The organism is Actinomadura sp. NAK00032, from assembly GCF_013364275.1.
GTDB lineage: Bacteria > Actinomycetota > Actinomycetes > Streptosporangiales > Streptosporangiaceae > Spirillospora.
This window is the reverse complement of the sequence record NZ_CP054932.1, coordinates 7,250,731-7,307,339: the sequence shown is the minus strand read 5'-3', so window position 1 is coordinate 7,307,339 and position 56,609 is coordinate 7,250,731. Positions and strand designations below refer to the sequence as shown.

Sequence of the window (56,609 nt, the reverse complement as noted above, 5' to 3'; positions counted from 1 at the left end):
CGCCTCGCCCGGCTCTGCGACGGCGCCCCCTACCCGCGCGCGGTGACCCGGCTGATCGGCTACGACGCCGACGCGGCCGAGCCGTTCGCGCTGCTGGAGCCGCTGCGCGGCGTCGAGGTCGCGACGTACGCCGGCACGCTCCCGACCGACCAGCGGCGCCGCTTCCAGGTGGGGCTGCTGCGCGCGGTGCGGCTGCTGAACGCGGCCGGCATCGCGCACCGCGCGATCGGCCCGGACACCGTCCGCTGGGACGGCGACGAGGTGCAGCTCACCGACTTCTCGCACGCCGCGCCGATCGGGGCGCCGCGCACCGTCGCGGGCACGCCGCCGTGGCAGGCGCCCGAGCAGCGGCCGCGGGTCGCCGACGGCTGGGAGCGCGGCACGGTCGGCCCGAACGACGACGTGTGGGCGGCCGGGCGGCTCATCTTCTTCGTGCTGACCGGCGAGGACCTCGACGGCCGGGACAAGCTCGCCGACCGGCCGGAGCTGGCCGAGCTGCTCGCCGGGGTGTTCGGCGACCCGGACCGCAGGCCGTCCGCGCACACGCTGCTGCGCCGGCTGGGCGAGGCGGACGCGCCGCCGCGCCCGCTGCCCCCGGACCCGGCGTTCCTGCGGGGCCGCGAGCAGTTCTTCGCGCAGCGGCACCGCAAGCACCCGCAGACGGCGCCCCCTCCCGAACCGGCGCCCGAGCCCCGCGCCCCGGCCCCGGCCCGTCCCGAGCCGCGCGCGGCGCGGCGGAGCCCGGCGGGCTCGTGGGTGCTGTGGGCGGGGATCGCGGCGCTGGTCGTCGTCGCCGGCTACCTGATGCTGGGGCGGTGACCGATGGCCACATCGCTGCTGCACCAGACGCTGTTCCGCTGGGGCCGCGACAGCCGGTTCGGCACCAGCGCCGAACCGGGCCTGTTCCCGGTCGCCAGCTCCCTGGACGCCTCGCCCGCCGGTGAGCTGCGCCGCCTGCACGCCCGCGTCAAGCCGTGGCTGCGGTGCGGCGAGGGCGGCAGGCCGGAGTCCGGCCTCTGCTACGCCGTGCTCGGCGACGAGGCGGTGCTGATCCGGCGCAGCCAGCCCGGCCCCGTCCGCAGCGCCGCCGCGCACCTGCTGTCCGGCGCGGCCGGCGTGCTCACCCCCCGGCTCGCGCTCGAACTGCGGGACTGGACGTGGGCGGCCGCCGACCTGCCCGGCCGGGCGCCGATGGTGAACCCGAACGCGCTGATGGCGCACCGGTCGAGCCTCACCGACGAGGCGCGGGCCCGCGCGCTGGAGCGGCCGCTCGCCGTCCTGCTGTCGCACGTCCTGGACGGGCCGCGCCTGGTCGAGGCGCCCGTCACCCCCGCCACCATGCCGCTGCTGTGGGCGGTCGCCGACATCTGCACGGTGCTCGGCTCCGGGCTGGACGACTGGCCCGAATGGGCGCCGAAGTTCGAGACGTTCGCGGCCCGGTCGCCGCGCACCGGCCCGCCGGGGCTGTTCCTGCGGTTCCGGCGGGAAGGGGACGACCCGCCGCCCGTGCCCGGCACGCTGCCGGCGGCGCTCGCGCTCGCCCGCCGCTACACGCGGGGCGGGACCGACGCCCTGCGCGAGCTGCGCGCCGGCGCCGGGCTGACCGAGCTGGACACCATGAGCGGGCGGGTCGCCCGCCTGCTGGACACGGCGGAGGAACTCGTGGCCGAGCCGCTGGAGACCCGTCCCGTACCCGCGCCCGCCCCCGCGGCGCCGGTGCCGGAGCCCCCACGGCCCGAGACCGAGCAGCCCAGGGCCGCGCGGTCCACGGGGCGCGAGCAGGTCTCCTGCCCGATCTGCCTGGGCCGGCTCGACTGGGGGGAGCTGCCCCTCTACACCTTCGATCAGAACCTCGCCCAGTACGTGGAGCTGGCCGTGCCGAGGGCCACCAACGCCGAGCAGCGGGCGCGGCTGCTGCGCACGGCGGCGGTGCGCTGCCCCAACCCCGGCGGCACGACGGGCGTGCACTACCTGCCCGCCGGCTACGGGCAGTACGGGTCGCCGGCCGTCTACGGCTTCATCGGCGGCACCACGTCCGGCAAGACGCACCTGGCCGCCGCGATGGTCGCGGAGATCGAGCGGGGCGCGCTCGGCGAGTACGGCCTCACCGCCCAGCCCGTCGACCTCGACCGGCACCAGGCGTTCCTGCGCGACATGGTGCACCCGCTGTTCAGCGAGTCGGCCTGGCTGGCGCCGACCCGCGAGGGCGAGGTCGCGTTCGCGGACGCGTTCGTCCTGTCGGGCGCCGGCCGGCCGCGCGCGATGGCGCTGTTCGACGTGGCGGGCGGCGAGCTGAGCAACGTCGGCGACGCCAAGCGGTTCCTCGACATCGCCGACGGGCTGGTCTTCGTGGCGGACCCGAAGCGCTTCACCCCGGGCAGCCTCGGCGACCCGGCGTTCAACACGGTGCTCAGCCTGCTGCGGTCCACCGGGCGGCTGTCGAAGGTGAGCGCCGCGATCGTGCTGAACAAGGCCGACCTGTACAAGTTCGACGACCCGGTGGCGCACTGGCTGAGCCGCGACGCGCCCGCCCTCGACGCCGCCGAGGTGCTGGCGGAGAGCGCCGACGTGTTCGGCTACCTGCACCAGCGGGACGCTGGGGCGTGGACGCGGCCCTACCAGGAGTGCGAGCGGGCCACCCTGCACGTCGTCTCCGCGACGGGGACGGACGCGATCGAGCGCGGCGCCCGGCCGCTGCGCGTGCTGCGCCCGCTCGTGGCGCTGATGGCGATGACCGGGCTGCTGGCCTCCGCCGAGGCCCAGGACGTGGGGATCTGAGATGACCGACGCACCCATCCACCAGATCGAGTTCCGCTGGGACCCCGACTACGACCTCACCGGCATCGCCTGGTCGTTCGAGTCGCGGACCCAGTTCGAGAGCTGGAACACCCGGTTGAAGAAGCACGCCGGAGTGTCGGCGCGGGGCCGGTCGGCGGCGGCGGAGGCGCCGTCCAGCGCCGTCTACCTCACCTACCCGGACGGGATGGCGGCGCTCATCCTGCGCAGTGTCGACCCGCGGGCGATGAGTCCGGGCAACGCGGTCTCCGGTGCGGGCAGGGGAGCGGGCGCCGACCGGCTGCACCTGGTGGCGCGCGCGCTCATCGGGCTGAGCACCACGCTGACCGCCGACATCGCGATGCTCATCGCGGCCTCCGACCCGCGCGGCATCTTCAGCCGGCTGCCGGGTCAGGTCGGCAGGGGGAGCCCGCTGCAGCCGATGAGCTTCAGCCATCTGATCGGCAACGCCGCCGCGCCGGAGGACCTCGAAGAACGGGCGAGGCGGGCGCCGGGGCTCGCCGCGCTCCTCGCGGCCGTCCTGGAGGACCCGGCCCGGCCGGTGACGATGGTCCTGCCCCCGGAGGAGATCCGCGGCCCGGTCGCCTCCAGCCGCGCGCTGGCGCTGCTGTGGGCGTCGCGCCGCATCCTGAAGCCGCTGCTGACCGACGCGGACGGGCGGCCCCTCGACGGCTGGCGCGCCGCGTTCTCCACCTGCGAGGCGCCGCTCACCGGCGGCGACGGGCGGACCGAGCCGGCCGTGGCGTTCCGCGACCGCGGGCTGGAGGGGCCGCCGCTGCACGAGGGGCCGCGCGAGGTCCGGCCCGGCGACCCCGCCGCGCCGCAGGGCGACCTGTCCGCCGCCGCGGGGCTGCTCGCGGAGGCCTATGCCGCGTTCGGCGACGACGCCGCGCGGCTCGTCCGCCCCGTCGTGCAGGGCTGCGCGACGCTGCAGGACAAGATCCTGGCGGTCGCGTGCAGCAAGGAGATCACCGAGGCCATCGACCCCGGCCGCGTGCCCGACGCGCGGCAGCCCGCCCGGGTCCCGGGGCGCGGGGCGCGGTGGTCGCCCGTGCCCGCGCCGGAGCCGGTTCCGGCCGCCGCGGGGCCCGCTGTGGGGCCGCGGCCCGAGCCCGTCCGCGCGCCGTCCGTTCCGGTGCCGCCGCGCGGAGACCGCCATCTCGTACGGCTCTACCAGCTGCTCCGCGAGACCACGGCGCCCGCCGGCACCGCCCGCATCGTCGACTGGGTCGCCGCGCGCACCGCCCGCGGCGCCGTCCTCGACCGGGAGGGGTTCTCCAGCGTCCTGCACGTCATGGAGGGCGAGCGCTGGTTCGCCGACCGCGTCGCCGGCCTGCCGGACGGCACCGCCCGGATGGCCGCGCTGATGGAGCCGCTGTTCGCCGCGAGCTTCGGCGACGACGCACTGGAGGACCGGCTGCGGCGCGCGCACGCCAACGGCGGGCTGGCGCCGGTGATCGCCGACGCGCTCGGGGTGCTGGCGGCCCGGCTGGAGCCGGACCGCGCCGACTGGCTGGCGGAGCGCTGCCTCGGCTACGCCCTCGCGCAGCGCGCGGAGGACAGGACCGCGCCCGCCGGGCCGGCACCCGCGCCCCCGCAGGAGTCCGTGGTGGCGGCGGCGCTGCTGCTGCCGGGCCGGTGGCTGCCCGGCACCGCCGTCGGGTTCCTCGTCTGGACGTGGCCCGCGCTGCTCGCCGTCCTCGTCGTCCTCCGGCTGGCCTGACGCCGATGGCCGGATGGTTCGGGGAGCACTGGAGGCGGCTCGCCGCCGGCTGCGCGGTCGCCGCGCTCGGCGCGGCCGTCCTCCTCGGTGAGCTGGGGGAGGCGGGCGCCGGCGACCGGGTCCGCGCGGACGCGCGCCGGGTGCACTGCCTGTCGGACGGGCAGCGGGCGGAGCTGGTGCGCGTCGCGGTCCGGCTCGGCGCGGCCGCGCCCGGCAGCACCGGCACGGCGGTGCGGCCGATGCGCGGCGGGCGGCCCGGCGCGCCCCTCACCGCCGACGAGTGGAGCCGCAAGGACCCGGGCGGGTTCGCGCGCGCGTGCGCGCCGCTGGCCGTGCTGACCGGGGCGAAGGCGCTGCAGGACCCGCCGCCCCGGCCGCCGCTGTGGCGCCGCGTCCTCACCAACCCGGTGTTCACGCTCGTCCTCGGCGGGCTGCTCACCGCCGCGACGTCCGCGTCCGCCGCCCGCTCCGTGCGGCGCCAGACCCTCGCCGACCAGCTCAACACGGCGGCGGCGGAGTACCTCAAGGCGGCGCAGGAGGTACGTCTCGCCCGCACCTGGGAGCACGCGCCGGACGCGGCGGCACTCGAAGGCCGCAGGGTGGAACTCGGCGCGGCGATCCTGCGCGCCGGGCTGCGTGACGCCGACCGACAGAACCTGGACCGCCTGCTGGACCGGACGCACCAGGACCTGGTCGGCACGGGGTTCCAGAAGGCGGCGAGCGAGGAGGCGGTCCGGCGGCTGGAGCGCGCGCTGCGGCGGGCGGTCCGCGGCGTGCCCGTCCCGGTGGCGGAGGGGCGGCCGTGAACCCGTTCGACGACGACTTCGGCGACTTCGAGCCCTGCTGGGACAACTCCGACTGCCCCTACCAGCCCCAGGACTTCGTCCGGTTCACCAACGCCCCGGCGCCCCTGCCGCTCGACCACGTCCGGGGCAGCGTCGTGCTGGTCGCCGGGCCGTCCGGCCACGGCAAGTCGGTCTACGGGCACCGGCTGCTGCACGAGTACCAGGCGCAGGGCCTGACCCCGATCGAGCTGCTGCCGGAGGGGCCGTTCGAGGGATGCCTCGCCCGCCGCCGCAAGGTGCTCGGCAAGCTGCGCGCCCAGACCGGCGCGCTGCGTCCCGGCGAGGTCCCCGACGCCGAGATCGACGACGCGGCGTGGGCGGACGGCCTGCGCAAGGTGATGGGCCACGCCGACCGGAAGCTGGTCGTGCGGCTGCCCTGCATCATGCAGGGGCCGACGGGCGCCGGTGACCGGCTCGCCTGGGAGATCTGCCAGTACGCGATGGCCGCCGGGCCGGGCAACCACGTGTTCGTCTACGAGTACAACGCGAACGTCTGGCCGGACGACTGGGACCGGCTGCGCAGCGACGTCGAACGGCACCGCGACGCCAAGGTGCGGGCCTGCGTGCTGGACCCGGTCGCGCCGGGCGAGCTGCTGGTCGACGTCCAGAGCGTCATGGCCGCCTCGCCGCACGCGCGGGTCGCCCTGGAGAGCGGGATGTCCAAGTGCCTGAAGTACGTCCTCGGCGCGGACCTGCTGGCCCCCGCGAGCTTCCGCAGGCTCATGCGGCTGGCGGCCGACCGGGTCATCGCCGAGCAGAGCACCGAGATCACCCTGGACCACCTGATGGACCAGGCCATGCGGATCAAGAAGGAGGCGGCATGAGCAAGGGCGCCGCTCCCCTGGCCGACAACCCCTTCCCGGCGCGGCCTCCCGACCTGGGCCCGCACGGTCCGTCCTGCCCCGGACCCGAGCTGCGGGACGGCTACATCGCCTTCGCGGACCGGCCCGACCCCCCGGAGACCGGCGGCGGGGTGGTGCTCATCGCCGGCCGCCCGCACCTCGGCAAGTCGGTGCTGGCCCACCGCTGCCTGCACCACTACGAGCGGGCGGGCCGGCTGCCGGCCGACCTCTCGGCGCGGCCGGCCGGCGACGTCGCCGGCCCGGCGGACTGCCTGGCGGTGATGCGCGCCGCCGCCGGGCTGCCCGGCGAGCTGCGCGCGGCGCTGCGGGAGGCGCGGGACGCCGACCCGGTCGAGGCCCACCGCGACCTCGGCCGCGCGCTGGACGGGCGCGGCTTCGCCGCCCGGCTCCCGCGCCCCGATCCCAGCCTGCGGCCGGCGGCCATCGCCGAGCGGGTGCTCGGCTGCGCGCGGGCGGCGGCCGAGGCGAACGGCAGCGTCTACGTCTTCGAGTTCCCGTACTGGGAGGAGGCCGACTGGCACCGGGTGCGGGAGGGCATCGGGCGCAGCCCGGACGCGCCGCTCGTCACGGCGGTGCCGCTGGAGCCGTTCAGCGACCGGGAGCTGATGGCGTTCCTGCGCGCCCGGCTGGGCGGCGCGGAGCGGCTGCGCGCGCTGCTCGACCTCGACCCGGCGGTGCTGCTGCGGGCGCTGGCGCGGCAGCGCGCCAGCATCAGCCCGAACAACCTGACCTGGTTCAACGTGCTCTGCCATCGGGCGTTCGAGGCCGCGATCGAGTCGCGCGCGCCGCGCGTCGCCGTCCACCACTACCTCGCGGCCGCTGTCAGGACCGGTGCGCCGTGAACCGGCCGAGCCCGCGCGGCGAGCCCCGCGACCGCCCCCGCGACCGGGCGGCCAACCCGTTCCCGAAGGTGCCGGAGGTGCGGCTCGGCGGCACCGGCGTCACCGTGCACGTGGAGACCGGCGCCGTCCGCGACGTCCGGCGCCTCGCGGTCGACTTCCTCACCGCCCGGTCCGACCGGCGCGGCGACCCGGGCGCGTCCGGGCGGGTCGCGGCGATCCTCGGCGAGTACGGCACCGGCAAGAGCCACCTGGCCTGGACGCTGCTGGCCGAGCTGGTCCGCAGCGCGGCGGCCCGGCCCGTCCTGCTGGTCGTCTCCGGGCAGCCGAGGGACACCGTCCTCACGCTGCACCGGCGGCTGCTGGCACCGCCCGGGTCCGGCACCGGCGGCCCGATCCGGCCGGTCGACACCGCCGCCGGGGTACTGCTGTTCGGCACCGTCGAGAAGATGGTCCGGGACCTGTACGGCGGGCTGTGGCGCGGCAGCGGGACGGACCCGGACGCGCCGCCGCCCGCCGCGTCCGACGAGCTGCCCGTCGACGAGATGCACCGGCTGCACGAGCGGCTCACGGTGATCGCCGAGGGCGACGCGGAGCTGGCCACCGTCCTCGGCCTGGTGTGGCACACGGCGGCGGGCGCCGCGGCCTGGCGGTGGCTGTGCGGCGTCGAGCACCGGCCGGAGGGCGACGCGCGGCTGCTCGCCGACCGCGGCGTGCACACCCCGCCCGTCGACCGGGACGACCGGGCGCTGCGGGCGCTGCGCGCGCTGTCCAGGCTGTGCGCGTGGACGGGCGGCCGGATGGCGCTCGTCCTGGACGAGCTGCACCAGATCAGCCCGCGCGGCGGCGACGGCCTCACCGAGGTGGCCGCGACGCTGATGGAGCTGACCGGCTGGGCCGCCGAGACCGGGGCGCTGCTCGTCGTCTGCGGGCTGCTCGACTTCTGGGAGGCGCTGCCGGACGGCGTCCGGGCCCGGGTGGTCACGCGGATCGTCCCGTCCGGGCTCACCACCGAGGAGATCACGGCGTACATCGTCAAGGCGCGGCATCCCGGAGGCGGCGGCGGGGGCCCGCACCCGTTCACCGAGGAGGCCGTGCAGGAGCTGTGGAGGATCACCGACGGGCATCCGCGGCGGACCATCACCCTCTGCCACCACGCCTACGAGCGGCGCCCCGCCACGGGTTCGATCGGCCCCCGGCAGATCCGCGACGCGAGCCGGTCGCTGTGCGCGCCGGACACGCCCGACCATGTGCGGACCAAGCTGACGGGCTGGTGCATCGAACTGGGGTACCACGTCGAGCGCGTCCGCCGGCCGGAGCCGGACCGGGGACCTGACCTGTGGGCCCGCTCCCGGCGGGGCGGCGCGGAGTGCGCGCTGATCGTCAGCGGGCCGGTGGTGTCCACCGACGAGCGGGGCCGGCTGCTGCGCCGGGCGGACGCCCTGGCGCGCGGCGGCGCGCACGCCCGCGACGTCGTGCTCGTGATGGCGGGGCCGCTGGCCGCCGCGTTCGGCGACGAGATCGGGCGGGCGTTCACCCGCGTCCTGCACTGGGACTCCGACACCTTCCACGACGACCTGGCGGCGACGCTGCACTCCCGCCTCGCGGCGAACGACCGGGAGGAGGTGTACGAACTGCTCTTCGAGATGCGCCGGGAGATCGCGGCGCTGCGCACGCCGCCGCCCGCCCCCGGGGCGGACACGGCGGCGGGCGCGGCGCGGGTCTGGACCGACCCCGACCGGCGCGGCAGGTTCGACGCCGCGGACCGGCTGTGCCGGCAGGCGCTCCAGGTCATCGCGATCGCCGACGCCCGGGTGCAGGAGTTCTGGCGGACCCGGTTCGACGCCGACGCGCGCGGCGTCTCCGTGCCGCGCGCCGAGGCCCACGGCGACCGGTACGGGGCGATCGGCGAGTTCGTCTTCGGCCCGACGCTGCGGGCGCGCGGGGCGCTGGCGTTCCTCGACGACATCGTGCGGGCGTTCGTGTCCCGGATCGGGGACATGCTGGCCGACGACACCATGACGCTGCCGCAGATCCGCGCCCGGCTCCAGCCGCTGCACCAGCGGGTCGACCACGCCGTGGACGCGGTGATCCGGACGTACCCGGACGAGCGTGATGATCCAGACAATGCCGTGGGCCGGCTGCTGGACGTCGACGGCCGCAAGCTCGACCAGCACCTGCGCGGGCTCGGCACGACCGTCTACAGCGTCGTCGTCGCGCCGGGCGGCAGTGGGGAGGTCCGATGAGCTACCGCATGGTCATGGCCGCCGATCTGCAGGGCTACGGAGCCGCGCCGCAGAACGTCCAGGAGCTGCTCCAGCGCAACCTCGTGGAGTCCCTGCGGGAGGCGGCCGGCCACAGCGGGCTGGACGCCGCGGCGTGGAAGGAGCAGGGCAGCGGCGACGGGCTGCTGATGGTGCTCCCGCACGAGGTGTCCGCCGAGGTGCTCGCGGGCCGGTTCGTCCGCGAGCTGAACGGGGAGCTGCGCGCCCGCAACCGGCTGGCGGCCGACCGGGCGCGGACCCGGATGCGGCTGGCGATCCACCACGGTCCGGCCACCGAGGTCGCCAACGGCTTCAGCGGGACGGCGCCGGTGGCGGTGACGCGGCTGTGCAACTGCGACCCGCTGCGCGCCGCGCTGGACCGGGCGGACGCCGACCTCGGCGTGATCGTGTCCGAGCTCGTCTTCCGGGAGTCGGTCGAGGCGGGCATGACGTCGCTCGAACCCGCGGAGCTGCGGCGGGTCCGGGTGGCCCGGCTGAACGGCGACCGCGACGGCGACGGCTGGCTCTGGCTTCCCGGCGGGCCCGACCCGCACACCCTCGACCTCCCGGACGAGGCTGCCGAGGCCGCCGAGGCCGCCACCGCCGGCGAGAGCGCTCCGCCACCGGAACGGGAGGGGGAGCCGCCGTCCGCGCAGCCGCCGGGGTCCGTCCACGTCGAGACGGTCTACGCGCGCACCTACATCCGCGGTGACCAGCACCGGCACTACTACGGAGGCCGTCCATGAGCGACCCGGCACCGGACGAGCGGGGCCCCGGCGACCCCGAAGAGCGCAAGGACCGCGCCAAGGAGCGCGCCAAGGACCGGCCCAAAGACCGGCCCAAAGACCGCCCCAAGGACGGGGCCGCCGACGACGAGCAGAAGCCCCGGGACGCGGGCGACGACAAGGAGGGCGGCGAGCCGGAGCCGTCCCGCACCGACGTGCTCAACGGGCAGGGCCGCCGCGGCACCGTCCAGGACCGCGTCGGCACCGAGCGCGACGCGCTGTCGGGTTTCGTGCGCGCCGACCGGTACGTCCAGGGCGACCAGCACATCTACAACTTCGGCGCGCCCGGCGGGCGGCGCAGCACGGTCGTGCCGCTGCCGCGCGAGCACGTCGAGGAGGTCGAGCGGGCCTTCGTCGCCCCCGAGGGCTTCGACGAGCTGTGCCGGCGCGCCCGCGACCGCCGCATCGTGATCCTCCAGGGCGCCGCCGGGTCCGGCCGGTTCGCGGCGGCGCGGCGGCTGCTGCGCGTCCTAGCCGGGGAGGACGCGCAGGCGGGCCTGTACGCCGTCGACCCCGCCATCGGGCTGGACGACCTCGCACCCGCCGACCTGACCGGCGGCGCCGGATACCTCTACCGGGAGCCGCGCCGGCCCGACGCCCTCACCGGGTTCTGCCTGGACAAGACCGCGCGGCTGCTGGAGGACGCCGGCGCCCGGCTGGTGGTCACGGTCGACGCGCCGCCCGCCGACCCCAGCGCGGGCGAGCTGGTGCTGCGCCTCGGCCGGGTCCGCGACCGCCGGGAGATCGTCCGCGCCCACCTGGAGCTGTGGCTGGGAGAGGACCGGGCGCGGCTGCTGCTCACCGAGGACGGCGTGCCCGAACTGCTGGAGGCCCAGCTCGGCCAGGACGGCCAGCCGCGCCACGCGCGCGCGGTCGCGCTGGAGCTGTACAGCGCCCACCGCGCCGCGCTGCCTCTCGCCCGCACCGCCGAGCAGGCGCTCCGGCTGCGTGACGAGGAGCAGCGCGCCGAATGGTTCGCGAGCCTCGACAGCCTCTCCCTGCAGTGCATGGCGGTGGCGGCGGCGGTGCTGAACGGCGAGCCCTACGAGACGGTCGCGCTCGCCGCCATGCGCCTCAAGGACGACCTGGAGACCGGGGCGCCGCACCGCGACTCGCTGCGGCGGCTCGACGCGCCGCTGGCGCCGACCCGGCGGATCTGGCTCGACAGGCTCGGCGCCAGGACCGCCCCGTCCACGGTGCGGCTCCGGTACGGGGCGACCGCGCCCACCCAGGTGATCCGCTACCTCGACCCGGCCGCGCAGGGCAAGGTGCTCGGCTACTTCTGGAGCGAGTTCGACGAGCAGCGGCCGCACCTGCTCCGGTGGCTGCGCTGGTGCGCCGAGCACCCGCTGGAGAGCGTCCGGACCCGGACCTCGGTCGCGCTCGGGTTCCTCGCCGCCCGCGCGTTCGACCTGGTCCGCGCCTTCGTGATCGAGCCGATGGCCTGCGACCGCGACCACCGGTACCGGACCGTCGCCGCCGCCGCGCTGCACGCGACCGTGACGCAGCGGCCGGCGCTCCGCGAGACCGTGCGCGACCTGCTGAAGGGCTGGGCCGACCAGGAGGAGGACGTCGAGGCGCGCGCCGCCGCGGCCCGCGCCTGGCGGGTGGAGGCGGAGGCCGGGGGCGTCCCGGCCGCGCTCGACTGGCTCGCCCGGCACGCGGCCGACGACGCCATCCGCGTCACGGCGGCGGTGTGCGAGTCCGTCACCGAGCTGTGGGAGACGCACTGGGACGGCGCGGACGTCCCCCGGCGGCTGCTGGACTGGGCCGCGGGCGACGACGAGAACCGCCAGATCACCGGACTGCTGGCGTTCCTGGTGGCGGCGGCGCAGCTCGTCCGGCGGATGCCCGGCGACGCCTTCGAGTGGCCGGGCCTGCTGCACGTCGCCGCCGCCGACGCCGGCCGGATGCGCGACATCGCCGCGCTCTGGCGGGCGGCGCTGCACGACCCGGTCCTCCAGGAGGACGCCCACGGCGTCCTGGCCGAGTGGGCGCGGGCGGCGGACGAGGCGCCGGTCGTCCGCCGCACCCTGGCGCGGCTCGCGCAGGCGATCGCGGCGGACCGGACGGTCGCCGGGTGGCTGCGGTACGCGGCCCGCGGCTGGGCCGAGGGCGACGCGCCGAACAGCGCCCGCGACGTACTGACCGCTCTGAACGGAAGGTGACGAAGATGGCCGACCATGTGGACGACGGCGAGCGGCAGGAGGGCGGCGGCCCGGCGGAGCCGCCGCGGCGGGAGCTCCGGCAGCCCCCGCCGCAGCCCGCGCGGCCCGCGCAGCCGCCGCTCCCGGAGTCGTTCCCGGAGCGGTTCGCGCCGACGCCGTCCGAGGGGTCCGCGCCGCTCATCGTGGGCAGGATGCCCGCCCGGGAGGCGCCGCGCGCGGCGGCGCAGCCCGGACGCTCCTTCGTCTACTCCGACCGTGACGCGCGGTCGGTCGAGCTGACCGCGCCGCCGCCGCGCGGCCTGATGGGCCTGCGCGGCCCCCGCTACGAGTGGCGCGTCGAGGTGGATACCACGCTGCGCCGCGACACCTTCGTCGCCTCGCTCCCGAGCCGCACCGAGCTGGCCCGGTTCGAGCTGACGATCGAGGCGGAGTGGTCGGTGACCGACCCGGTCGCGGTGGTGCGGCGCGGGCTCGACGACGGCGCCGCCATCGTGCGGTCCCGGCTGCTCGACGTGGCCCGCACCGTCTGCCACCGGTTCGAGATCGACCGGATCGCCGAGGTGGAGGCCGCGGTCGCCGACCAGCTGCGCACCGAGCCCCGCGCGTACGAGGAGGGCATCGGGGTCCGCCGCTGCTACGTCCAGGTCGTCCCGGACCAGCGCACCCTGCGCCGCAAGGAGCGCTTCGAGGACGCGCGGGACGAGCGGCGCCTCACGAGCGACGAGGTCGACGACCTGCGCCGGTCCATCCGCACCAGCTCCGACCTGTTCCTGCGCTACCTGGCGCAGGACCCGAACCGCGTCGGCAGCCTCATCGCCGACATGCGCCAGCACGAGCAGCTCAAGGAGGAGCGGGTCATCGAGCTGTACAACAAGGCGGTCGAGGAGAAGATCATCCGTCCGGCGCAGGTCAACGAGATGCTGGAGCGGCTGCTCGGCCCGATGACCGGGGTCCTGCAGCCGGAGGGCCGCACCGACCTGTTCGGCACCCGGGACGTCCCGCTGGCGCCCCTTCCGGAGGCCGCGGCGATCGCCGGGGAGACCGCCCGCGAACCCGAGCGGCCGGGCGGGCCGGGCGAGCCGGACGAGGACGTCATGCCCGAGCAGCTGCGCGGCCGCTCCGAGGACGGGGTGGAGTCCTGGAGGCCGATGCCGTGGGACTCCTGAGCCGCCTGCGCCCGGCGCCCCCGGAGATGGACTTCCCGCGCCCGGCCGGCGCCGGCGCCCGGCAGTCCCGGATGCCGTGGCGGCTGCCGGACGAGCCCGCCATCTCCGGCATCGCCGCCGACGCGGTCACCGTCGGGGCGCTGACCGTCCGGGCCGCGTCGCTGGTCGGGCCGGGGCACCGCTGCGCCGAGCCCGCCCAGCACCGGCAGGACGCCTACCGGCTCGGCCGCGACCCGGGCCGCCGGTTCCTGCTGGCGGCCGTCGCCGACGGCATGTCCGACAGCAGCCGGTCCCACCTCGGCGCGAACGTCGCGGCCACCGCGCTCGTCGCGGGGCTGCGCGCCGGCCTCGGCCGCGGCGCCGACCCGGACGGGCCCGCCCTGTTCCTGGACGCGGCCCGGCAGATGTCCGGCATGGCCGCCCAGCAGAAGGTGACGGAGAACGACGTGCGCGCCGCGGCGCTCGCCGCCGCCGTGCCGGTGGAGCCCGCGCCCGACGGGACCCGCGCGGTCTGGCTGTCGTGGCTCGCGGACGTGAGCGCGTGGCTGCGCACCGAGGCCGGCTGGACGCGGCTCACCGGCACCGACAAGGAGGGCCCCGACCAGGACGTGCTGACCGAGTTCCTGCCCTTCCACCCCGGCCGGACGCGGACGGCCCGCGTCGCGGTGCCGCGCGGCGCGGTGCTGGCGCTCGCGACCGACGGGATCGGGGACGTGCTCGCCGGCGGGGCCGCGCCGTGGTTCGCCGAGCGCTGGGCCGGGCCGCCGCACGTCGCCTCGTTCGTCGCCGACGTCGGCTACGACGCCCGCGGGCGGCTCGACGACCGCACCGCCGTCGTGATCTGGTGCGACCGGTGAGGGCGTGGTCGGACCGGCCGTTCGCGCCGGTCACGCAGCTGCCGGACGTGGCCGCCGAGGGCGCCCGCGTCGCCGGGGAGAACGGCCAGTCCGCGATGGTGTACGAGTGCGCCGCCCACCCCGGCTGGCTCGTCAAGCGCTACAAGCCCGGCTTCCCCGAGGAGCCGCCCGAGGTGCTCGACCGGCTGATCGCGCTGCCGGCCGCGATGAGCCCCGCCGAGCGCGCCGTGGTGGACGCGGCGACCTGCTGGCCGGTCAGCCGCGTCGAGTCCGGCGGGCGGACGGTCGGGGTCGTGATCGCGAAGGCGCCGGCGGAGTTCTTCGTCCGGGTCCGCACGCCGTTCGGGGCGTCCGACCCGATGCCGCTCAGCCTGGACCAGCTCGTCCAGGCCGACCGCGAGTTCTACGAGGCGCGCGACATGGCCGTCCCCGCCCGGCGGGAGCGGGTCCGCGTCGCGCGCAACATGCTGCGGGTCGGCGCGGTGCTGGAGCGCCGCGACGTCGTCTACGGCGACTGGTCGTACGCGAACCTGTTCTGGGCGCGCGGGACGGGCGGCGTCTTCCTCATCGACATGGACGGCTGCGGCCTGTCGTCGCGCTCGTGGGTCGAGTGCAACTCCTGGGACGACCCCGCCGTGCGGCCGGGGGAGCGGCTCACCGTCCGCACCGACCGGTACAAGATCGCGGTGGCGGTGCTGCGCGCGCTGACCGGGGTGCGCGGCCAGGACCCGCACCCGGCCCTCGACGCCCTCGGCGGGCCGCTGCGCGCGGGGCCGTTCGGGGACGCCCTGAAATGCGCGATCGACGACCCGCCCGACCTGCGGCCCAGCTCCGCGGAGCTGCTGGAGCTGCTGGAGAGCGAGCTGGACGCCCGTCGCGCGCCGCCCCCCGCACCGCGCCCCGCACCTGCGGCGCCGCAGCAGAAGCCCGAGCCGCCGCGACCCGCCGCCGCGCCCGCCCGGCCGCCGGTTCGGTCGCGCATCGAGGACGACCCGTTCGAGCGGGACGCCGCCGGCCCGGCGGTCGGCGGCCTCGACCGCTACGTCGTGCCGCTGATCGTCGCGTGCCTGGGCGTGCTGGCCGTGCTCGCGCTGGCGGGCCTCGCGTCCGCCCTTTTCTGACACATCGAATCGACCATGAGGAGGACATCCGAAAATGACCGAGCGAACGGACGCGCAGGGCGGCCGAGACAAGGGCCTGCCGACCTATATCGCGCTCGACGTCTCCAAGTCGATGCAGATTCACGAGGCCCTGCTGAACGAGACCCTCGCCAAAATTATCAAGGAGCTGTACCTGAATCCGCGCGTCGACGAGTTCGTGCACCTGTCGGTCGTCACGTTCTCGTCCGCGCCGAACGTCGTCGTGCGGATGACGCACCTGAAGCGGATGCGGCAGATGCCGGTGCTGCGCTGCCACGGCGGCACCAACTTCGGCCCGCTGTTCCAGCTGCTGCGCGACCGGATCGACATCGATGTCCCGCTGCTGCAGGAGAAGGGCTACAGCGTGCTGCGGCCGGTGGTGTTCCTGCTGACCGACGGCGCGCCGACGGACCGCCCGGACACGGCGTGGCGGGAGCCGCACCGGGCGCTCGTCGACCCGGAGTGGCGGCGGCACGCCCGGATCATCTCGTTCGGTTTCGGGGACGCCGTCGAGGACGTCCTGCGCGGCATGTCGACCGTCGAGACGTACATGGCGGACCCGGCCCTCGGCGACCCCGCGCGGGCGCTGCCGGAGGCGATGAACGCGATGCTGGGCACCATGGTCGCGTCCATGCAGGCCCGCGAGTTGCGGCTGCCGGACGACGTCGCCGGGTACCGCGCCATGTCGGAGGACTACGTCGAGCAGTGACCGGCCCGCTGGCGACACGGGCCGCTCAGGACACGGGTCGGCTCAGGACACGGCGGCCTGCGGCAGCGCCGCCTTCTCCGGGGCGGCGGTGGCGCGGGCGAGGCGGCGGCCGAGGCGCTGGGCGGGGGACTCGATCCAGCGGTGGGACGCCCAGCTGGCCGCCACCAGGACCAGTAGGAACACCGACAGGCCGACGGCGTCCTCGCGCTCGGACGCGCCGAGGAACTGCGCCGCGACCATCAGCAGCAGCGGGTGCAGCAGGTAGAGGGAGAAGCTGATGGTGCCGAGGCCGGTCGCCCAGGCGGGGAAGCGGTGGTGCCGCAGCCGCCACGCCGCCGCGAACGTCAGGGCGGCGGCCACCACCGCGCCGCCCCAGACGAGCTGGGCGTTCGGGCCGTAGGGGGCGGCGCTCCACAGCCCGGCGGCGAGCGCGCCCGCGAGGACGGCGCCGCCCGCCGCGGCGCCCGCGCGCCAGGTGATCTGGCCGTGCTCGGCGCGGTGGACGGCGGTGCCGGCGAACATGGTGGCGAGCAGGATGAGGCTCTCCCACGCGCTGACGCGGCCGTTCGCGGAGACCAGCACGAGGGCGACGAGCCCGCCGAGGAGCCCGCCCAGGGTGCGGGCGGTGGCCCGCCGCGACACCGCCGCCGCGATCGCCACCAGCAGGGCGGCGGCGGTCACCGCGACGACCGGGCCGGTCCCGGCGGTGCGCGACAGCAGGGCCGCGGGCGCGTACGCGCCGGTCAGCAGGCCGCCCGCCGTCAGCGTGACGGCGACCAGCGCCACCACCGTGAGGACGACGGCTGCCTGCGCGGAGCCGCGGTGCCGGCCCACCACGAACAGCGCGACGATCAGCAGGTAGAAGGCCATCTCGTAGGAGAGCGTCCACAGCACGTTCATCGCGTTGGGGACGTCCAGCAGGTCCTGCAGCATCGTCAGGTGCGCCACGATCGCGGTCGCGGGGGAGTACTGCTCCAGCCCGGCGCGCAGCCCGAGCACGCCCAGCAGGAACGGCAGGACGGCGAGCAGACAGGTCACCGCGAGCAGCGGGTAGATGCGGAAGAAGCGGCCGATCCAGAACCCCCGGACGCTGCCGCGCCGCTCCAGCGACGCCGGGACGATGTACCCGCTGACGAGGAAGAAGACGAGCACGCCGAACAGGCCGGGGTCGAACCAGTCGGCCAGCCGCACCCGTAGTGCGGGGAGGTACACATAGCTCGCGTGGTGCAGCGCCACCGCCAGGGCCGCCCCGCCGCGCAGCGCATCAAGCCACCCAAGCCTGGACGTAGCGGAGGAAACGCCGGAAGTGACGACCATTGGGACAGGGTAGTCGTTAGCTTCCCTAAAACGGTTATTTGCCGTGAAATAGGTGAGTACGGTGGCCGCCGCGTCCGCCAAGGGCGCCGAAAGGGAGCGATTCATGCCCGCGATCACGCACCGCTCGACCAGGGAACCGCTGATCAAGTCCCGTTTCCTGTCCCATGGCACGCTCAAGATCACCGATGTGGCGGCGACGCGCCGTTTCTACGAGGAAGTGCTCGGGCTGGAAGTCGTCCAGCCGATGATGGCGGCGCTCTACATCCGGCTCGGCGGCGACCACGCGTACGTGTGCGTGGAGTCCAGGCCGGACCGGCCCGACATGCCGCTGCTCTACCACAACGGGATCGACGTCGGCAGCGACGAGGACGTGGACGCGGCGTACGCGCGCATCGCGGAGGTGAGCGGCGACTACGGTGTGAAGGAGCTGAACAAGCCCGTCCGCCAGCACGGCGTCTACTCGTTCTACCTCAAGGACCTCGACGGCAACTGGTGGGAGATCGGCCACCTGCCGCCGCGCGGCTACCGGTTCCGCTTCACCGACCCGCGCAACGACCTCACCGGCCGCACCGGCCTCACCCCGCAGGAGGCCAAGGAGGTGTTCCTGAACCCGGTGGTCGACACCGAGTGACGCCAGACGGCTGGGGCACGATGGGCGCATGACGACACTGCCGCTGGGCCCTGACGAACTGCTCACCACCACCCGCACCGTGCGCAAGCGCCTCGACCTCGACCGGCCCGTGCCGCTCGACCTGGTCCGCGAGTGCCTGGAGGTCGCGCTGCAGGCGCCGAGCGGCAGCAACCGGCAGGGCTGGCAGTGGATCGTCGTCACCGACGCCGGGCAGCGCGCGGCGATCGGCGAGTACTACCGGCGCTCGTTCGCCGCCTACGCCGCGTCGAAGGAGTCGGCCGGCTCCCTCTACAAGGACGACCCGGACCGCGCCGAGGTGCAGCGCCGCGTCGGCGACAGCGCCGCCCACCTCGCCGAGCGCATGGGCGACGTGCCCGTCCTGGTGATCCCGTGCCTGCGGGTGGAGGGCGGCAGGCTGCCGGACGGCAACCAGGCGGGCCTCTGGGGCTCGCTGCTGCCGGCCGCGTGGAACTACGCGCTCGCCGCGCGCGCCCGCGGCCTCGGTACCGCCTGGACGTCGCTGCACCTGGTGTACGAGCGGGAGGTCGCCGAAGTGCTCGGCCTCCCCGAGGACGTGCGGCAGGGCGCGCTGCTGCCGACCGCCTTCTACACCGGCGACACGTTCCGTCCCGCCGCGCGCGTCCCGCTGGACGAGGTCCTGCACATCGACCGCTGGTGACATCCCCGGTGTAAGCCTTCCGCGCGAGCCCTCCGGGGACGCCGGCGGGCCGTCGGCGGGACTCTTATTGGCGGAGCGCCAATAGCCTATTGCCACCCCGCCAATAGTTGTTCTAGTGTGCGGTGGCACAGGAGAGAGCGCACGTGCCCCCCGGCCCCGGCGGCCCCGCGTGATCCACGTCTTCGCGCCAGACGCACGCGGGGCCTGCCGGCTCTCCCGCCCCCGACGAGAAGGTGACACCGGCCTTGTCCGCCATTCCACGGCCCGCCATCCGGCTGCCGCGCCGCGTCCCCCGCCGCGTCCACGGCCGCGTCCATGGCCTGCTGAGCGAGGTCGGCGAGCTGTTCGTCATCGCCCTGGAGGCCGTCCGCCGGACCTGGGACGTGCGCGCCTGGGCCTGGGAGTTCGCCGAGCAGGCGTGGTTCCTCGCCCGGGTCACCAGCATCCCGGTGATCCTCGTGTCGCTGCCGCTCGGCGCGACGGTCGCGCTCCAGGTCGGGCAGCTCGCCGCGCAGCTCGGCGCCCAGTCCGCGACCGGCGGCGCGGTCGTCGTCGGGCTGGTCCGCGAGGTCGCGCCGATCGCCGCCGCGCTGATCATCGCGGGCGCGGGCGGGTCGGCGATGACCGCCGACATGGGCGCCCGCCGCATCCGGGACGAGCTGTCGGCGATGGAGGCGATGGCGGTCAACCCGGTGCACCGGCTCGTCACGCCCCGGCTGTGGGCGGCGAGCCTGGTCTCCACGCTGCTCGCCTCGCTCGTCATCGTCGCGGGCGCGGCCGGCGGGTTCGTGTTCAACGTGCTGCTCCAGGACGTCACGCCCGGCGCCTACTTCGACGGCGCGGTGTCGCTGCTCCAGACGTCCGACCTGGTGGTGACGCTGCTGAAGTCCTGGCTGTTCGGCGTCATCGCGGCCGTGGTCGCCTGCTACATGGGGATGAGCTGCGCGGCCAGCCCGGTCGGCGTCGGCCGCGTCGTTCATCGGATACCTGCAGTGTGGAGATCCCGTCCTTCAGGGCGGGGAGGAAGCGCGGCACGATGCGGTGCTGTGGTCTCCTGGTTTTGTCGGTGGTGGTCGGTAGGTTGCGGGGTGTGTCCCGGTACCGGTTGTGTCCGACCCCTGCGCAGGAGGCGGGGCTGCTGGAGCATTGCTCGCACGCCCGGTACGTCTGGAACCTGGCCGTTGAACAGCACTCCTGGTGGACGCCGCAGCGCGGCCCGGCTCCGGGATATGTCGCGCAGGCCCGGCAGCTCACCGAGGCCCGCGCCGCGAATTCGTGGCTGGCGGCGGGGTCGCAGACGGTGCAGCAGCAGGCGCTCAGAGACTTCGCGCAGGCGATGGGGAACTTCTTCGCCGGTACGCATCGGCGCCCCACCTGGCGCAAGGCCGGACTGCACGAGGGGTTCCGGATTGTCGGGGCGCGGGGTCGGGCGTGGGAGGTGCGGCGGTTGTCGCGTCGCATGGGTGAGGTGCGGGTGCCGAAGGTGGGGTGGGTGCGGTTCCGCTGGTCCCGTCCCGTCCCGCCGGGGGTGAGGTCGTTCCGGGTGATCCGCGACCGCGCCGGACGTTGGCATGTCGCGTTCGCCGCCATCCCCGACCCCGTTCCCGCACCGGGCAATGGTGCGGCGGTCGGTGTCGATCGGGGTGTGGCGGTGTCGGCTGCGCTGTCCACCGGTGAGACGAGCACCGTGCCGGGTTTGACGCCGGGTGAGGCCGAGCGGTTGAAGCGGTTGCTGCGGGGCCTGGCCCGCGCGTGCCGGGGGTCGAACCGGCGTGCCCGGCTCAAGGCCGCCGTCGCCCGGCTGAAAGCGCGTGAGGCCGACCGCCGTAAGGACTGGGTGGAGAAGACCTCGACGGATCTGGCACGCCGGTTCGACGTCATCGCGGTCGAGGACCTGGACATCGCCGGGATGACCCGGTCCGCCAAGGGAACCATCGACGCCCCCGGCGCGGGCGTCCGGCAGAAGGCCGGGCTCAATCGGGGCATCCTGGCCAACGGCTGGGGACAACTGGTCACCCGGTTGGAGCAGAAGGCGCCGGGGCGGGTGGTCCGGGTCGACCCGGCGTACACCTCGCAGACCTGCAACGCGTGCGGGCACCGCGCCCGGGACAACCGCGAGAGCCAAGCGGTGTTCCGGTGCGTTGCCTGCGGGCACCTGGCCAACGCCGACGTCAACGCCGCCCGCAACATCAAAGACACCGCCATGAAAGACACCGACTGCACCATCCGAGACACCGCCGTGGGACGCACGGTGGCCGCGCGGGGAGGCACGCCGTCAGGCGGGCCGGTGAACCGCGAACCCCAACCCACTCTCCTCTCCATATAGGGGACGGGTTGGAATCCCCGCCTTCAGGCGGGGGAGGACGTCAACAGCCTGCACCCGGTGTGGAAGCCCGGCATGCCGGAGGCCGGGCCCGGGACGGTCGTCCCGCAGGAGCGCACCGAGCTGCCGGTGGAGATCGACGACGCGCTCGCCGCGTTCGCCAAGCTCAACGACTCGATCGACGCGGACGCGCTCGGGCCCGCGATCCACCGCGCGGCCGGGTCCGTGCGCGGGCGCGGGCAGGGCATCAACGACGCCCTGCACAACACCTCCGAGCTGACCGGCGACCTCGCCGCGCAGGACCGGAAGATCGCGTCGCTGGCGAAGGGGCTGCACAGCCTCGCCGCCGACCTGAACGGGCGCGACCGCAAGCTGTCGGACCTGCTGCGGTCGTTCTCCACCACCAGCCGCACGCTCGCCGACGAGCGTACGCGGCTGCGCGACTTCGTGGCCGGGCTCGCCGCGGCGATCCGCAAGAGCGACGTGCTGATCACCGCCTACCGGGAGACGCTGCCGTCCACGGTCGCGGACCTGTCCAACATCGTGCTCAGCCTCAAGGGCAACGTCGGCGGCCTCACCCAGGCCATCGACAGCCTCGGCCGGTTCGCCGACGTCGCCGTCCAGGCATGGGACCGGCGCAACCACGTCGCGACCATCCGGCTCGTCGTGCACGGCACCGTGCGGGCCTGGCTCCAGCCGCTCTTCACCGCGATGGGCTGGGGGAACATCCCGTGCCTCGAAGGCCAGCCGGCGCTCGCCGACTGCCAGCCACCGCCGGGAGGCCGGGGATGAGAACGTTCGTGACGTGCCTCCTGGCGTGCGCCCTGGTCGTCGCCGCCGGGGGCTGCTCGCTGCAGACCATCGGCGCGCCGCGCGGCGACGTGACCCTCAACGCCACGTTCGAGGACGTGCAGAGCCTCGTCGTCGGGCACAGCGTCCAGGTCGCCGACATCCGCGTCGGCACCGTGACCGGCATCCGGCTGGACGGCTACCGCGCCCGCGTCACCATGTCGCTGCGCAAGCGCGTCCCGTCCGGGACGACGGCGACGATCGCCAAGTCGTCGCTGCTCGGCGAGAACTACGTGCGGCTCGACCTGCCCGCCGGGGCGCGGCTGGACGGCGGCCCGTTCCTGGCGTCCGGCGCCACGATCGGGAACACCGGCGTCCAGCCCGACCTGGAGCAGATCAGCGAGAAGGTCGGGCCGCTGCTCGCCGCCCTCGGCGGCCAGGACATCGCGACCATCAGCGCCGAGTCCGCGACCGCGCTCGGCGGCAAGGGGGCGAAGCTCAACACGCTCATCTCACGCGCCGCCGACGTCGGCGACCAGTACGCCGCCGCCAGCGCCGACCTCGGCCGCGCCCTCGACTCCCTCGGGCGGCTCGGACGCTCCCTCAGCAAGGGCTCCAAGGACCTCGACCGGCTGCCCGGCAACGTCGAACTCGCCACCCGGCGGCTCCAGGACGACCGCGACAACCTCAAGCGCACCATCCAGGCGCTGCTGAAGCTCGCCACCTCCGTCAACGCCAAGGTGCAGAAGCGGCATGCCGCGCGGCTCGCGGCGCTGCTGAAGCGCGCGGACCAGCTGCTCGCCGCCGCGCTGCGCGGGCGCGACGAGCTGAAGGCCCTCGCCGGGACCGTGCTGAACTTCCTGAACGGGCCGTCGGTGTCGTCCAGCGGGCAGGCCCTGCTGTTCCTGTGGATCAAGGGCTTCCTGCCGCACCCCGGCGCCGCCGCGACCGGAGCGGTCGGTAAGGCGGGGACGTCCGGGACGGCCGGGAAACGGCAGGACCTCCAAGGATTGCTGGGGCCGCGCCCATGAGATATCCCCGCGTCGCCGTCAACCTCGTGTTCTTCGCCGTGCTCGGCGTGGCCCTCGCCGTCTGGGCGGTCCGCAGCGTCATCCACATCGAGGCGCTCGAACGGCCCTTCACCGTCACCGCCGACTTCGCGTCCTCGCCCGGCTTGCACGGCGACCTGGAGGTCACCCACCTCGGCGTCCGGGTCGGCGAGGTCGGGACCGTCCGGCTGCGCGGTGACCACGTCGCCGTCGGTCTCGACCTCGACCGGGACGCGCGGATCCCCGCCGACGTGGGGGCGCGGGTGCTGCGCAAGTCGGCGATCGGCGAGCCGTACATCGAGCTGACCCCGGCGGCGTCCCCGTCCGCCGGGTCCCGGACGCTGAAGGCCGGCGACCACATCCCGGTCGCCCGCACCGCCGGGACCACCGACTACAAGCAGCTGTTCGCCGGCCTCAGCCGCACCCTCGACGCCGTCGACCCGCGCGACACCCGGACGCTCGTCCATGAACTGGCCACCGGCCTCGAAGGGCGCGGCACCGACCTGCACGACCTGGTCTCCGACGCGCACCGGCTGACCGGCACCCTCGCCGCCGACGCGGGCACGCTGGACGCGCTGGCCCGCGAGCTGACCCGGCTCACCGCGACGCTCACCGCGCACCGCGGCGACATCGCGTCCGGCGTGGACGACCTCGCGCTGCTCACCGCGTCGCTGCGGCGGTCGAGCCGCGACCTCGACAGCGTCCTCGCCAAGGGGCCCGGCGCCATGAAGAACCTGCACGCGCTGCTGCAGGACGCCAGGCCCGGCCTGGACTGCCTGCTCACCGCCGCCGCGACGCCCACCGCGCCGCTGATGACCCCCGCGAACCAGCGGAAGATCAACCACGTGCTGCGGCTCGTCCCGACGCTCCAGGCGCTCGTCTCCGACATCACCGCGACCGACGCGAGCGGCAAGTACCTGCGGGTCACGCCCGTCATCACGCTCACCGGACCGGCCAAGGCGGCGACCGAGTACACCAGCCCGGTGCCGAAGCCCGCGGTGCCGAACCTCAGCTTCTGCAAGGCGAGCGGGGCGGACGGCGCGCAGGCCGCCTCGAAGGTCAAGCCCACCCCGGCGGCGGGCGGCGGCGACGCCGGGGCCGGCGCGCCCGCGGGCACGTCCCCGGACGGCGACCTGCGTCCGGTGAACGTCGGCGGACAGGACCGGGACACCCGCTGGCTGCCCCTCCTGCCACCCGTGCTCGGCGGCCTCATCGCCGTCGTCGCCGTCCTCAACACCCTCCGCGTCGCCCTGCGCCGCCGTTCCCGATAGGCCCCTGGAGGACCCCGTGAGCAAGACCGGCACCCGCCCGAAGGACGCCGCCGAGACCGAGGACCCCGAGGTCACCGAGGCCGAGGCAGAGGAGACCGAGGCTGCGGAGCCGGAGGCCGTCAAGAAGGAGCCCGACGCGGGTGAGCCCGCGCGGCGGGCTCGGCTGCGGATGCCGGGGAAGGCGTGGCTGGTGCGGGCGACGGTCGCGGTGGCGGTCGTCGGGTCCGCCGTCACGGCCGGGACGCAGTGGTACCAGGCCGACCAGGCGGCGCAGCGGGACGCGGACCGGGCGCAGGTCAGGGCCAGCGCCGCCGAGTTCGGGCAGGCGCTGCTCAGCTACGACCACACCAAGCTGCAGGACGCCCGGAACCACGTCCTCTCGCTGGCGTCCGACGACTTCGCCAAGACCTACGACGAGGCCTTCACCGGCGGGCTCGAAGGCGTCATCAGCAAGCTGAAGGCGGACGCGACGGCGACCGTCCGGACCGTGTACCTGGGCGAGGTCGAGTCGGGGACGGCCAAGGCGGTCGTCGTCATGGACTCCGAGGTGCACAGCACGGCGGGCACCCGCCGGGTCCTCGGGTCCTACCTCGACATGCGGCTGGTGCGGCGCGGCGGCGAGTGGAAGGTCACCGACGTCACCTCGGTCGGCGCGGCGAACGAGAGCATGACCGACCCGGACGGCAACCGGCAGGACCCGGGGAAGGCCGTCCCGACACCGAAGCCGAGCGACTGACCCCTTCCCGCTCCAGAGCATGGAACAGGGCCGGCGCCGCGAGCGGGGCAGCGACGCCGGCCCTGGGATCGGGGACGGGATGCGGTTCAGGCCATGCGGGTCAGGCCGTCGGGCCGGGCCTCACTTCAGGCCGTCGTCGAGGGCCTTCGTCAGGACGCCCGGGTCGCCGGACATCTCCCAGATCATGGCGCCGAGCAGGTTCTTGCTCCGCAGCCACGCCGTCTTCTTCTGGATGGACCAGGCGTCGTCGAACGACCACCACTGCCCGTTGTCGCCGGTGTAGCAGGACGTCGCGACCGCCTGCTCGTCGTGGACGATCCTGCAGTTGGGCAGGCTGGAGATCAGGTTGCTGTAGCCGCGGGTGCCGGCCTCCTCCTGGAACTGGCCGGGCGCCGCGCCCTTCGCGTCCTGCCATTCGCCGCCCTTGCCGCCGTCGGTCACGTTCTGCCAGCCGCGCCCGTAGTAGGCGAGCCCGATGGTCAGCTTGCGCGGGTTGACGCCCGCGTCGAGGTAGGGCTGGACGGCGTTCTCGACGCTGAAGTGGAACGAGTACGGGTCGTCGGTGTCGGTGTAGAGGTTGCCCTGGTGGCCCGTCCGGTTGTGCTCCCAGGAGTTGTCGCTTGTCGTGTTGTAGCCCTGGATGATCAGCTTCTCGGCCCCGAAGGGGTCGAGCTTGCAGCTCTTCGCCGCCACTGGTTGTGGTGGGTCAGGCCGCGTCGTCGGCAGCGTGACTCACTGCCCAGCCCGCTGTGCCGCGTGCGGCGATGTTGCGGGCTGCGTTGACGTCGGCATGCTCAGCGAAGCCGCACGACGTGCACTGGAAGGTGGCCTGGTCGGGCCGGTTCTGCTTGTGGATGTGGCCGCATGCCGAGCACTGCTGCGAGGTGTGCCGCGGGTCCACGAACTCCACGGGGACACCGGCGCGTTGGGCCTTGTAGGCGATGAACGCGCCGAGCTGGGCGAAACTCCAGGAATGCAGGGTGACCCGCTGGGGCTTGCGTAGCCGGACCCGCGCCCGGATACCACCCAGATCCTCCAGGGCGATGCCGTGCGTGGTGCGTTGAGCCTCGGTCACGATCTGCTTGGAGATGCGGTGGTTGGTGTCGGCCGCGAACCTGGCCTCGCGCCCGGACAGGTGACGCAGCAGCCGCTTGGCCGACTTGGTGCCCTTGCTCTGCAGGCGTGTGCGGAGTCGGCGGTTGCGGTGCCGGACCCGGTTCACCTGGTTGCCGGAGTGGACGGTGCCGTCGGATGTGGTGGCGATGTTGACGATGCCCAGGTCCACCCCCGTGAACCCGTCCGGGACGTACTCGAGGGCCGGGGGGACCTCGCAGGTGGCGTACAGGTAGAAGCACCCGCCGCGCCACACCAGGTCCGACTCCCCCTGCCGGCAGGCGGCCAGCATCTTCGCCTGCGCCGGTGAGCAGGCGAACGGGATGCTCTTGAGTCTGCCGTGCACGGTCCAGATGCTCACGGTGCGGGCGTCGATCTGCCAGGACAGGGACCGGTCGTCGAACGGCTGGGCGGCGTCCTTGCGGAACCGGACCGGCCCGCCCTCCACGGCGGCGCGGCGCCGCGAACCCTGCGGCCCATAGTGTCCGGCCTTGAGGTTCTGGGCGAGCGTTGCGTAGGCCCCCGCGACTTTGCGGACGCAGTGGATCGCAGGCTGCGCCGACAACCCCATCGCCTTCAACTCGCCGTACACCAGCCGCTGCAGCGCGGTCTTGCCCTTGATCCCGGTGGCGTGCGCACGGGCGGCGGCGTGGCAGGCGGCCCGGTTGCACAGCTTCAGCGTCTCCCGCAACGCCTGCTCGGTGGCAGCGTCGGCAAGCAGCTTCACTTGCACCACTAGCTTCACCCCGGAACTGTAGCATTAAGTATTCGAATCACTACTATAAGTTTAAGAGTTATGTGTTAGGTGAGGTAGGCGGGACGTCCGCCGACCCGTCGCAGTTGGCGTCGTTGACCCGGCAGCTCGTCGGCTCGGCGCCGGACCGGCTGAAGGTGAACGCCGGGCTGTACGGGTCCGTGCTCCCGCCCGCCTTGACGGTGTTGATGTAGAACGCCGGGGTCAGCGTGACCTTCGTGCCGTTCTGCGTCAGCGTGGCGTTCTGCGGGTCGCTCGCCGTCACCCCGGAGGGCAGCTCGAACGTCAGCTTCCAGCCGGTCACGTCGGACGTCCCGGGATTGCTGACCACGTACTTACCGGTCGTCCCGGACAGACTGAACGCCGCCGTCAGCCGGTCGGCCGCCCGCGCGGGCGCGGCGGCCAGCGCCGCGACCACGACGAACGTGAGAAGGATGCCGATTAATCTGCGCATGCGTACACCTACTTCTGGGGGAGCTTCTGCTGGGTCGGGGAGCTCTTGTAGGTCGGGGAGCTTCTGGCCTGGGCGCCGAGGAACGCGAGCATCTGGTCGATCTGTGCGGAGCGCGACCGCTCGACGCGCCCCGCGAGCCGCTTCGTCCACGCGTCCCGGCCCTTGCCGGTCTCGAGCCGCGCCATCTGGACGGCGTCGTCCTGATGGGCGATCAGCAGGTTGAGGAACGCGCGCTCGAACCGGTCGGGCGGGGTCTTCCCGAGGGCCTTCAGCTCGGCCTCGGTCGTCTGAGGCATCCCGCCGTGCGCCGCGTGCGCGCCCGGGTCGGCACGCAGTGGCCGCCGCCAGCTGCGCAGCTGCCCCTGCATCTGCCGGGCCTCGGCGACCTCGGTGGTCTCGATCGCCGCGGCCAGCGTCCGCACCTCGGGCCGGACGCGGCGCCGCTCCGCGAGCCGGACCAGCTTCACGCCCTGCTCCTGATGCGGGAGCATCATCTGCAGGAACATCACGTCGGTCGCGTTGAAGCCGGCCCCGCCGCGCGCCGCCGGCGCGGGGCCACCGGACGGGGATCCGCCGGTGGTCCCGCACCGCACGATCAGCAGCAGGCCGCACACCGCGAGCAGCGCCGCGGCGGACCTGGACCATGCTCGGCCGCTCATCGCGCGCGCCTCACCGTGCCGCGCTCAGACCTGGCGCCAGAGCGCGGCCGTGTTCGGCGGTTCCCATCCGGCGATCGCCGTGTGCCCCTGGAGGCACGCGTAGGTCACGCCGTTGTAGGTCACCTGGTCGCCGGTGGCGTAGGACGTCCCCGCCTGCCAGCCGCCGCTCGGGGTCCCGGTCGGTGTCGGGGTGGGGGTCGGGGTCTCGGTGGGAGTGGGGGTGGGGGTCGGCGTCGGGGTGTCGGTCGGGGTGGGCGTGGGCGTCGGGGTGTCGGTCGGGGTGGGCGTGGGCGTCGGGGTCGGGGTGTTGGAGCCGCCGAACTCGACGTCCGAGCAGGTGTAGAACGCCTCGTCGCTGTAGGCGACGCGCTGCCAGATCGAGTACAGGAGGTGGCGGCCGGTCCGCGGCGGGATGGTGAGCGTCCACTTGGTGTAGGTCGTCGGGTTCACGTGCGTGAACGAGGCCAGCGGGACCAGGTCGGCCCAGCGCAGCGGCTGCGTCGGGTCCCAGCCCTCGCGGGTGATGTAGAACTCGAAGTTGCTGTCGGAGTGCGGCGCGGTCGCGTGGTAGGTGATCGTCTGCTGGCCCGCCTTCATCGGCGTCGCGGGCCAGTCGGCGCGCCGCAGGTCCAGGCCGCGGAACTTCGCCCGGCCCGCGCTGCACAGCTCCCCGTCCGGGATGATCTCCCGGCTGCGGCCGCCGGCGTTCAGCAGCGACACCTCGTTCCAGTCGTAGAACGCCTGCGTGCCGCTGGCCGCGACCGCCGCCTTGCACGCGTCGGACTGCGGGGTCTCGGGGTCCTCCAGGAAGCAGGTGTAGACGCGGCTCGGCGGGTCGGACATCGTGCCGTGCGCGCTGGCGGCCGTCGCGGTGCCGAGCACGACCAGCGCGGACGCGGCCGGCACGGCGACCGCGACCGCGGCGGCCCTGGGGCGGATCGATCTCATGTGCTTCTTCCTCCGTGGGGGTGGGTGCCGCGAGGCGGCTGGGGAAGGGGGCGGTGCGGGGCGGGGGCGGTGCGGGACAGGGGCGGTGCGGGGCGGGCCAGGGGTCAGGGCAGGGAGTTCAGGAAGGGCTCGTGGCTGTTCGCGAACTCCCAGCCGTAGTAGCGGTCCCAGTTGATCGACCAGGTCATCAGGCCGCGCAGGTCCGGGGACGTCCCGCCGCGCAGCGTGTAGCCGCCGCAGCCGGAGCCCTTCACCAGGCAGTTCACCGCCTGCTGCACCTGCGCGGGCGGCGTGTACCCGTTGCCGGCGCTGACCGCCGCGGGCAGCCCGATGCCGATCTGGTCGGGACGCAGCCCGGGGAACGTGTGACCGGTGTTGGCGACCGGGAACCCGGCCTTCACCATGTCGGTCATCGCGATGTGGAATTCGGCGCCGCCCATGGTGTGGTACTGGCCGTCCAGGCCCATGACGGGTCCGGAGTTGTAGTCCTGGACGTGCAGGACGGTCAGGTCGTCCCGCATCGCGTCGATCACCGGCAGGTAGGCGCCCGTGCGGTTGTCGCCGCCGCTCGAACCGCCGTAGAACTGGTGGCCGACCTGCACGAAGAACGTCTCCGGCGCCATCGTCAGGACGAACTTCGCGCCGTACTTCGCCTTCAGCGACTTCAGCGCCGAGATCAGGTTCACGATGACCGGGGTCGTCGGGTTGCGGAAGTCGGTGTCGCCCGCGTTGAGGTACAGCGAGTGGCCCTCGAAATCGACGTCGAGGCCGTCCAGGCCGTACCTGTCGATGATCGCGGAGACCGACCGGACGAACGCGTCCCGCGCCGCCGCCGTCGTGAGCTGCACCTGGCCGTTCTGGCCGCCGATCGAGATCAGCACCTTCTTGCCCTGTGCCTGCTTGGCGCGGATCGCGGCGATGAACTCCTCGTCGCTCTCCACGTTCGGGCATTCGCTGACCGGGCACCGGGTGAACCGGATGTCACCGGACGTCGGCGAGGTCGGTTCGCCGAACGCGAGGTCGATGATGTCCCACGCGTCGGGGACGTCCGCCATCCGCACGTAGCCGGAGCCGTTGGCGAAGCTCGCGTGCATGTAGCCGATCAGGGCGTGCTTGGGCAGACCGGTGTTGACGCAGCCGGTCGTGCGCGCGCTGACGGGCTCGGACTTGGCCGACTCGCCGACGTCGTTGTACGCGGCGACCGTGTAGGTGTGCGAGCTGCACGCCGCCAGGCCGGACACGGTGGCGCTCGTCCCGCCGGTCACGGTGGCCTTCACCGTGCCGCCCTCGTAGACGCGGTACCCGGCGACCGTCCCCGACGACGCGCCCCAGTTCAGAGCGACCGAGTTGTCGGAGACTGTTCCGAGTTGCGGCTTTCTGGGAGTTCCGGGGACCCCCGGCTGCGGTTCGCCGCCGGGGCCGTCGAGGACGACGTCGTCCGCGTAGTACGCCCCGTTGCCGTACCAGCCGTGCAGGAAGATCTGCGCGGACGTCTGGTTCGCGCCCGTCGTGAACGTCACCGACAGCTGGGTGAAGTCGGCGGCCGACGGCGTCCACGTGGACGTCCCGCCGGTCACGCCCAGGTACACGTAGTTGCCGCGCACCCAGGCCGACAGCGTGTAGGCGGTGTTCGGCTGGACCGCCACCGTCTGCGCGCACTGGCCGGTGCTGCCCGCCGTGACCCCGCCGGCGAGCGCGTGGCTCCCCGTCCGGACGGGGCTCGACACCACCGACCCGCCGTCGCACGCCCACGGGCTCAGCGACCCGCTCTCGAACCCGGCGTTGGCCAGGACGTTCGCCGCCTGCGCCGGGGCCGTGACCCCGACCAGCAGCCCCGCGAGCAGCGCCGCGAGGACCCAGATCCTTCGCATCTCCGGCCTCCTACGGCAGCGTGTCGAGGTGCGGGCCGACGGTGCTCGCGAAGCCGCCGCCGTTGGTGACGTCCCAGTTGATGGACCAGGTCATCGCGCCGCGGATGTCGGGATACGTGCGGGACGGCGTGAACGAGCCGCATCCGGTGCCCTTGGCCAGGCAGTCGAGGGCGTTGTTGACCGCCGACGGCGCCACCACGCCGCCGCCCGCCGCGCCGGGCCCGGCCGGCAGCCCGAGCCCCACCTGGTCGGGACGCAGCCCGCCCTCCAGCTGGATGCAGGCCAGCGCGGTCATGAAGTCGACCGTCCCCTGCCCGTACACCTTCTGGTCGCAGCCGAGCATCGCGCCCGAGTTGTAGTACTGCATGTTGACGACGGTGAGGATGTCCTTGATCTTCAGCGCGAGCTGGAAGTAGGAGCCGCCGGTGGACTGCATGTCGAGCGTCTGCGGCGCCATCGTGATGATCAGGTCGGCGCCGGCCTTGGCGCGCAGGGCGCGCAGCGCCTGCTCCATGTAGGTCGGGTTGAGGCCGTTCTCCAGGTCGATGTCGACGCCGTCGAACCCGTACTCGGTCATGAGCCCGTACACGGTGGTCGCGAAGAGCTGCGCGGCGGAGCCGTCCGCCACCCGGATCGCGCCCTTCTCGCCGCCGACGGACAGGATGACCTTCTTGCCCTTGGCGTGCAGCGCGGCGATGTCCGACTTGAACTGCGCGTCGGTGTAGCCGCCGAGGGCCGTCGAGAGCTCGGGGTCGACGCGGAAGGTGACCTCGCCGGCCCGCGCCGTGGCCTCGCCGAACGCGACCGCGATGAGGTCGTACTCGTCCGGCACCTGGGAGAGCTTGAGCTCCTGCGCGGGGTTGACGAAGTCGTGCCAGTAGCCGGTCAGGAAGTGCCGGGGCAGGGGGCCGGTCGCGCATCCGCTGGTCGTCCCGGTGACGGCGTCGCTGGCGGCCGACTCGCCCTCGGCGTTGTAGGCCTTGACCGTGTAGGTGTGGGTCTCGCACTTGGCGAGCCCGGTGATCGTGGCGGTCGTCCCGGTGACGGTCGCCTTCACCGTCGCGCCCTCGTACACGCGGTACCCGGTGGGCTCACCCGCCGCGGCCTCCCAGTCGAGCGTCAGCGAGGTGTCGGTCTTGCCGGTGACGGCCACGGACCCCGGAGTGCCGAGCCCGCCGGGGTCGGGCGGACCGCCCTCGCAGGGCTCACCGTTGAAGGTGCAGTTCTGCGGGCTTCCCGGACCGTTCCCGAGGAAGCCGAACGTGACCGAGCCGCCCGCCGGGATGGCGGCGTTGTACCCGCGGTCGGTGAACGTGTTGTGCTGGCCGTCCTTGGTGAGCAGGGCGTCCCAGTAGGACCCGACGGACGTCCCGGCTGGCAGGTCGAACTCGACCCGCCAGCCGTTGATCGCGGCGCCGGTTCCGTTGGTGAGGGTGAACCGTCCCTCCCACCCCGAGCCCCAGTCGGAGGGCTTGCTGAACGTCGCGGACGCGCCCTCGGCGGCGTGCGCCGTGGCCGGGACGAGCAGGGCGAGCAGGAGGACGGCGAGGACACTGAGAACCGAGCGGGGGCGCAAGGGCTACTCCCTCGGTTTCGACGCTGGCGGATTCCCCCGAACCCCGATCGACCGCATTTGACAGTAAAGTTTCCTATCTATTTGCGAGCAAGATAACCAGCGTCCGTGACCTGGGCAACCCCCTGATGTTCCGCCCCTGGTCAGACCACCCCAGCTTGGACACCGAACCACTCCGACCCCGCCCGAATATCAGCATGAAACGCCATGAAATCGAGCCTTCTTCGGCAATGCTTGCCAACAGCGCGCGACGGGGTACGGTCAGCGCCTTAGCGGTCGAGGACGGCGCGGAGCGTGGAGTCGGCTGCCTGCTGCGGGGTGACGGCTCCAGGAGCGGCGGCGTTCCATTTCTCGGCGTACGTGTCCACGCTCTCGCGGAATGACCTCGTCAGTGCGGAACCGAGCACGAGCCCGGCGACCGGCACCAGGTGCCCTGCCCAGGCGCGGCCTTTGACGGTTGCGGTGACGTCGACCGTCCATTCCCCGTCGTTGTCTTTTGCTCGGTTGACGGTCATGGACGCCTCGCCCGCCGGGTTGTCGGCTTTGCCGGTGAGGAGGGGCGCGGGAGTGTCGCCCCACCAGCGCTTCAGGTCGGCCTCTGCCGATGCTTCGGCCTGCGAGTATCCCTCGAAGGCGCCGGTGAACCCGGCGCGGACGGCGGTGGGTCTGCGGGCGCTGTCGATCTCGAAATAGCCGGTCTGGCCGTCGTCCGAGCTGTTGAACTCGATGCGGTCGGGGCCGTCGAGCCTCCATGCCGCGACGTGCACATCGAGCGGCTCGACCTCGTCTTCCGGGACGAAGGCGATGCGGTAGCGGGTGCCGGGTCCGATGTGCTTTCCCGTGAGAAGCCGGATGCTGAAAGCGCCGGGCTCCTTCTTGACGAGCCGGCCCTTGGAGAAGCGCAGTTCCTCGATTCCCTGATGGAGGGCCGCTGTATATTCTTCGGCCCATTCGCGGGAAACGGCCTTGAGCGTTACGCGATGCTCGAAGTCGAGCCGCTCCCGCATGCCGTGCTTCACCATGCGGGGAACTTCGTTGTTCCAGGCGGACACGGCGCCGGCGAAGCCCTCGTCCACTGCGCGCTGGATACGGCCTCGCGCGATGGCCAGGCCGACCGCTGCGAACGGCCGTAGGAGAGAGCGTCCGCCGAACCGCGCCGTGGTCCGGACGGTCCACTGGCCTCGCTTGTCCTTGCGCCGCGTGATCCCCAGATCGGCGAAGGCGAAGGGATGGACGACCCGGACGGAGATGGGAGACGCCTTGGGCCCGAGCGGCGACCACCACTCCTCGGCCCGCACTTCGCCCTCCCAGCGTGCGCGCCGCAGTCCGCGAAACGGCTTCGGGCCCTGGTAGTCGCCCGAGATGCGGACGGTGTGGAGGCGCCGGGCCGACATCCGCAGATCCAGCCGCAGGTTGACCGTGTGTCCGCCGGAGACGACCGCGGCTTCGATCCGCGACTCGCCGGCCCGGTTCCAGGTGGGGACGTGCACGTCGACGGTCAGGTCGTCCGTCTCGCCGCGGTAGCGGGCCCCGGCGGCGAGGTGCCGGCCCTCCAGCAGGCGGACGCCGTCGATGGTCGCGTCACCGAACGCGAACCCGTCTTCGGATATCGGTGCCTGCTCCGCCGCGTCCAGCAGTGCGCGCACGACCTGGTCAAGGAGTTCGCGCGGAAACGGAACGAGTGCGGCATCGCGTCGGAAACGGGCCATGCGGGTCATGATCCAGTACCGGCGGTCGCCCAGAACAGGGCGTGGCCGGTGTCGCCTTCGGGGACGAACCGCTGCTCGGTGACCTCCAGGCCGCTCTCGTGGAGCCAGGTGCGGTAGGTGGCGGCGTCGGTCTGGCTCCACCACATGGTGGCGCCGCCGCCGAGCCAGTCGTCGTCCGTGCCGGTCCAGGCGTCCTGGCCGGTGGTCGCCAGCAGCCGGCCGCCGGGGCGCAGCCACCGGGCGATGGCGCGCAGGAGGCGGGGCTGACGGTCGAGCGGCATGTGGATCAGCGCGTAGAGGCAGACCACGGCGTCGAAGGACGCCGCCGGGAAGTCGAGGTCCGTGGCGTCCGCACGGATGAAGGCGGCGCCGGGGACCAGGGCTCGGGCTCGTTCGATCTGGACGTCGCTGATGTCGACACCGGTCACGTGGTGGCCGGCGCGGGCGAGGCGCCGGGCCACGGGGACGCCGCAGCCGCAGCCGATGTCCAGGACGTCCCCCTGCCGGGGGAGGCCCGCCAGCAGGTCGTCGAGCCAGCGGTCGTAGTGCTCGATCGTCTCGTGGTCGCCTCGGTAGTGCTGGGAGAGGGCGTCGTAGCCGGTGCGGACGAGGTCGGTGGGGTCGGTGGCCATGTCGGCAGGGTAGGGCGCGCCCGCCGGCGAGGGGACGGCCCGCGTCCCGGGAGGGGGGACGCGGGCCGCTCTTTCGGGGGTGGGTCAAAAACCTGCGGTGATCTTGGTGAACTGCCAGTCGGTCTGGTCGGTGCCGCTGCCGGGGCGGTCGCGGTTGACCGACCAGAAGGTGAGCCTGGCCAGGCCGTGCGACTTGGCCCAGTCGCGGATCTGCGTCCAGATCGCGGTCGTGGTGATCTCGCCCTGGTCGGAGCTGCCGTTCATGCCGGAGATGCCCATGTGGGCGTAGGCGTCGGCGTCCGACCAGCCGAACGCGGAGGTCAGGGCGGCCTTCAGGCCCTCCGACGCATGGACGGTGTTGCCGTACATGTCGGCGCCGCCGCCGAAGTTGAACGGCATGATCGAGAAGATGTCGACGGGGACCTGGAGCTCGGCCGCACGGTCGATGAGGCGCTTGCCCCAGTAGTTCGGTCCGGTGTTGAGCGTCGGCATCGTCAGGATCGTCTGGATCCCGGGGTTGTTCTGCTCGATGATCTTCAGCGCGTTGAGGATGCGGTCCTGGACGGCCGCGTTCTCGAACTCGTCGCTGTTCTCGATGTCGACGTCGATGGCCTTGAGGCCGTAGGCGTCGATGACCTGCTGGTAGGCGCCCGCGAGGGCCTGCGGCGTGGCGCAGTTCGGGCCGAGCTTGTTGCCCGACCAGCCGCCGATGGACGGCATCACGTCACCGCCGGCCGCGCGGATCTTGCTGATCGCCTGCTCGTCCACGCCGCCCTTGAGCGGCCGGTTGCTGTCCCACGCCGGGGTGCAGCCGCCGCCGGACAGGATGAACGCCATCGTGAACCACTTGACCCCGGACGCGTTCATCACCGTGGCCGGGTCCGGCGGGTTGCCCCAGCCGAGGTACAGGTAGGGCGCGGCGTGCCGGGAGACGGGCGGGACCGTGCAGCCGGTCGTGGTGGCCGAGACTGGCGCGCTCGCCGCGGACTCGCCGACGTCGTTGTACGCCCTGACCGTGTAGGTGTGGCTGGAGCACTTGGCCAGGCCGCCGATGGTGGTGCTCGTGCCGGTCACCGTCGCCTTGACGGACGTGCCCTCGTAGACGCGGTAGCCGCTGGTCTGGCCGGACGAGGCCGTCCACGAGAGCGTCAGCGACGTGTCCGTCTTGCCGGTGACGGCCGGGGCGCCGGGTGCGGACGGCGTGCCCGGCTCGGTCGAGCCGCCGTCGCAGGAGCCGCCGTTGAGCGTGCAGCCCTGGGGCGTCCCGGACCCGCCGACGATGAAGCCGAACGAGACGGAGGAGCCGGCGGCGACGGCGCCGTTGTACTCGCGGTTGGTGAACGTGGCGTGCTGCCCGGACTCGGTGAGCAGCGCGTCCCAGTAGGTCCCGACGGAGGAGCCGGACGGGAGGTCGAACTCGACCTTCCACGACGAGATCGCCGAGCCGGTGTCGTTCTTGATCGTGAACTTGCCCTCGTAGCCCGAGCCCCAGTCGGACGCCTTGGCGAACGTCGCGGTCACCGTCGCGGCGGCGTTCGCCGGGACGGGGGACAGCAGGGCCAGGACGAGGGCGCCGAGGGCGGTGAACAGGAAACCGGGGAGAAGTTTTCTTCGCAAGGTCACTCCCGGGAAGGAGACGGATGAGCGGGAATCCCCCGAACCCCGAGCGGGTCGTGCCGCGTGCCCTCCCTTTTTCTGATAGGAAACTTTCCTATAAATCGCCTGAACGGTAACCGGCCGGACGCGCGCTGGCAACCCCCCTTCCGGCGGCCGCCGGAGGGCCGCCGGGACCAGTCCCGCTGGCGGGCCGGACCAGTTCGGCGGGGGCCGGAAAAAGTCTCGCCGGGCGGTGGCCTCGTCAGGCCACCGCCCGGCGAGGGGGCGGGTTCGCGCGGTCTAGGACGTCACGGCGCACTGGCCGCGGTCGGCGCGGCGCGGGCCGTCGGCCGTCGGGCGGACGTCGAAGTCGAAGATGGCGGTCGGCAGGTAGAGCGAGCAGCAGGCGTTCGGGATGTCGACGACGCCGCTGAGCCGCCCCTCGATCGGCGCGGCCCCCAGGATGAGGTACGCCTGCTCGCCGGTGTAGCCGAACTTCTTCAGGTACTCGATGGCGTTCAGGCAGGCGTTCCGGTAGGCGAGCGTGGCGTCGGTGAAATGGTTCGTGTCCGTCTCGTGGTCGACCGAGATGCCGATGAAGGAGATGAACTCCGAGTAGCGCGGCTCGACGTTGCCCGGCATGAAGATCGGGTTGGTGGTGACGCCGTACTTCTCCATGCCGCCCTTGATGAGGTCGATGTGCAGGTCGATGAAGCCGCCCATCTCGATGGCGCCGCAGAAGGTGATCTCGCCGTCGCCCTGGCTGAAGTGCAGGTCGCCGCCGGACAGCATGCCGCCGGGGACGAAGACCGGGAAGAACACCCGCGAGCCGCGGCTGAAGTTCTTGATGTCCTGGTTGCCGCCGTTCTCGCGCGGCGGGACGGTCCGGGCGCCCTCGCGTCCGATGCGCTCCAGGTCGGCGCCGCCGAGGTGGCCCGCGAGGACCTCCTGGGGCTCGGGCGGCAGGGCCAGCGGCGGCACCCGGCCGGGGTCGGTGTCGATGAGGGCCTGCTCGCGGGCGTTCCAGCGGCGCAGCATGTCGGCGGACGGTGCCGTGCCGAACAGGCCGGGATGGGTGATGCCGGTGAAGCGCACCCCTGGGATGTGGCGCGAGGTGGCCTGCTGCCCGTGGAAGTCCCAGATGGCCTTGTAGGCGTCGGGGAAGTAGTCGGTGAGGAAACCGCCGCCGTTATCGCGGGCGAAGATGCCGGTGTAGCCCCAGCCCTGCCCCGCGACACCGCCCTTTTCCTGCGGGACGGGGCCGATATCGAGGATGTCCACGATGAGCAGGTCGCCGGGCTCGGCGCCTTCGACCGCGATGGGGCCGCTCAGCATGTGGTTGACGTTCAGGTTCAGGTCCCGGATGTCGTTGGCCGAGTCGTTGTTCCCGACCTGCCCGTCCATCCATTCCCGCGACTCGATCCGGATCTGCGACCCTGGGCGGACGGTCGCCGCCGCGGGGATGTCGGGATGCCACCGGTTGTGACCGGGCACTCTCTGGTCGCGCATGGATTTCGACTGGTCGACGCTGAACACGACCTCGGGCATCTTTTCCTCCGGTGGTTTCCCTGCGTTTCTCTGTTTCCGGTCAAGGGCGCGGGAGCCGCGCGTGCCTGGGGTCGGCGGGCGGTGCGGGCGCGCGCGGGGGCGCGGCCGGAGGGCGTCCGACCACGCGGGGTTCGTGCGCGCTGGCCGCCTGGGCGTCGTAGGCGCGCGCGAGCGGGCGCGACGTGCGGCTGACCAGCGGCGGGGTGAAGACGCGGGGCGCCTCGCCGCCGCAGGACGCGCAGGGCTCCGCCGGCCCGGCCCTGCCGATCGGCCGCGAGACGTCGAACGGTCCGCACCCCGCGCACCGGTACTGGTAGATGGCCACGGCAAGCCTCCAATGCCTCCACGGCGGACCATTCCGCGGAGAACGGCCGATAAACGGGCTGCCGGACGGCGGGAAGAGCGGTATTCCGCTGGAAGTCGCCGCCGTTCACTGACATGATCGTCCCGATCTATGACAAGGGGTGATATGTCGAGGTATTCCAGATTTGCCGCCGGAGTTGCCGCGCTGGCGCTCGGCGGAGGGCTGCTCGTCGGAGGCACCGCCGGCGCCGCCGGCGCCGCCGCGCTGCAGTTCCGCATCGAGGTGCCGAAGGCCGTCTCGGTGGGGAAGGGCGAGTACAACAAGTCCTGCGCCATGGACGTTTGGGCCTGGGGCACCAAGGGGTCCGGCGTCGCCTATTCCAAGGCGTACGTGATCGAGCCCGACGGCGAGACCTGGCCCGTCTACAAGCGCGTCCTGCCGGGCCAGCAGGTCGGCTGGGGCGTGGGCTGCCCGTCCACCACCGACGACCTCGGCAAGTGGCGGGTCAGGGTCGTCGCCTACAACCGGAGCGGCAAGGCCCTCGGGAGCCGCGAGAAGTACTGGTACGAGAAGTTCGACACGGTCATCCAGAGCTACAACGCCGCGCCCGAGCCGGTCCGCAAGGGCCGCACGCTCTACGTCTCGGGCCGCCTCCGCCGCGTCGGAAACCTGGGTCTCGGGTACACCGCGTACTCGGGCAAGACGATCCGGGTCTACTTCATGGCCAAGGGCACGAGGACCTGGTCGTACATGGGGTCCACCAAGACCGCCAGGGACGGACGCTTCCGCAAGGGCTTCAAGGCCGAGCGGGACGGCATCTGGCGCGCCTACTTCCCCGGCACGAGCAACTTCGACCGGCAGAAGTCGCGCGACGACTACGTCGACGTCCGCTGACGCACGCCCCCGGCGGCGGCCCCGAGCCGCCGCCGGAACCCCGGGCGGGGGGTTGCTAGCCTTGGCGATTTGTCATGCTGCTACTCCGGCGGGGAGAGCCAGGAGATGGTGCCACGGATGGTCCGCGGGTGGGCGCGGTGAGCGCTCCGCTGTACCAGTTGAAGGCGGAGTTCTTCAAGACGCTGGGGCATCCGGCGCGGATCCGGGTGCTGGAGCTGCTCAGCGAGCGCGACCACGCGGTGGCCGAGATGCTGCCGGAGGTGGGCATCGAGCCGGCGCACCTGTCGCAGCAGCTCGCCGTCCTGCGCCGGGCCGGCCTCGTCGTCTCCCGCAAGGAGGGGGCGTCGGTCATCTACTCGCTGACCAGCCCGCGCGTGGCGGAGCTGCTCGCGGTGGCGCGGGAGATCCTGACCGGGGTGCTGTCCGGGCAGGCGGAGCTGCTGGACGAGATGCGCGCCTCCGGGCCCGCCGGCGGGCGCACGCGCGAACACGGCTGACGGACGCGGTCCGATCGACGGCTTTTGTATGCTTACGAGTTGCTAAAATCGGCAATTGCGCATGTCACCATCGAGTCCGGGGAGCGGTGTGAGAGACCTGTTCCGCAAGATCCGCACGACCGGCCGCGCCGCCGAGGACGCGCCCCCCGCGCCCGCGCCCGCGCTTCCGGAGCGCGCCCGCGACCTCGCCGGATCGCTCCAGGTCCGGCACGTGGACGCGGGGTCGTGCAACGGCTGCGAGGTGGAGGTCGCCTCGGCGTTCGGCCCGGTGTACGACGCGGAGCGCTACGGCGCGCGGCACGTTGCCTCGCCCCGGCACGCGGACGCGCTCATGGTGACGGGGCCGGTCACGCGCAACATGGAGACGGCGCTGCGCCGCACCTACGAGGCCGTCCCCGAACCCAAGGTCGTCATCGCGCTGGGCGACTGCGCGCGCGACTGCGGCGTGTTCGCCGAGGCGTACGGGGTCGCGGGCGCGGTCGGCGACGTGGTCCCGGTGGACGTCGAGGTGCCGGGCTGCCCGCCCGCGCCGGAGGCGATCGTGGCGGCGCTGCGCGGCCTGACCGGCCGATGACGCCGACCGCGTTCGCGGCCGCCCTCGCCCTGAACCTCGCGGCGGCGGTGGCGGGGCTCGTGCTGCCGCGCGGGGCCCGCCGGGCGGCGGTCGGGACGCTCACGGCGGCCGGGGGCGCGGCCGCCGCCGCCGCGGGCACCGCGGCGATGCTGGGCGGGGAGTGGAGCGCCCGGCTGCCCGGCCTGCTGCCACTCGCGGGCGCGCGGCTGGCGCTGGACCCGCTGGGCGGCCTCTTCCTCGCCGTCACGGGCGCGGTCGCCGTGTGCGCGGCCGTCTACGGGATCGGCTACACCCGGCACGGCGACCTGGGCGGACGCGTCCCGCAGGCGATGCTCCCGGTGTTCGTGGCGGCGATGGCGCTCGTCCCGGCGGCGGCGAGCGCGAGCACGTTCCTGGCGGCATGGGAGCTGATGGCGCTGGCGTCCCTGCTGCTGGTCGTGGCCGAGCACCGGAGCCGGGACGAGGTCCGCGCGGCGGGGCTCTGGTACGCGGTCATGACGCATCTCGGGCTCGTGGTGATCCTCGCCGGGCTCGCCGGGTTCGCGGCGGCCGCGCACGGCGAGTCGTTCGAGCGGCTCCGCGCGGCGGCGGACGGGCTCCCGCCGGCGGGACGCGCCGCGGTGTTCCTCGCGGTCCTCGCCGGGTTCGCGTCCAAGGCCGGGATCGCCCCGCTGCACGTGTGGCTGCCGCGCGCCCATCCGGAGGCGCCGAGCCACGTGTCGGCGCTGATGAGCGCGGCCATGGTCAACCTCGGCGTGTACGGGATCGTGCGGGTCGGCTTCGACCTGCTGGGCGGCGGGCCGGCCTGGTGGTGGCTGATCGTCCTGGCGGCGGGCGGCCTCTCGGCCCTGTACGGCATCCTCCAGGCGGCCGTGGCCGCCGACCTCAAACGGCTCCTCGCCTACTCGACCTGCGAGAACATGGGCCTGGTCCTGCTGGGCGTCGGAGCGTCCGGGCTGTTCGCGGCGTCGGGCGCGCGCACGCTGTCCGCCCTCGCGCTGACCGCCGCGCTGCTGCACGTCGTCAACCACGCCGGGTTCAAGACGCTGCTGTTCCTCGCGGCCGGGTCGGTCCTGCACGCCACCGGCACCCGCGACCTGGACGCCCTCGGCGGCCTCCGGACCCGGATGCCCGCGACCACGGCGCTCTTCGGCGTCGGCGCGCTGATGGCCTCCGCGCTCCCGCTCGGCAACGGGTTCGTCAGCGAGTGGCTGCTCCTGCAGAGCCTCGTCCACGCCCTGCCGAGCGGCGGGACGGTCACCGCGGTCACGATGCCGCTGGCCGTGGCGGCGGTCGCGCTGTCGGCGGGGCTCGCGATCGCCACGTTCGTCAAGGCGTTCGGGGTCGGGTTCCTCGCGCGGGCCCGCGGCGCGGCGGCCGAGCGCGCCCGCGAGGCGCCCGCGCCGATGCTCGCCGCGATGGCCGCGGCCGCCGGCGCCTGCGTCGTGCTGGCGCTGTCGCCGGGCCTCGTCCTGCCCGCCATCGCGCGGCCGGTGGCCGTCGCCGTGCCGGGGCCGGACGCCGTGTCGGGCCCGGTGACGCTCCGTCTGGCCGGGCTGTCCGGCACGGTGTCGCCGCTGCTCATCGCCGTGTTCCTGCTGGTCGCCGCCGTCGGCCTGCTCGCGCTGCTGCGCGCCGCCGCGACGCGCCGGGCCGCGCGCCGCCCGGCCCGGCTGTGGGACTGCGGCGCCGGGCCGATGACCGCGCGGATGGAGTACACCGCGACCTCGTTCGCCGAGCCGCTGCAGCGGGTCTTCGACGACGTGCTCGCCCCCGAGACCGACCTCGACGTCACCCCGCTGAAGGAGTCGGCCTACCTGGTGGACAGCGTGACCTACCGGACGCGGATCGGCGACCGGGTCGAGCACCGGCTGTACCGTCCCGTCCTCGCGGCGGCGGCGCGGACCGGGGAGGCGGCGCGCGGCCTGGCCAACGGCAGCGTGCACCGCTACGTCGGGTACGGCTTCTACGCCGTCACCGGCCTGCTGATCGCCCTGGCGGTGGTCCGGTGACCGGGATCCTCGGGGCGGCGCTCCAGGTCGTCCTCGTCGCGGCCGGCGCGCCGCTGCTGGTGGGGCTGATGCGGCAGGTCCGCGCGAGAGCGGAGGGACGCGCTGGCGCCGGCGTCCTGCAGCCGTGGCGCGACCTGCGCAAACTCCTGCGCAAGGAGCCGATCACGCCGCACGGCACCGGCCCGCTGTTCCGCATGGCGCCGCTCGTCCTGGCGGGGTCGACGCTCGTCGCCGCGGCCGTGATCCCGCTCGTCACGACCCGGTCCCCGCTGGACGGCGCGGCCGACCTGTTCGCCGTGACGGCGCTGCTCGCGCTCGGCACGGTCGCGCTCGCGCTCGCCGCCCTCGACACCGGCACCGCGTTCGGCGGCATGGGCGCCAGCCGCGAGATGGTCGTACTGGCGCTCGTGGAGCCCACCATCCTGCTGTCGACGTTCGCGCTGTCGGTGCGCGCCGGGTCCACCAACCTCGGCGCGATCGTCACCGCGACGCTCGACGACCCGCAGCGCGCCGTGTTCCCCGCGAGCCTGCTCGCCCTCGTCGCGCTCGTGGTCGTCGTCATCGCCGAGGCGGGGCGCATGCCGGTGGACAACCCGTCCACCCACCTCGAACTGACGATGGTCCACGAGGCGATGGTGCTGGAGTACGCGGGGCCCGACCTCGCGCTCGTCGAGTGGGCCTCGGCGATGCGGCTGACCGTGCTGCTCGGGCTCCTGGCGAACCTCTTCGTGCCGTGGGGCATCACCGGGGACTCCCTCGCCCTGCTGCCGGCCGGGATCGCCGCCGTCGCCGCCAAGGTCGCGGCGGCGGGCGCCGCGCTCGCCGCCGCCGAGGTCTTCATGGCCAAGCTCCGCATGTTCCGGGTGCCGGAACTGCTCGCCGGCTCGTTCGTGCTGGCCCTGTTCGCCGTCGCCTCGTCCTTCTTCCTGGTGGCGCCGTGAACCACACGACCTACGTGCAGCTCCTCAACGCCTCCTGCGGCGCCTTCCTGCTCGCCGGGGTGCTGGTGCTGTGGCGCCGCGACCTCGCCGCGATCGTGCGGCTGTTCGCGCTGCAGGGCGCGGCGCTGGCACTGCTCATCGCGGTCCTCGGCGTCCACGAGGGCGAGGCCGGCGTGGTCGCGCTGGCCGCGGGCATCGGGGCGCTGCGCACGCTGCTGCTGCCGTGGCTGCTGCGCCGCGCCCTGGCCGGGGACGGGACGAGCCGGGAGACGCAGCCGCTGGTCAACGTGGCCGCCTCGCTCACCGTCGCGGCGCTGCTCGGCCTGCTCTGCTACGCCGTCACCCGCCCCATCGTGCGGCTGGACCCGACGCCCGCGACCCACGCCGTGCCGGTCGCGCTCACCGTCGTGCTGATCGGGCTCTTCGTCCTGGTGACGCGGCGCCGCGCCGTGTCGCAGATCGTGGGGTTCCTGCTCATGGACAACGGCATCACGGCGGTCGCGTTCCTCACCGCCTCCGGGGTGCCGCTCGTCGTGGAGCTCGGCGTCTCGCTCGACGTCCTGCTGGCGGTGCTGGTGCTCCAGGTGCTGACCGCGCGGATGCGGGCCGCCTTCGGCGACACCGACCTGGACGACCTGCGGGAGCTGCGCGACTGATGACCCTGCTGCTGATCGCCCCGATCGGGGCGCCGCTGCTGGCCGCCGCGTGCCAGGCCGCCCTCGGGTGGCGGCGCGCGACGTCCTGGCTGGGCGCCGCCGCCGCCGCGGTGCTCCTGACCTGCGGGATCGCGCTGGCCGCGACCGGCCCGCACGCCGCCCCCGGCGGCCTGCTGCGCGCCGACGCGCTCAGCGCGTTCATGCTCATCGTGATCGGCGCCGTCGCGCTGCCCGCGATGCTCGTGAGCCCCGCCCACCTGGCCGCCGAGGAGACGTCCCCGCGCGACGCCCGCCGGTACGGCGTCCTGACGCAGGCGTTCGTCGCCGCGATGGCCCTGGCCGTGCTGGCCGCCAGCCTCGGCATGCTGTGGGTCGCGATCGAGGCGACCACGGTCGTGACCGCGTTCCTCGTCGGGCACCGCCGCACCCGCAACGCGACCGAGGCCGCCTGGAAGTACGTCGTGATCTGCTCGGCCGGGATCGCGCTGGCCTTCCTCGGCGTCGTGCTGCTGCACTTCGCGGCGCAGCAGGCGCACGTCCCGGCCGCCGGCGCGCTCGGCTGGGCCGACCTCGCCGCCCACGCCGGACGCCTCGACCCCGACGTCACGCGCATCGCCGTCGCGCTGCTCGTCCTCGGGTTCGGCGCCAAGGCCGGGCTCGCGCCGCTGCACGCCTGGCTGCCGGACGCGCACGGCCAGGCCCCGGCACCGGTGTCCGCGCTCATGTCCGGCGCCCTGCTGTCGGTCGCGTTCTACGCCGTGCTGCGGGTCAAGGTGATCGCGGACGCGGCGCTCGGCACCGGGTTCGTCCGGACGCTGCTGCTGACCGTCGCGCTGGCGTCCCTCGCGCTCGCCGCCGCCCTGCTGCTCGGCCAGCGCGACTACAAGCGGATGCTCGCCTACTCCAGCATCGAGCACATGGGCCTGATCGCCCTCGGCACCGCGATCGGGACCCGGCTCGCCATGGCCGCCGTCCTGCTGCACATCCTCGGGCACGGGCTCGCCAAGACGGTCGCGTTCCTCGCCGCCGGGCACCTCCAGCAGACCGCCGGCACCAGCCGGATCGGCGCCGTGCGCGGCGTCGCCGCCCGCGCCCCGCTGGCCGCCGGCGCGTTCGGCGCCGCCGTGCTCGCGCTCCTCGGCTTCCCGCCGTTCAGCCTGTTCGCCAGCGAACTCGCCGTCTTCCGCGCCGGGTTCGCCGCCGGCCTCGGCTGGGCGGTCGCCGCCGCGCTCGCGCTGCTGCTCGCCGCCACCGCCGCCATCGCCGCCGGGACGGCCCGGATGCTGCTCGGCGGCCCCCGCACCGGCCCCGGCGCCGCCGCGGTGCCGTCCCGACCACCGCTCGGCGCCGCCGCCGCGCTGCTGCTCGGGCTGCCCGTCTGCGCCGCGGTCGGGATCGGCCTCGGCCCCCTGCACGGGCTCCTCCTCGACGCCGCCGCCCTCCTCGGAGCGCACTGATGACCACGACCGCCGACGACATCGACCCCGCCCGGCTGCCCGAGCGCGCCGCCGCCCTCCTGGACGAGGGGTACCGCCTCGCCCTGGCCGCCGCCCACGAGGACCCGGACGGCCTCCGCGCCGTCTACCTGTTCACCGCGCCCGGCCCGGACCGGCGCGCCGAACTGCACGTCCGCCTCGGCCGCGACGACCCGGCCGTGCCGAGCCTCGCCGCGATCAGCTTCCCCGCCGGACGGTTCGAACGGGAGATGCACGACCTGTACGGGGTCGTCCCGACCGGCCATCCGCTGCCGCGCCGGCTCGTCCGGCACCACCACTGGCCGCGCGGCTGGTACCCGATGCGCGCCGACGCCGGGCCGCCGCCCCCGTTCGGCGACCCCGCGGGCCCCTACCCGTTCGTCCGGGTCGACGGGCCCGGCGTGTACGAGATCCCGGTCGGGCCGGTGCACGCCGGGATGATCGAACCGGGGCACTTCCGGTTCTCCGTCGTCGGCGAGAGCATCCTCAAGCTGAAGGCGCGGCTCTGGTTCGTCCACAAGGGACTGGAGGCGCTGTTCCGCGGGCGCCCGCCGGGCGACGCGCTGCCGCTGGCCGAACGCGTCAGCGGCGACACCACCGTCGGCCACACCCTCGCCTTCTGCCTCGCCGTCGAGGACGCCACCGGGTGCGCCGTGTCACCCGGCGTGCAGCGCAGGCGCGCCCTCCTGCTCGAACTCGAACGCCTCTACAACCACGTGACCGACCTCGGCGCGCTCTGCAACGACGTCGGCCACTCCATCCTGAACGCCCAGTTCGGACGTATCCGCGAGCAGCTGCTCAGGCTCAACGCCGACGTGACCGGCCACCGGCTACTGCGCGGCGGGGTGCTGCTCGGCGGCGCCGTCCTGCGCGCCGTGCCCGATCCCGCGGCGCTGGGGGCCATCGGCGCCGAGGTCGCCGAACTCGCCGGCCTCGCCCTCGGGCACACCGTCGTCGCCGACCGCTTCACCGGCACCGCGCCGCTGCCCACCGCCGCCGCGCGCGACCTCGGCGCCCTCGGCCCGGTCGCCCGCGCGAGCGGCGTGGACGCCGACGCCCGCCGCGACCATCCCTTCACCGACCTGCGCCCGGCGCTGACCGTCCCCACCGCCGGGACCGGCGACGTGCTGGCCCGCTTCCAGATCCGCGTGCGCGAGATCGCCGCGTCGATCGAGATCGTCCGCGACCTCGCCTACGCGATGAACCCCGGCCTGGTCTCCGCCTGGCCCCCGACCACCCGCCCCCGGCGCGCGGCCGGCGTCGGGATCGTGGAGGGCTGGCGCGGCGCCATCGTCCACCGCGTCGAACTCGCCCCGGACGGGACGCTGACCCGAGTGAAGATCGTGGACCCGTCGTTCCTCAACTGGCCGGCCCTGCCGGTGGCGCTCAGCGGCACGATCGTCCCCGACTTCCCGCTGGTCAACAAGAGCTTCAACCTCTCCTACGCCGGCAACGACCTCTGACCGGCGCTCAGTGGTGCCAGGGGAGGCGGACGGGCTCGGCCGGGACGGTGCCGGAGAGCAGGCCGGTGAGCAGCTCGGCGAGTCCGAACGGGTAGACCGGTTCCCGCGCGCCGGCCAGCTCGCCCAGCGTCCACCACCGGTGGGCGCCGACGAGTTCGCGTTCGATCTGGGTGAACCCCGCGGTGTCGATGTCGCCGGCGGCCGTGCGGTAGAAGAAGAAGTCGTCCCGGAACAGGCCCTCGGCCCAGCCGAGGTCGGCGTGCCCGGAGGTCACGGCGACCCGCGGGCCGAGGTCGCCGGGGGAGACGGCCAGGCCGGTCTCCTCGCGCAGCTCGCGGGCCGCCGCGACGCGCAGCGTCTCGCCCTGCTCGACGCCGCCGCCCGGAGTGATCCAGCAGTACCCCGCCCCGGGGTCGCCGGCGGTCAGCGGCCAGCGGAACAGCAGGACGCGGTCGGCGTCGTCCACGAGCAGCACCCGGGCGGTGCGCCTGCGGTAGTGCTCGCCGGGCGCCGGATCGCCGGCGGTGCGGCCGCCGGGCGGCGCACTCGTCATGTGGCGACTTCGGTGCTCAGCTTGGCCAGCTGCGCGTCGTAGATGCTCCGCAGGCCCTTGGGGGCGAAGGTGCGCTCGAAGAACCCGCCGATGCCGCCCGCGCCGTCCCAGGTCGTCGTGACCTGGACGCGCGCGCCGCCGTCCGCCGGGGAGACCGTCCAGGTGGTGACCATGGACGAGTTGGCGTCCCGCTCGACCAGCCGGCTCTCATCGGGGGTGCTCGCGGTGAACAGGCAGTCGCGCACCCGCTTGCTGGTCGCCGCCAGCTTCCAGTGCACGACCGTGCCCGCGCCCTGGCCGCCCTCCCGCACCTCGTACTCGCTGAAGTGCTCGGTCAGCATCCGGGACCGGACGCCCGTGTAGTCGCCGAGCGCGTCGAGCACCCGCGCCGGGCTCGCCTGCAAGGTCGCTTCCGCGGTGACCACGACTTTTCCCATGCGGCCCATCCTCCCACCGCGCCGGACCGGCGGTGCCGGGCCCCCGGACGTGTCGGCGCCTTTACCAGGCATTTTTCCTGGACCATCCCATGGAGTTACCGAAGATCGAAAATCGGGTGGATCGCACCCCTAGAATCGTGCGATCGATACCCGGCAGGGGAGGTCCGTCGTGAGCGGTGAGCATCATCCGGAGTGGGTGATCGACCCCGAGACCCCCAGCGTCGCCCGGATGTACGACTACTACCTCGGCGGCAAGGACAACTTCGCCGCCGACCGCGCCGCCGCCGACCAGGTGGTCGCGGCCATGCCGAACGTCCTGGAGTTCACCCGCGCCAACCGCGCGCTGCTGTCGCGTGCCGTGACGATGATGGCCGCGCGCGGCGTGCGGCAGTTCCTCGACGTCGGGTCCGGGCTGCCGACGCAGGAGAACGTGCACGAGGTGGCGCAGCGGGCCGCGCCCGGCTCCCGCGTCATCTACGTCGACAACGACCCCATCGTCCTCGCGCACGCGCGGGCGCTGCTGGCCGACAACCCGCTGACCACCGTCGTCCAGGCCGACCTGCGCGAGCCGGAGACGATCATCGGCCACCCCGAGGTCAAGGCGCGGATCGACTTCGCGCAGCCGGTCGGGCTCCTGCTGCTGGCCATCCTGCACTTCATCCCGGACGAGGAGCGCCCCGCCGACATCGTGGCGCGGCTGCGCGCGCCGCTGGCGCCCGGCAGCTTCCTGGCCGTCACGCACGGCCACCGGGGCGAGGTCACGCAGGACGTCGAGGACCAGGTGCGCTCCGCCTACGGCAGGACCGGGGCCGGCGACATCATCCCGCGCGGGGCCGGCGAGGTGGCGGCGCTCTTCGCGGGCACCGAGCTGGTCGGCCCCGGCGTGGTGCAGGTCGCCGACTGGCGGGAGGACGCCGAGCCGTTCGGGTCCGACATGTCCCGGCCGGGGTTCCTCGCCGCCGTCGGACGGGTGGTGTGATGCTGCCGCTCGGGTTCCTGTTCAGCCGGGCGTTCAGCGAGGACCCGTACTCCGCCTACGCGGAGCTGCGGGCCTCCGGGCCGGTCCATCCGATCGACTTCCCCGAGGGGGCCACCGCGTTCCTGGTGGTCGACCACGAGCACGGCCGCGCGGCCCTGAGCGATCCGCGCCTGTCCAAGGACGTCGCGCACAGCGCCGTCCCGGTGAACGGCGAGCAGTTCTTCGGCGGCACCATGCTCGCCATGGACCCGCCCGACCACACCCGGCTGCGCGGGCTGATGGCCAAGGCGTTCACGTCCCGGCGGGTGGAGCGGCTGCGGCCCCGCGTCGAGGAGATCGCCGGCGGGCTGCTGGACGGCATCGCGGCGCGCGGCGCGGCGGACCTCATCGAGGACCTCGCCGTCCCGCTGCCGGTGCAGGTCATCTGCGAGCTGCTCGGCGTGCCCGCCTCCGACCGGGCCCGGTTCCGCGAGTGGACGGCCGTGCTGACCGTCCCGGCGCTGACCTCCGAGGCCCGCGCCCACCGCCGCGAGGTCGCCCGCGCCTTCAACGGCTACCTGACCGAGGTCATCGCCGAGCGGCGCGCCCGCCCGGAGGACGACCTGGTCAGCGCGCTGATCGGCGCCCGCGACGGGGACGCCGCGCTGACCGAACCCGAGCTGCTCGCCGCCATCGCGCTGCTGCTCATCGCCGGGCACGAGACCACGGTCAACCTCATCGGCAACGGCGTGCTCGCACTGCTCCGGGAGCCCGAGCAGGCGGAACTGCTCCGGGCCCGGCCCGAGCTGCTGCCGTCCGCGATCGAGGAGCTGCTGCGCTACGACGGCCCGGTCGAGCGGGCCAGCCAGCGCATCGCCCTGGAGGACCTGGAGATCGCGGGCACCTTCGTCCCGAAGGGCGCCTGGGTGCACGTCTCGCTCGGCGCGGCCGACCGCGACCCGGCCGTGTTCGACGACCCCGACCGGCTGGACGTGACGCGCGCCCCCAAGCGGCACGTCGCCTTCGGCCACGGGCTCCACTTCTGCCTCGGCGCGCCGCTGGCCCGCCTGGAGGGCCAGATCGCCATCGGCGGCCTGCTCGACCGCTTCCCGGACCTGGCCCTCGCCGTCCCGGCTGATGATCTGCGGCACCACCGCACCGGCTCCATCGTCAGAGGCCTGGTCGCCCTGCCCGTCCGCGTCTGATCCGTCACCACCAGCCGAACGCGAGCCAGGTGAGCAACGGCGCGATGGGGATCGAGACGAGGCCGTAGACCAGGAGCTGGCGGAACAGGCGGGGCCGCGCCGAGGGTTCGGCGGCGCCGAGGATCAGGCCGCCGGTGATGCCGAGCGGGTTGATGTCGACCAGCACCGAGGCCAGCGCGAGGGCGAGCACGCCGCCGACCGGGGACACGCCGTCGGCCACCAGCGGGGGCAGCAGCGGCATCGTCGTGATGAACACCGCGATGGAGCTGGCGGCGAACGAGGTCACCCCGGCGATGTAGCACAGCACCAGCAGGCTGAGCAGCGGCGATCCGCCCACCCTGAGCAGGTCGCTGATCTGCTTGAACGCGCCGAGGTGCTGCATCAGGCCGACGTAGGTCAGCAGGCCGCCGATCAGCAGGACGACGTTCCACGGGATCCGCGACAGGATCTCGCCGGACGGCAGCCGGAGCGCCAGTTGCAGCACCAGCGCCGCGGTCAGGCCGAGGTAGCCCACGTTCATGTCGAAGCCGACCGAGAGCGCGACGACCGCGAGCAGGCAGGCGACCGTCAGGGCGCGGGCCCCGGCCCCCTCGCGCGTGCCCGCCGGCGCCGGCGCGGCGGGGCCGTCCGAGGTGAGGGCCTGGGGCGGGGCGGTGATCCGGCCCGGCGGCACGGCGCCCGTGCGGGTGCCGACGACCAGCAGGGCCGCGCACACGACCAGCCCGGTGACCAGGCCGCCGAGCAGGAACGTCAGCGGCGCCGAGCCCGGCAGCGCGATGCCCTGCTTCTCGCTCAGCTCCCGCGCGGTGACGCCGTAGACGGCGAGCGGCGACAGCAGCCCGCCGATGATCCCGGTGATGCCGAGGACGGCGGCGATCAGCGGCGAGATCCGGTACCGGGCGGCGAAGCCCAGCGCGATCGGGGACACGATGGCGGTCGCGGCGGCGGGCAGCGTGCCGACCGCGGTGAGCACGGCGCCGATGACGAACGGGACCAGCACGATGAGCACGAGCCGCCCGCGGACGAGCCGCAGCAGCAGGTCGAGGAGCCAGTCCAGGGTGCCGTTGAGGTGGGCGACCGCGAACAGGGCGGTCACCCCGACGATCAGCACGAAGAAGTCGGCGGGGAAGAAGCCCGTCACCTCGTCGGTGGCGACGTCGGCGGCGAGGCCGAGCAGGAACGCGGCGGCGAGCGCGCCGAGCCCGAGGTCGAACGCGGGGAGAAGGGTCGCCGCGAACAGGGCGACCAGCACGATGATGGACAGGGTTGCCATTCAGACCACTCCTCGGTGGCGCAGATCGGCGATCTCCGGGTCCCCGAGCCCGGCGAGGTCGCGCAGTACTTCGGCGGTGTGCTCGCCGAGGGCCGGCGCGGCGCCGCCGATGACGGCGCCGAAGCCGGAGAAGCGGCCGGCCGGCGCCTGCATGAGGCGGCGGCGGCCGGTGCGCTCGTCCAGCACCTCCACCACCGACCCGCGGGCGCGGATGTGCGGGTCGGCGCAGATGTCGGCCGCCGAGTTCACCGGGCCCGCCGCGACCCCGGCGTCCCGCAGCAGCGCCATCAGCGGGTCGAGGTCGCGGGCGGCGACGAACGCGGCGACCCGCGCCTCGATCTCCTCGCGGTGCTCCAGCCGGGCGGTCATGGAGTCGTGGACGGCGAGGTCGGGGGCGTCCATGACCGCGACGAGCCGGCGCCACATCTGCTCGGTGGAGGCGGGCAGCGCCAGCCAGCGGCCGTCGCGGGTCCGGTAGAGGCTGTTCGGGCTGATGTGCGGGTTCTGGTTGCCCTGGCGCCCACGGCTCTCGCCGGTGGCGCCGTACTCGACGATGAAGTCCTCCATCATCCGCAGCAGCGGCTCGTAGAGGGGGATGTCGGCGAGTTGCGCCTCGCCGGTGCGGTCGCGCTGCCGCAGGGCGAGCATGGCCGCGAACGCGGCGTAGACGCCGGTGACGCCGTCGGCCACGGGGTAGCCCGCGAAGACCGGCGGCCGGTCCGGGTCGCCGGTCCGGTGGGTGAGGCCCGCGAACGCCTCCGCGACGCGGGCGAAGCCGGGCCGGTCGGCGTAGGGGCCGGTGCGCCCGAACGCGCTCACGTGCACCATCACCAGGTCCGGCCGGTACGTCCGCAGGTCGTCGAAGTCGATGCGGAAGCGGCGCAGCGCCGCCGGGCGGAAGTTGGTCACCACGACGTCCGCGGCGGCGGCCAGCCGCCCGACGAGGTCCGCCGCCTCGGGGCGGTGCAGGTCGATCGTGACGCTCCGCTTGGCGCGGGCCAGCATCGCCCAGGCGGCCGACTCGCCGTCCTCCAGTGGCGGGTAGCGGCGCGCCGGGTCGCCCTCGACGGGATGCTCGATCTTGATCACCTCGGCGCCGAACTCGCCGAGCAGCGAGGACGCCAGGGGGCCGGCCAGGATCGTCGACACGTCCAGGACGCGCACTCCGCTCAGCGGACCGTCAGGCACCGGGGATTCCTTTCACGGGCGGACGTTCGGGCAGGTCGCATAACCGACCTACGGAACAATGCACCGGCGGCGACCTGCCGGGGAAGACGCGTTCTCCGCTCACGGGTGAAAGGTTCTGCTTCTATAGTCGACCGATGCGTGTCGAACGGGCGCGGTACTTCCTGGCCGCCGTCGAGACCGGGTCGCTGCGCGCGGCCGCCGCCCGGTGCGGCGTCAGCCAGCCCGCGATCGGGCAGCAGATCGGGCTGCTGGAGGAGGAGCTCGACGTCGTCCTGCTCACCCGCGGCCGGCACGGCGTGCGGCCGACACCGGCCGGCCAGGCGCTGATCGAGCCGCTCGGCCGGCTCGTCGCCGCCGAGGACGCGGTGCGCGCGTCGGCGATGGAGACGAGCGGCGCCTACCGGGGCCGGGTCCAGATCGGCGGCGTCTCGGTGGCCGCGGAGACGATCATCGCCCCAGTGGTGGGGCGGCTGCGGGAGCGGCATCCGGGGCTGCGGTTCGGCGTCCGCGAGGGCGCCTCGGGCGCGATCGAGGACGCCGTGCTCGACGGCGAGCTGGACTTCGGGGTCGTCACCATGCCGCAGAGCCCGGCGGCGCCGAGGCTGAGCAGGACGCCGCTCGTCTCCGCCCCGCTCGGGATCTTCGTCCGCACCGATCATCCGCTCGCCGGGCGCGGGCAGGTCCACTGGCGCGACCTCGGGACCTGGCCGATCGTCACCATGCGGGCGGGCACGGTGATGTGGGAGACGCTGCACCGGCACGTCGCCGAACCCGACGTCGTCGTCCAGGCCATGTCGGCGCGCACCGTCAAGGTGATGGTCGCGCAGGGGGCCGGGCTCGGCGTCCTCGCCCGCTTCCCCACCTCGGCCGACATCGCGGGCCTGGTCTGGCTGCCGCTGCGGGACGCGCCGCCCGTCCAGCTGTGCCTGACCCAGCGGCGGGACGGGCGGCCCTCGCCGTCCGCGCTCATCGTCCGGCGGCTCATCCGCGCGGAGGCGGACGGGCTCGCCGGACGCGGGGCGGAGCCGCCCGGGGTCAGCTGATCGCGCAGGTGTCGACCACGTTCCCGGACGTCCGGCGCGGGACGGTCGTGCTCGGCGGGGGCGCCTGGCCGCCGCGCGGGGCCGTCCAGCGTTCGAGGGCGTCGAACGCCGTCCGCATGCAGGGCAGCAGCGGGCGCATCCGGTCCGGGAACATGTCGTATTCGAGGTCCAGGTGGGAGGCGCCCTCGATCCGGTAGTAGCGGTGCAGCGCGCCCCGGCCCTGCTCCCTGATCTTGCGGTCGTAGGCGTCGCCGTGGACCTTGATCGGCAGGAGCGTGTCCAGGGTTCCCTGCACCGTGATCAGCGGCTTGCCGATGCGGCCGGTCATCCCGAGCCGCTTCACCGCCCTGTGGACGCTCTTGGGACGCGCGTAGTAGCGGTAGTCGGTGTCGCAGTTCGGCGTGCCGCTCTCGCAGTAGGGGACGCCCGCCTCCAGGGCGCCGTCGTAGGCCGGGTCGACCTCCTCGCGGTAGATGCGCTGCGTGTTGTCCCAGAGGACGCTGTAGTTGAAGTCCCACAGGAACTCCGAGCCCGGGGCGAAGCCGGCCTTCAGCATCGCGGCATGCGCGGCCGGGTCGCCGGTCGCCGCGTACTTCGGGTAGGTGCGCAGCGCCACCGGCAGGTAGACCAGCGCGTTGTTGCCGCCGTCGCGCGGCCAGTACGTGCCTTCGGAGTCGAGTCCGCCGTCGTACAGCTCGGGGTGGTCTTCCAGGGCCTTGCGGACGAGTTGGCCGCCGTTGGAGATGCCGGCGGCGTACGTCCTGCGCAGGGGCCTGCCGTAGTGGCGGGCCACGGTCGTCTTGGCGGCGACGGTGAGCTGTGTCATCCGGCGGTACCACTCGGCTATGGCGTCGCCGGGGCGGCGGCCGTCCTTGAAGAACGTCGCGCCGTTGTTGCCCTTGTCGGTGGAGGCGAACGCGTACCCCTTCGCCAGCACCCAGTCGGAGATGGTGAAGTCGTTGGCGTACTGGAGCCGCGTCCCCGGCGCCCCGGAGACCACCAGCCCGCCGTTCCACCGCTCCGGGAGCCGGATCACGAACTGGGAGTCGTGGTTCCAGCCGTGGGTGGTGTTGAACGAGGAGTCGTCCCGGAAGTAGCCGTCGATCTGGACGCCCGGCACGCCGCTCGGGTTCTTCGTGGCGGCCGCGTGCAGTCCCGTCCACTGGGCGGGGACGGTGTGGCCGGAGGCGACCGTGCCGGCGGTGGTCAGGTCGTCCAGGCAGGCGGCGACCTGCCGCTGCGCACCGGGGACGCGGACCCGGTCCATGCGGGCGCAGCGGGCGTCGGCCTGCGCGGACGGGACGGCCACCGCGACCAGGGGGACGGCCAGCAGCGGCCCCAGCAGGGCCGAGACGACGCAGGATCTGCGGACGACGGGCATGTGCGGCCTCCGGGGGGCGGGACGGGGCTCGCCGGTCGGCCCCGTGCGAGAAGCCATGCTGAGCGACCGGCGGACGGCGGGGCCACGTTCCCGAGCACACTCTTGGCCCGCGTCCTGTGGTGCCTCGGGCCTGCCGATGTGCGCGGCCTCATAGCGGAGCGCCCGAATATGTGCCCGGTCACCTGGTTCGCCGCCCCGGCCGCCGCCTAGCGTTCACGGTCACGGCGGCCCGGGTGTGGCGCGGGTCACGCCATGACGCGTGAGGAGGGCGGATGGGCGATCCCGTCCCGCAGGCCCCGGCTCCGGCCCCGGTTTTGGAGGCGCGGGGTCTGGTCCGGGAGTTCCGCGGTTTCCGGGCGGTGGACGGTGTGGACCTGGATGTGGGGGAGGGGTCCGTGCACGCGCTGGTGGGGCCGAACGGTGCGGGCAAGACGACGTTGTTCAATCTGCTGACGGGGTTTTTGAAGCCGAGCGCGGGCAGTGTGCGGCTGGGGCGGCATGAGCTGGCGGGGCGGAGTCCGGAGGCGATCACCCGGCTCGGTGTGGCGCGCTCGTTCCAGATCACCAGCCTGTTCGCCGAGCAGACCCCGCGCCGGCACATGGAGCTGGCGCTGGCGAGCGGCACCGGCCTCGGCTGGCGGTTCTGGCGCTCGGACCGGGCGCTCGACCGCTTCGCCGGGCGCGCCGGGGAACTCCTCGCCCAGGTCGGGCTGGAGGAGCAGGCGGACGTCCCGGCGGGCTCCCTGTCGTACGGCAGCAAGCGCGCGCTGGAGTTGGCGCTCGCCCTGGCCCTCGACCCCAAGGTCCTGCTGCTGGACGAGCCGACCGCCGGCATGGGAGTGGAGGACGTGGAACGCACCATCGCCCTCGTCCGCAAGATACGGGCCGGGCGGACGGTGGTTCTGGTCGAGCACAACATGAGCGTGGTGGCGAGCCTGGCGGACCGGGTGACGGTGCTTCAGCACGGTCAGGTCCTGGTCGAGGGGCCGTATGCCGAGATCCGTCATGACCCGCGTGTGGTCACTGCCTATCTGGGGGACTCCCATGCTGCGCGTTGACGGACTGTCGGCCTGGTACGGCGAGGCGCAAGCCCTGCGTGATGTGTCCCTGCACGTTGACAAGGGCGAGATCGTGACGCTCGTCGGACGCAACGGCGCCGGCAAGACCACGCTCCTGCGCTGCCTGATGGGACTGCACGGCTCCCAAGGCAGAACCACGGGCACGGTCACGCTGAGCGGCGAGGACATGCGTGCCTTGAGCCCGCATAAGCGCGCCCGACGCGGCCTTGGTTACGTGCCGGACGACCGTGGCATCTTCGCCACGCTCTCGGTCGAGGAGAACCTCACGCTGCCGCCGCGCATGGGCTCGGACCCGTGGTCGCTGGAGCGGGTGTACGAGACGTTCCCGCGGTTGAAGGAGCGGCGGCGGTTCCCCGGGACGAAGCTGTCGGGCGGTGAGCAGCAGATGCTCGCGCTGGCGCGGGTGCTGCGGACGGGCGCGCAGCTGCTGCTGTGCGACGAGCCGACCGAGGGCCTGTCGCCGCTGATCGTCCAGCAGATCGGCGACATCCTCCGCGAGGTCAAGGCAGCCGGGGTGACCGTCCTGCTGATCGAGCAGAACGTGCACTTCGCCGCCACCGTCGCCGACCGCCACTACCTGCTCGCCGAGGGCCGGGTCGTCGAGTCGCTCGACAGCGGCCAGGTCCGCGAGCGCGAGCACGAACTTCTCGACTACCTCGGGATCTGACCGTGCCCCCGAAGCCGACTCGCCGAACCGTTGGGAACAGAGGAGACGCCTGAATGAGGATCATGGGCTGGAGCTGCGGCCTGGCCGCGACCGGGCTGCTGCTGGCGGGGTGCGCGGGCGGGCCGGGCGGGAGCGGAGGCAAGATCAGCGACGGCAAGGTGGTGCTGGCCGTTCTGAACGACGCGTCGGGCATCTACGCCGAC

At 73.9% G+C, this 56,609-nt stretch carries 51 protein-coding genes and 3 pseudogenes (2 of these 54 only partly in view); 36 read left to right on the top strand and 18 right to left on the bottom strand.

The annotated features are described in order from the left end of the window. The 13 genes in view from HUT06_RS33375 to HUT06_RS33315 are tightly spaced (at most 34 nt apart) and all read left to right on the top strand, a layout consistent with a single transcriptional unit that may run on beyond the window. Positions 1 to 819: the 3' portion of a protein kinase family protein gene (locus HUT06_RS33375; protein WP_176199339.1), read on the top strand. 231 nt of this gene lie to the left of the window's left edge; 819 of the gene's 1,050 nt are visible here — the last part of the coding sequence; the start codon falls outside the window, past its left edge; it ends in the stop codon at positions 817 to 819. 3 nt (positions 820 to 822) lie between these two features. Beyond that, a complete protein-coding gene (locus tag HUT06_RS33370) occupies positions 823 to 2,778 on the top strand; it encodes a Rab family GTPase (protein ID WP_176199338.1) in 1,956 nt (651 codons plus the stop codon). Position 2,779: 1 nt separating this feature from the next. Then, on the top strand, positions 2,780 to 4,519 hold the full coding sequence (locus tag HUT06_RS33365; RefSeq protein WP_176199337.1) for a hypothetical protein: 1,740 nt from the start codon (positions 2,780 to 2,782) through the stop codon (positions 4,517 to 4,519). Between the two features lie 5 nt (positions 4,520 to 4,524). Then, a complete protein-coding gene (locus tag HUT06_RS33360) occupies positions 4,525 to 5,325 on the top strand; it encodes a hypothetical protein (protein WP_176199336.1) in 801 nt (266 codons plus the stop codon). Then, complete coding sequence (locus tag HUT06_RS33355) at positions 5,322 to 6,188, top strand: hypothetical protein (protein WP_176199335.1); 867 nt, start codon at positions 5,322 to 5,324, stop codon at positions 6,186 to 6,188. Before HUT06_RS33360 ends, HUT06_RS33355 begins: the two co-directional genes overlap by 4 nt. Next, entirely contained in the window at positions 6,185 to 7,069 is an 885-nt protein-coding gene (locus HUT06_RS45360) for a hypothetical protein (RefSeq protein ID WP_176199334.1), read from the top strand. The genes HUT06_RS33355 and HUT06_RS45360 overlap by 4 nt, the downstream gene beginning before the upstream one ends. Then, positions 7,066 to 9,312 carry a hypothetical protein gene (locus HUT06_RS33345; protein WP_176199333.1) on the top strand — a complete coding sequence of 749 codons (2,247 nt, stop codon included), beginning with the start codon at positions 7,066 to 7,068 and terminating at the stop codon, positions 9,310 to 9,312. The genes HUT06_RS45360 and HUT06_RS33345 overlap by 4 nt, the downstream gene beginning before the upstream one ends. After that, positions 9,309 to 10,076, top strand: a complete 768-nt coding sequence (locus HUT06_RS33340) for a hypothetical protein (protein ID WP_176199332.1) — start codon at positions 9,309 to 9,311, stop codon at positions 10,074 to 10,076. The genes HUT06_RS33345 and HUT06_RS33340 overlap by 4 nt, the downstream gene beginning before the upstream one ends. Then, positions 10,073 to 12,283, top strand: a complete 2,211-nt coding sequence (locus HUT06_RS33335; protein ID WP_176199331.1) for a hypothetical protein — start codon at positions 10,073 to 10,075, stop codon at positions 12,281 to 12,283. Before HUT06_RS33340 ends, HUT06_RS33335 begins: the two co-directional genes overlap by 4 nt. Positions 12,284 to 12,288: 5 nt before the next feature. Further along, a complete protein-coding gene (locus HUT06_RS33330) occupies positions 12,289 to 13,449 on the top strand; it encodes a hypothetical protein (RefSeq protein ID WP_176199330.1) in 1,161 nt (386 codons plus the stop codon). Beyond that, complete coding sequence (locus tag HUT06_RS33325) at positions 13,437 to 14,306, top strand: protein phosphatase 2C domain-containing protein (protein ID WP_176199329.1); 870 nt, start codon at positions 13,437 to 13,439, stop codon at positions 14,304 to 14,306. The genes HUT06_RS33330 and HUT06_RS33325 overlap by 13 nt, the downstream gene beginning before the upstream one ends. Further along, a complete protein-coding gene (locus HUT06_RS33320) occupies positions 14,303 to 15,427 on the top strand; it encodes a hypothetical protein (protein WP_176199328.1) in 1,125 nt (374 codons plus the stop codon). Before HUT06_RS33325 ends, HUT06_RS33320 begins: the two co-directional genes overlap by 4 nt. A 34-nt stretch (positions 15,428 to 15,461) precedes the next feature. Further along, positions 15,462 to 16,154: a hypothetical protein gene (locus HUT06_RS33315; protein WP_176199327.1), complete on the top strand. Its 693-nt coding sequence runs from the start codon at positions 15,462 to 15,464 to the stop codon at positions 16,152 to 16,154. 42 nt (positions 16,155 to 16,196) lie between these two features. On the opposite strand, the gene HUT06_RS33310 is transcribed toward HUT06_RS33315, so the two are convergent. Beyond that, positions 16,197 to 17,471, bottom strand: a complete 1,275-nt coding sequence (locus HUT06_RS33310; RefSeq protein ID WP_176199326.1) for an acyltransferase — start codon at positions 17,469 to 17,471, stop codon at positions 16,197 to 16,199. Positions 17,472 to 17,574: 103 nt separating this feature from the next. Here HUT06_RS33310 and HUT06_RS33305 point away from each other — a divergent pair, with 103 nt between their 5' ends. The 9 genes and pseudogenes from HUT06_RS33305 to HUT06_RS33270 all read left to right on the top strand — a co-directional run bounded on the left by HUT06_RS33305 (position 17,575) and on the right by HUT06_RS33270 (position 24,949). Beyond that, positions 17,575 to 18,102: a VOC family protein gene (locus HUT06_RS33305; protein ID WP_176199325.1), complete on the top strand. Its 528-nt coding sequence runs from the start codon at positions 17,575 to 17,577 to the stop codon at positions 18,100 to 18,102. Positions 18,103 to 18,130: 28 nt separating this feature from the next. After that, entirely contained in the window at positions 18,131 to 18,781 is a 651-nt protein-coding gene (locus tag HUT06_RS33300) for a nitroreductase family protein (RefSeq protein WP_176199324.1), read from the top strand. Between the two features lie 233 nt (positions 18,782 to 19,014). Further along, positions 19,015 to 19,749 (top strand): annotated as a pseudogene (locus HUT06_RS33295) (MlaE family ABC transporter permease); the annotation flags it as partial. Between the two features lie 68 nt (positions 19,750 to 19,817). Further along, a pseudogene (locus HUT06_RS45705) lies at positions 19,818 to 19,934 on the top strand (hypothetical protein); the annotation flags it as partial. Positions 19,935 to 19,937: 3 nt separating this feature from the next. Next, a pseudogene (locus HUT06_RS33290) lies at positions 19,938 to 21,107 on the top strand (RNA-guided endonuclease InsQ/TnpB family protein); the annotation flags it as partial. A gap of 57 nt (positions 21,108 to 21,164) precedes the next feature. Further along, entirely contained in the window at positions 21,165 to 21,896 is a 732-nt protein-coding gene (locus HUT06_RS33285) for an MCE family protein (protein ID WP_176199323.1), read from the top strand. Further along, positions 21,893 to 22,924 carry an MlaD family protein gene (locus HUT06_RS33280; protein ID WP_176199322.1) on the top strand — a complete coding sequence of 344 codons (1,032 nt, stop codon included), beginning with the start codon at positions 21,893 to 21,895 and terminating at the stop codon, positions 22,922 to 22,924. Before HUT06_RS33285 ends, HUT06_RS33280 begins: the two co-directional genes overlap by 4 nt. After that, a complete protein-coding gene (locus tag HUT06_RS33275) occupies positions 22,921 to 24,213 on the top strand; it encodes an MCE family protein (protein WP_176199321.1) in 1,293 nt (430 codons plus the stop codon). Before HUT06_RS33280 ends, HUT06_RS33275 begins: the two co-directional genes overlap by 4 nt. Before the next feature lie 16 nt (positions 24,214 to 24,229). Beyond that, a complete protein-coding gene (locus HUT06_RS33270; protein ID WP_176199320.1) occupies positions 24,230 to 24,949 on the top strand; it encodes a hypothetical protein in 720 nt (239 codons plus the stop codon). 120 nt (positions 24,950 to 25,069) lie between these two features. Here HUT06_RS33270 and HUT06_RS33265 read toward each other — a convergent pair whose 3' ends face one another. The 12 genes from HUT06_RS33265 to HUT06_RS33210 all read right to left on the bottom strand — a co-directional run bounded on the left by HUT06_RS33265 (position 25,070) and on the right by HUT06_RS33210 (position 38,131). Next, on the bottom strand, positions 25,070 to 25,642 hold the full coding sequence (locus HUT06_RS33265; protein WP_254715516.1) for a glycoside hydrolase family 18 protein: 573 nt from the start codon (positions 25,640 to 25,642) through the stop codon (positions 25,070 to 25,072). A gap of 13 nt (positions 25,643 to 25,655) precedes the next feature. After that, positions 25,656 to 26,807, bottom strand: a complete 1,152-nt coding sequence (locus HUT06_RS33260) for an RNA-guided endonuclease TnpB family protein (protein WP_176199319.1) — start codon at positions 26,805 to 26,807, stop codon at positions 25,656 to 25,658. A 49-nt stretch (positions 26,808 to 26,856) separates the two neighbouring features. Further along, positions 26,857 to 27,270: a cellulose binding domain-containing protein gene (locus HUT06_RS33255; RefSeq protein ID WP_176199318.1), complete on the bottom strand. Its 414-nt coding sequence runs from the start codon at positions 27,268 to 27,270 to the stop codon at positions 26,857 to 26,859. A gap of 8 nt (positions 27,271 to 27,278) precedes the next feature. After that, complete coding sequence (locus HUT06_RS33250) at positions 27,279 to 27,929, bottom strand: DUF305 domain-containing protein (protein WP_176199317.1); 651 nt, start codon at positions 27,927 to 27,929, stop codon at positions 27,279 to 27,281. A gap of 24 nt (positions 27,930 to 27,953) precedes the next feature. Beyond that, on the bottom strand, positions 27,954 to 28,877 hold the full coding sequence (locus HUT06_RS33245; protein WP_176199316.1) for a lytic polysaccharide monooxygenase: 924 nt from the start codon (positions 28,875 to 28,877) through the stop codon (positions 27,954 to 27,956). A gap of 104 nt (positions 28,878 to 28,981) precedes the next feature. Then, positions 28,982 to 30,748, bottom strand: coding sequence for a chitinase (locus HUT06_RS44890; RefSeq protein ID WP_176199315.1), 1,767 nt, complete (start codon positions 30,746 to 30,748; stop codon positions 28,982 to 28,984). A gap of 10 nt (positions 30,749 to 30,758) precedes the next feature. Continuing rightward, complete coding sequence (locus tag HUT06_RS33235) at positions 30,759 to 32,324, bottom strand: chitinase (protein ID WP_176199314.1); 1,566 nt, start codon at positions 32,322 to 32,324, stop codon at positions 30,759 to 30,761. Positions 32,325 to 32,590: 266 nt separating this feature from the next. Beyond that, on the bottom strand, positions 32,591 to 34,030 hold the full coding sequence (locus tag HUT06_RS33230) for a hypothetical protein (RefSeq protein WP_176199313.1): 1,440 nt from the start codon (positions 34,028 to 34,030) through the stop codon (positions 32,591 to 32,593). 5 nt (positions 34,031 to 34,035) lie between these two features. After that, entirely contained in the window at positions 34,036 to 34,662 is a 627-nt protein-coding gene (locus HUT06_RS33225; protein WP_176199312.1) for a bifunctional 2-polyprenyl-6-hydroxyphenol methylase/3-demethylubiquinol 3-O-methyltransferase UbiG, read from the bottom strand. A gap of 84 nt (positions 34,663 to 34,746) precedes the next feature. After that, entirely contained in the window at positions 34,747 to 36,279 is a 1,533-nt protein-coding gene (locus tag HUT06_RS33220; RefSeq protein ID WP_254715515.1) for a cellulose binding domain-containing protein, read from the bottom strand. Positions 36,280 to 36,558: 279 nt separating this feature from the next. Continuing rightward, positions 36,559 to 37,806 carry a formamidase gene (gene fmdA / locus HUT06_RS33215; protein WP_176199311.1) on the bottom strand — a complete coding sequence of 416 codons (1,248 nt, stop codon included), beginning with the start codon at positions 37,804 to 37,806 and terminating at the stop codon, positions 36,559 to 36,561. Positions 37,807 to 37,846: 40 nt separating this feature from the next. Beyond that, complete coding sequence (locus HUT06_RS33210) at positions 37,847 to 38,131, bottom strand: zinc ribbon domain-containing protein (protein ID WP_176199310.1); 285 nt, start codon at positions 38,129 to 38,131, stop codon at positions 37,847 to 37,849. 144 nt (positions 38,132 to 38,275) lie between these two features. On the opposite strand from HUT06_RS33210, the gene HUT06_RS33205 reads away from it, so the two are divergent. From HUT06_RS33205 to HUT06_RS33170, 8 genes are all read left to right on the top strand, one after another. Then, entirely contained in the window at positions 38,276 to 39,004 is a 729-nt protein-coding gene (locus HUT06_RS33205) for a hypothetical protein (protein ID WP_176199309.1), read from the top strand. A 137-nt stretch (positions 39,005 to 39,141) separates the two neighbouring features. Further along, positions 39,142 to 39,501: a helix-turn-helix transcriptional regulator gene (locus tag HUT06_RS33200; protein WP_176199308.1), complete on the top strand. Its 360-nt coding sequence runs from the start codon at positions 39,142 to 39,144 to the stop codon at positions 39,499 to 39,501. A gap of 88 nt (positions 39,502 to 39,589) precedes the next feature. Then, on the top strand, positions 39,590 to 40,075 hold the full coding sequence (gene nuoB, locus HUT06_RS33195; RefSeq protein WP_254715514.1) for an NADH-quinone oxidoreductase subunit B family protein: 486 nt from the start codon (positions 39,590 to 39,592) through the stop codon (positions 40,073 to 40,075). Continuing rightward, the gene (locus HUT06_RS33190; RefSeq protein WP_176199306.1) at positions 40,072 to 42,087 is read left to right on the top strand and encodes a proton-conducting transporter membrane subunit; all 2,016 of its coding nucleotides are present in this window, start codon (positions 40,072 to 40,074) and stop codon (positions 42,085 to 42,087) included. Before nuoB ends, HUT06_RS33190 begins: the two co-directional genes overlap by 4 nt. Continuing rightward, complete coding sequence (locus HUT06_RS33185; RefSeq protein WP_254715513.1) at positions 42,084 to 43,028, top strand: respiratory chain complex I subunit 1 family protein; 945 nt, start codon at positions 42,084 to 42,086, stop codon at positions 43,026 to 43,028. Before HUT06_RS33190 ends, HUT06_RS33185 begins: the two co-directional genes overlap by 4 nt. Continuing rightward, positions 43,025 to 43,684: a hypothetical protein gene (locus HUT06_RS33180; protein ID WP_176199305.1), complete on the top strand. Its 660-nt coding sequence runs from the start codon at positions 43,025 to 43,027 to the stop codon at positions 43,682 to 43,684. Before HUT06_RS33185 ends, HUT06_RS33180 begins: the two co-directional genes overlap by 4 nt. Continuing rightward, on the top strand, positions 43,684 to 45,141 hold the full coding sequence (locus tag HUT06_RS33175) for a proton-conducting transporter membrane subunit (protein ID WP_176199304.1): 1,458 nt from the start codon (positions 43,684 to 43,686) through the stop codon (positions 45,139 to 45,141). The genes HUT06_RS33180 and HUT06_RS33175 overlap by 1 nt, the downstream gene beginning before the upstream one ends. Then, a complete protein-coding gene (locus tag HUT06_RS33170) occupies positions 45,141 to 46,622 on the top strand; it encodes an NADH-quinone oxidoreductase subunit C (protein ID WP_176199303.1) in 1,482 nt (493 codons plus the stop codon). Before HUT06_RS33175 ends, HUT06_RS33170 begins: the two co-directional genes overlap by 1 nt. 7 nt (positions 46,623 to 46,629) lie before the next feature. Here HUT06_RS33170 and HUT06_RS33165 read toward each other — a convergent pair whose 3' ends face one another. Together HUT06_RS33165 and HUT06_RS33160 are read right to left on the bottom strand one after the other, a co-directional pair. Then, positions 46,630 to 47,175, bottom strand: a complete 546-nt coding sequence (locus HUT06_RS33165; protein ID WP_176199302.1) for an NUDIX hydrolase — start codon at positions 47,173 to 47,175, stop codon at positions 46,630 to 46,632. Then, positions 47,172 to 47,612 (bottom strand): SRPBCC family protein, encoded by a 441-nt coding sequence (locus HUT06_RS33160; protein ID WP_176199301.1) that lies wholly within the window; start codon positions 47,610 to 47,612, stop codon positions 47,172 to 47,174. Before HUT06_RS33160 ends, HUT06_RS33165 begins: the two co-directional genes overlap by 4 nt. 169 nt (positions 47,613 to 47,781) lie before the next feature. Here HUT06_RS33160 and HUT06_RS33155 point away from each other — a divergent pair, with 169 nt between their 5' ends. Together HUT06_RS33155 and HUT06_RS33150 are read left to right on the top strand one after the other, a co-directional pair. After that, on the top strand, positions 47,782 to 48,591 hold the full coding sequence (locus tag HUT06_RS33155; RefSeq protein WP_254715512.1) for an SAM-dependent methyltransferase: 810 nt from the start codon (positions 47,782 to 47,784) through the stop codon (positions 48,589 to 48,591). Beyond that, positions 48,591 to 49,775, top strand: a complete 1,185-nt coding sequence (locus tag HUT06_RS33150) for a cytochrome P450 (protein WP_176199300.1) — start codon at positions 48,591 to 48,593, stop codon at positions 49,773 to 49,775. The genes HUT06_RS33155 and HUT06_RS33150 overlap by 1 nt, the downstream gene beginning before the upstream one ends. A 4-nt stretch (positions 49,776 to 49,779) precedes the next feature. Here HUT06_RS33150 and HUT06_RS33145 read toward each other — a convergent pair whose 3' ends face one another. Next, on the bottom strand, positions 49,780 to 51,048 hold the full coding sequence (locus HUT06_RS33145) for an SLC13 family permease (RefSeq protein WP_176199299.1): 1,269 nt from the start codon (positions 51,046 to 51,048) through the stop codon (positions 49,780 to 49,782). Beyond that, positions 51,049 to 52,236, bottom strand: a complete 1,188-nt coding sequence (locus HUT06_RS33140; RefSeq protein ID WP_176199298.1) for a CaiB/BaiF CoA-transferase family protein — start codon at positions 52,234 to 52,236, stop codon at positions 51,049 to 51,051. Between the two features lie 134 nt (positions 52,237 to 52,370). Between HUT06_RS33140 and HUT06_RS33135 the strand changes: the two genes are divergently transcribed. Further along, positions 52,371 to 53,279, top strand: a complete 909-nt coding sequence (locus HUT06_RS33135; protein WP_176199297.1) for a LysR family transcriptional regulator — start codon at positions 52,371 to 52,373, stop codon at positions 53,277 to 53,279. Here the strand turns inward: HUT06_RS33135 and HUT06_RS33130 are convergent. Then, positions 53,272 to 54,660, bottom strand: coding sequence for a tannase/feruloyl esterase family alpha/beta hydrolase (locus HUT06_RS33130; protein ID WP_176199296.1), 1,389 nt, complete (start codon positions 54,658 to 54,660; stop codon positions 53,272 to 53,274). The genes HUT06_RS33135 and HUT06_RS33130 overlap by 8 nt on opposite strands. A gap of 272 nt (positions 54,661 to 54,932) precedes the next feature. Here HUT06_RS33130 and HUT06_RS33125 point away from each other — a divergent pair, with 272 nt between their 5' ends. The 3 genes in view from HUT06_RS33125 to HUT06_RS33115 are tightly spaced (at most 53 nt apart) and all read left to right on the top strand, a layout consistent with a single transcriptional unit that may run on beyond the window. Next, on the top strand, positions 54,933 to 55,718 hold the full coding sequence (locus HUT06_RS33125) for an ABC transporter ATP-binding protein (protein WP_176199295.1): 786 nt from the start codon (positions 54,933 to 54,935) through the stop codon (positions 55,716 to 55,718). Beyond that, positions 55,705 to 56,406, top strand: a complete 702-nt coding sequence (locus tag HUT06_RS33120) for an ABC transporter ATP-binding protein (protein WP_176199294.1) — start codon at positions 55,705 to 55,707, stop codon at positions 56,404 to 56,406. The genes HUT06_RS33125 and HUT06_RS33120 overlap by 14 nt, the downstream gene beginning before the upstream one ends. Positions 56,407 to 56,459: 53 nt before the next feature. Further along, positions 56,460 to 56,609, top strand: the 5' end (the start) of a protein-coding gene (locus HUT06_RS33115) for an ABC transporter substrate-binding protein (protein WP_176199293.1). The gene runs 1,092 nt beyond the window's last position; 150 of the gene's 1,242 nt are visible here — the first part of the coding sequence; it begins with the start codon at positions 56,460 to 56,462; the stop codon falls past the right edge of the window.

What these genes read in the sequence shown, in the direction of transcription:
- HUT06_RS33150 (WP_176199300.1), top strand. Translation starts at nt 48,591, where the DNA reads ATGCTGCCGCTCGGGTTCCTGTTCAGCCGGGCGTTCAGCGAGGACCCG.
- HUT06_RS33365 (WP_176199337.1), top strand. Translation starts at nt 2,780, where the DNA reads ATGACCGACGCACCCATCCACCAGATCGAGTTCCGCTGGGACCCCGAC.
- HUT06_RS33130 (WP_176199296.1), bottom strand. Translation starts at nt 54,660, where the DNA reads ATGCCCGTCGTCCGCAGATCCTGCGTCGTCTCGGCCCTGCTGGGGCCG.
- HUT06_RS33315 (WP_176199327.1), top strand. Translation starts at nt 15,462, where the DNA reads ATGACCGAGCGAACGGACGCGCAGGGCGGCCGAGACAAGGGCCTGCCG.
- HUT06_RS33230 (WP_176199313.1), bottom strand. Translation starts at nt 34,030, where the DNA reads ATGGCCCGTTTCCGACGCGATGCCGCACTCGTTCCGTTTCCGCGCGAA.
- HUT06_RS33120 (WP_176199294.1), top strand. Translation starts at nt 55,705, where the DNA reads ATGCTGCGCGTTGACGGACTGTCGGCCTGGTACGGCGAGGCGCAAGCC.
- HUT06_RS45360 (WP_176199334.1), top strand. Translation starts at nt 6,185, where the DNA reads ATGAGCAAGGGCGCCGCTCCCCTGGCCGACAACCCCTTCCCGGCGCGG.
- HUT06_RS33310 (WP_176199326.1), bottom strand. Translation starts at nt 17,471, where the DNA reads ATGGTCGTCACTTCCGGCGTTTCCTCCGCTACGTCCAGGCTTGGGTGG.
- HUT06_RS33160 (WP_176199301.1), bottom strand. Translation starts at nt 47,612, where the DNA reads ATGGGAAAAGTCGTGGTCACCGCGGAAGCGACCTTGCAGGCGAGCCCG.
- HUT06_RS33125 (WP_176199295.1), top strand. Translation starts at nt 54,933, where the DNA reads ATGGGCGATCCCGTCCCGCAGGCCCCGGCTCCGGCCCCGGTTTTGGAG.
- HUT06_RS33255 (WP_176199318.1), bottom strand. Translation starts at nt 27,270, where the DNA reads ATGCGCAGATTAATCGGCATCCTTCTCACGTTCGTCGTGGTCGCGGCG.
- HUT06_RS44890 (WP_176199315.1), bottom strand. Translation starts at nt 30,748, where the DNA reads ATGCGAAGGATCTGGGTCCTCGCGGCGCTGCTCGCGGGGCTGCTGGTC.
- HUT06_RS33340 (WP_176199332.1), top strand. Translation starts at nt 9,309, where the DNA reads ATGAGCTACCGCATGGTCATGGCCGCCGATCTGCAGGGCTACGGAGCC.
- HUT06_RS33360 (WP_176199336.1), top strand. Translation starts at nt 4,525, where the DNA reads ATGGCCGGATGGTTCGGGGAGCACTGGAGGCGGCTCGCCGCCGGCTGC.
- HUT06_RS33190 (WP_176199306.1), top strand. Translation starts at nt 40,072, where the DNA reads ATGACGCCGACCGCGTTCGCGGCCGCCCTCGCCCTGAACCTCGCGGCG.
- HUT06_RS33175 (WP_176199304.1), top strand. Translation starts at nt 43,684, where the DNA reads ATGACCCTGCTGCTGATCGCCCCGATCGGGGCGCCGCTGCTGGCCGCC.
- HUT06_RS33165 (WP_176199302.1), bottom strand. Translation starts at nt 47,175, where the DNA reads ATGACGAGTGCGCCGCCCGGCGGCCGCACCGCCGGCGATCCGGCGCCC.
- HUT06_RS33275 (WP_176199321.1), top strand. Translation starts at nt 22,921, where the DNA reads ATGAGATATCCCCGCGTCGCCGTCAACCTCGTGTTCTTCGCCGTGCTC.
- HUT06_RS33280 (WP_176199322.1), top strand. Translation starts at nt 21,893, where the DNA reads ATGAGAACGTTCGTGACGTGCCTCCTGGCGTGCGCCCTGGTCGTCGCC.
- HUT06_RS33135 (WP_176199297.1), top strand. Translation starts at nt 52,371, where the DNA reads ATGCGTGTCGAACGGGCGCGGTACTTCCTGGCCGCCGTCGAGACCGGG.
- HUT06_RS33245 (WP_176199316.1), bottom strand. Translation starts at nt 28,877, where the DNA reads ATGAGATCGATCCGCCCCAGGGCCGCCGCGGTCGCGGTCGCCGTGCCG.
- HUT06_RS33300 (WP_176199324.1), top strand. Translation starts at nt 18,131, where the DNA reads ATGACGACACTGCCGCTGGGCCCTGACGAACTGCTCACCACCACCCGC.
- HUT06_RS33145 (WP_176199299.1), bottom strand. Translation starts at nt 51,048, where the DNA reads ATGGCAACCCTGTCCATCATCGTGCTGGTCGCCCTGTTCGCGGCGACC.
- HUT06_RS33335 (WP_176199331.1), top strand. Translation starts at nt 10,073, where the DNA reads ATGAGCGACCCGGCACCGGACGAGCGGGGCCCCGGCGACCCCGAAGAG.
- HUT06_RS33205 (WP_176199309.1), top strand. Translation starts at nt 38,276, where the DNA reads ATGTCGAGGTATTCCAGATTTGCCGCCGGAGTTGCCGCGCTGGCGCTC.
- HUT06_RS33370 (WP_176199338.1), top strand. Translation starts at nt 823, where the DNA reads ATGGCCACATCGCTGCTGCACCAGACGCTGTTCCGCTGGGGCCGCGAC.
- HUT06_RS33330 (WP_176199330.1), top strand. Translation starts at nt 12,289, where the DNA reads ATGGCCGACCATGTGGACGACGGCGAGCGGCAGGAGGGCGGCGGCCCG.
- HUT06_RS33305 (WP_176199325.1), top strand. Translation starts at nt 17,575, where the DNA reads ATGCCCGCGATCACGCACCGCTCGACCAGGGAACCGCTGATCAAGTCC.
- HUT06_RS33225 (WP_176199312.1), bottom strand. Translation starts at nt 34,662, where the DNA reads ATGGCCACCGACCCCACCGACCTCGTCCGCACCGGCTACGACGCCCTC.
- HUT06_RS33170 (WP_176199303.1), top strand. Translation starts at nt 45,141, where the DNA reads ATGACCACGACCGCCGACGACATCGACCCCGCCCGGCTGCCCGAGCGC.
- fmdA (WP_176199311.1), bottom strand. Translation starts at nt 37,806, where the DNA reads ATGCCCGAGGTCGTGTTCAGCGTCGACCAGTCGAAATCCATGCGCGAC.
- HUT06_RS33250 (WP_176199317.1), bottom strand. Translation starts at nt 27,929, where the DNA reads ATGAGCGGCCGAGCATGGTCCAGGTCCGCCGCGGCGCTGCTCGCGGTG.